This window comes from Ruegeria sp. BI12, assembly GCF_056537985.1.
Genome location: NZ_JBQFSL010000002.1, coordinates 343,016 through 400,686, shown reverse-complemented (window position 1 = coordinate 400,686; position 57,671 = coordinate 343,016). Strand labels below are relative to the sequence as shown.

The window sequence follows — 57,671 nt, the reverse complement described above, 5'->3', positions numbered from 1 at the left end:
TCACTTCCGCATGAACGCCAATCAATTGCAGAGATGTTCCCCCGGCTTCGAAGAATGTTGCGTCTGAAGCCAATTCTCCGCAACCCAATGTCTCATCATAAATCTTCGCAACAGTTCGTGCGATCTCCGCAGCGTCTAGCGGATTACGCGTCGATTGGAATATTGGAGTTCGGGTTGACTGGAAAATTGGCCCAATGTTGCCATTGCTTTCCAAGTCCTTCGATTCGACGCTGTCGACCAACGCTTTTCGGTCAATCTTGTTGCTTGGGGTTAATGGAAAGTCTGCCACAACCCGGTTCGTCCGAGGCAGGGCGCCCTCCGGCAAGGCCCTACCGAGTTCGGCCATAACCTCGCGGACGAAGGCGCGTTTATCAGCAGGCATATCGCCTGACGGTTTCAAAAAGGCTGTTATGCGTTTTTCACCCGTATCTGCCTTGGTCAAAGTAACCGCAGCATCCAAAATCATCGGCAATTCACGTAGGTGATGTTCAATTCCGTCCAGTTCAATGCGACGACCACCAATTTTTACCTGTCGATCGACACGCCCTAAAAATTCATAGACACCATCGTCGCGCTGCCGGACCAGATCTCCTGTCAAGTACACTTGTCCGGTGTGAGTCGGGCGCGGATCTGAAATAAAAGACTCGGCCGTCCGTTCGGGTTTGTTGAGATAGCCAAGTGCCACACTCGGTCCTGCGGCAACTAGCTGCCCGACCTCTCCGGCCCCCAGTTCGCTATGGTTTTCGTTCACGACGAAACAGTCGCAGTGACCAGTCGGCACGCCTATCGGAATTGTACCACCAACAAGGTCCGCTTCGGTGACGACGTGCATCGTGGTTAGGGCGGAGTTTTCTGTGGGTCCGTAACCGTTTATGACTTCGATTCCGGGATGCGCATCTTTGAGACTACGAACATGTGAAGCGGATAGCACATCACCCGCCGCACCAAAACGGCGCAAACTGCTTAGCGCATCAAGGTGATGTTCGATCAGCAGATGTGACATTCCGGTGTAAAAGAAGGCGACACTTACACCATGACGGGAAATAGTTGCGGCAAGCTTGTCCAAAGCCGGCTTGGGCTCGGCCACAACTGCGACCGACCCTCCGTTCAAAAGCGCGGGCCATGTTTCCCAAGTGAAACCGTCACACGCAATGGTCGAACTCGCCAACGTTATGTCGTTGGGAAGAACTTGTCCGATTGGTTGGTCAAAGCCGAGCCGAACGATGGACCGATGAGGTAACACAACACCTTTTGGCTGTCCGGTCGATCCAGACGTATACATTATGTAACACGCATCCAGACCAGTTCTGTTCGGAAAGTCACGCTTCTCATCGGGATCAGAATTCAATAGGTCGAGCGCATTCAGACTGGCAACCTGGTTCGAATTCAGTTCATCGGCTATGGGCTTGTAGTGCTCCTCCCACAGGATAGCGGATGGTTTGGAATCCGCTATAACGTACCCTGCTTGCTTTATGTCATAGGCTGGGTCCAATGGCACAAAGGTCCCGCCCGCACGCATGATACCGCACATGGTTAGGATTGCTTCGGGCGTGCGATCCATGATCATCGCCACGTTGTCGCCCGGCAAAACACTCTTTGACATCAAATGCAGGGCAATTCGATCAGCGGCATCTGCAATTTCCGCGTACGTGTACTCCCGCTCGTCACCGATCAGCGCGACCTTGTCTGGTACGATAGCGCACACGCGAAGCATGCTTTGATAGAGGTCCAGCGCAGGATCAAACTTCAAAGAGCGCAAAGACCTGACGGCAGAACCATTTAACATATCAACCCCTTAAGCCGACCAAAGGGGGTTATCGTAGCAAACAGCGCAAAATAGGTTGCGTCTTTGACAATTGCCCTACGAAATTTGCGCTACGACCCCTCAGGTCAAATACATCGGCAAAACAAACGAATTCGATGTCGACAAGCGTATTGTATGCATTTCTGGCTGTCGACTGCAGGCTGCCCATGGCAGCATCAAAGAGTCGCTGTTGGTCGAATGAACTGGCATTCTGACCTGCATGGCATTGAAAAATAGCTAAAAATTCGCAGGAGGATGCAACAAGGTTCGTTTGAGCACGTCTTTGGACGACTCGCGTTTAAGTTCCAAAAACCCGCCAATCTTTTTTCCATCGGACTATTTATTCCCATCCAGACACAATCAGGCCAGTCTGAACCTTCAAAGCGGGAATTTGCGCTTTTTGCTCAAAGTCGATTCTGAGCCGTGAACCGAAAAAGAGAAACTTGGCGAAGGGTTCTACGCTTAACTTTTTCGGACATTTTGAGACGATGCTGTATTGGTAGGGTCGCCTTATAGCACGACAGCCTTGACCTCTGTCTCATGACCGAGCCCCTTTCCTGCACACAACACTCGTCCTTGATTGCTGTGCTTGGTGATCAACTCTCAATGAATACCGCTGCGCGCGGGTGATCGGAACCGTGACACAAGCTTGATGACCGAAGTCATGGAAGAAGCTTGTTACCTGCGACATCACAAAAAAGGAGATCGCTTTCGTTCTTTCCGCCATGCGCCAATTCGCGGCGGAACTTAAGTAGGACGGGTGGACCGTGCGCTACGTTCAACTGAGTGAGCCGGACAATACGCAAAGTCTGATCAGCGAAATCGCCAGAGCGAAGCACGATCTAAGAATTAAGCGCGCGATTGTGACCGAGCCCGGAGAATACCGTCTGATCCAAAAGCTCGCGCAGTGCGAAGGGTTGGAAACGGGAGCCGATGATCGGTTCCTAGCCAACCATCATGACTTGCAAACCTGGGCCACCTCTTAACTGTCATTTTAATGCGACCAAGACCTGCGGAAGTTATGCGGAGAGATCTTGTATCGACCACGGAAATGCACCGAAAGCCTGTCTGTGCTGGAAAACCCCGAGGCAAAGGCAATCTCGGACACGCTGAGATCGGTTTCATTCAAAAGAGCAAAGGCACGATCCAGCCGGAGGTTGTTGTAGTATTGGCCGGGTGACATTTTGGTGTGCTGCTGGAACAGGCGCTCCATATGGCGTCTAGACAGAGACGCCTGATCCGCCACCGCCTCGAGGCTAAGCGGCGTTTCAATATTATCCCGCATTATTTGGACCGCTTCGACCAGCTTGGCGTTTCGGGTCCCCAAAAGGGCTGAGACAGGCGAAACCTGTTTGCTGCCACTTTCGCCAACACGCCGATGCAAACACATCTCGGACACATTAATAGCAAGCGTATTGCCGAACAGTTCCTCAATCACTTCCAGCATCATATCGGTGCTTGCGTGCCCACCACCACAGGTGCGCAGTTTGCCGTCTATCTCGTACAGGTTCTGAGTTGGCGTCATTGAAGGGAAATACTCACAGAATCCGGGGCGATTTTCCCAATGGACGGTGAACTTCTTATCTTTGATCAGGCCCGCTTTGGCCAACGCAAATGCCCCGGTGCAGATACCGCCGAAATCGCATCCATGGGCCTTTTGCCGACGAATCCAGTTGAGAACACGGTCATCAAAAGAAGCCATAGGTTCGGTACCGGAGCACACGAAAGTATAAGCCCCCTGCTCGAGATCGTGCATGGGTTGGTCCGCCTGAATTCGAATGCCATTCGAGCATGTCACTGGTGCGCCATCTGCGGACAAGACGTACCATTCGAATAATTGCTTGCGGGCCAATTGATTTGAAATACGCAGAGGTTCAATAGCAGCGCTAAAAGCCAGCATCGTAGTTTTGGGCAGTAACAGGAAGTGAAAGGCTTTGGGCGGTCCATCATATGGAACGTCGACGGAAATCGCCCCCTTGGGCAAGAAACGCTGACTGTCCACTACACCCCTCCTTCGTGCTGAAATACGGAAACACGTCTTGTTTAACGTATCGCCACCGGTCCGCCCAAAACGCTTAAGCAATTTAAATATATCAATAGTTGCAATACCCTTGGAAATCGAACGCTCATTTTGTATTTTGGATACAACTTTACACCGACCGAGACCACTCATATGCCCAGAACTCGCGCGATCGCACGCCAAAGTCTCCCGGAAGTCATTACAAACGATCTGCGGGAACGTATCCTAAGCGGAGAGATGGCCGAAGGTGAAACCATCCGCCAGGAAGCCTTGGCCGAAGACTATGATGTCTCGCGTATGCCCATTCGCGAAGCACTGAAACGGCTTGATGCAGAAGGTCTGGTGCAGCTTACAAACAACCGTGGTGCGTCAGTGACGTCGCATTCGCTATCGCAAATCGGCGAGATTTTCGATCTGCGCGTTCTGCTGGAAGTCGATCTGTTCAAACGTTCCATTCCGCAGATGACCGAAGCCAATTTCGCCGAGTGTGATAAGCTGCTCGATGACATGGAACGGTCTTACGAAGCATACGATGTAGGGCGTTGGGGCAGCCTGAATTACGCATACCACAAGGCCCTTTATGCGGCCGCTGATCGCGGGCTGACCACTGAAATCTTGCAAAGAGTGAATCTGCAATCCGATCGCTATGTCCGCATGCATCTTAGCGTGATGGAACAACGCGAGCCCGCCAAAAAAGATCACCGGCAGCTATTGTCTCTGGCGCGTAAAGGTCAGGTTAACGCCGCCTGTGATCTGCTGACCAAACATATTCAACGGACCAAAGACCAGTTGCTGGAGATGGTTGTAATGACCCGGAAAGGCGACACCAGATAGAAGTCTGCTGCTTTTAACCCAAAGGATGCAGGCAAGCCACTTTGTGATCCGCGCCGCTCAACTCTGGTGGCGCGGTGCGGCATTCCTCGGTTGCTAGCCAGCACCGTTGTGCAAAGGCACAGCCTTTAGGGATATTCATCGGCGACGGAAGCTCACCTTCCAGTTTGATCCGATCCTTCCTCGCTTCGGGATCTGCGCGGGGCGTCGTCGACAGAAGGGCTTTGGAATACGGATGCTGGGGCGCAGCAAACAGCTTTTCCTTCGGTGCCTTCTCGACCGCGCGACCCAAATACATAACAATCACATCGTCGGCAAAGTGCTTCACCACTGACAAGTCGTGCGAAATGAACAGGTAGGCAAGGTTCAGACGCTCTTGCAGCTCGACCAGCAGGTTCAGAATTTGTGACTGGATCGACACGTCCAGCGCCGAAACCGGCTCATCCAGAACCAATATTTTGGGATTCAGCATCAAGGCACGTGCAATGGCAATCCGCTGCCGCTGTCCGCCCGAAAACATGTGAGGATAACGATCATAGTGCTCGGGCCGCAGGCCCACGAGGTCAATCATTTCGCGCGCCCGCGCCTCGCGATCGGCCGCAGACATATCGCGGCGGTTAATGATCAACGGTTCCTGCAGGATTTGCCCAATCCGTTGCCGCGGGTTGAGCGAGCCATAGGGGTCCTGAAACACGATCTGCACCGTCTCGCGCATCTGGGCCCATTTCGACGGAGTGATGTCGACTCCGTCAATGGTCAGGCTGCCGGATGTCGGTTCTTCGATCATCGTCACCACCCGTGCAAGCGTGGACTTGCCGCAACCGGATTCACCGACGATGGCCAATGTCTTGCCCGGTTTTAGTTCAAAATCCACACCGGACAAAGCCTTGACCGTTGAGGGTTTTGACAGCAGCCCGCCTTTGACGGAATAAAACCTGGCCAATCCGCTGGCCTGTACGATTGGGGCGGTCATGCCAATTCTCCGGCTGTTATCTTTTCAACGTAGTGACACCGGGCCTTACCGAATTCCGCGCTGTGTGGGGTTGGAGGCAAGGACCGGCACAGATCGTCCGCGAATTGGCATCTTGGGCTGAACAGACAGCCTTTGGGCCGGTCGAACTGTCCCGGAACGACGCCGGGAATGGTTGGCAGCATTTTGGTGGTCGCCCGCTCCGGCAGCGCGCTCAGCAATGCTGTTGTGTAGGGGTGGCGCGGGGTGCGAAACAGATCCTTGACCGGCTGTTCCTCGACCTTTTGGCCAGCATATTGAACCTGCACCCGCTCGGCGGTTTCCGCGACCACGCCCATATCATGTGTGATCAGGACCAAACCCATCCCCTGCTCATCCCGAAGCCGGACCAGCAGATCAAGGATTTGCGCCTGAATGGTCACATCCAGTGCCGTTGTTGGCTCGTCCGCAATCAAAAGTTTTGGTTTGCAGGCGATAGCCATCGCAATCATGACCCGCTGATTCATACCGCCGGACATCTGGTGCGGGAAAGTGTTCAGGCGGCTTTCGGGCGCAGGGATACCGACCTGATCGAACAGTTCAATGGCGCGCTGATGGCGGTCCTTCCGGTTCAGGCCAAGATGGATGCGTAAGGCTTCCTTGATCTGGAAACCAACTGTAAAGCATGGGTTCAGCGACGACATCGGCTCCTGAAAAATCATAGCGATGTCCTTGCCGATGATCTTGCGGCGGTCACGGGCCGAGATCTGGGTCAGATCGATGCCTTCGAAACTCAGTTGTTCAGCGGTGATCGTAGCAGTCCATGGCAGCAATCCCATCAGCGCCAGCATCGACACGGACTTGCCCGAGCCGCTTTCGCCAACAATGGCCATTAGTTCGCCCTTGTCGACAGACAGATCAACGCCATCTACGGCCCGGAACTGACCCGAGGCGGTGGCAAACTCGACGGTGAGGTTTCGGATGTCCAACAGGCTCATGTCGTCAACTCCGCTTAAGCTTCGGGTCCAGCGCGTCGCGCAGACCGTCGCCCATCAGGTTGATGGCCAGCACGGTGACCAGAATGGCAAGGCCCGGGAACGTCACCACCCACCACGCACGCAGAATGAACTCACGCGCTTCGGCCAGCATGGTGCCCCATTCCGGCGTGGGCGGCTGCGCCCCCATGCCCAGAAAACCAAGGGCTGCAGCATCCAGAATAGCGGTCGAGAACGACAGTGCCGCCTGAACGATGATCGGAGCCAGACAATTAGGCAGTACGGTTTTGAACATCAGCCGGGCCTTGCCGGCACCGGCCACGCGGGCCGAGGTGACATAGTCCTTCTGCCGTTCCGCCAACACTGATGCCCGGGTTAGGCGCACGTAATGCGGTTGGAACACGATGGCGATAGCGATCATCGCATTGGTCAGCGAGGGTCCAAGGATGGCCACCAGAACCAGTGCGAGCAGCAACGAAGGGAAGGACAGAATGATATCCATCACTCGCATGATCATAGTATCGACCCATTTGGGTGCGAAACCCGACAGCAGGCCGACAATCACCCCGCCCGTCACGGCCACACAGACCACCACGATGCCGACAAAGAAGGAATAGCGTGAGCCCATGATCAGCCGCGATAGCATATCCCTGCCCAACGGATCTGTGCCTAAGGGAAAGGCCCAGCTGCCGCCTTCTTGCCACGCAGGAGGTTGCAGGATGTGATTGCGGAACTGTTCGGTCGGATCATAGGGGGCCAACAAGGGCGCAAAGGCCGCGCAGAGTACGAAGGCCGAAAATACCCAGAGACCAAAAACGGCACCACGGTTTTCGCTGAAGTAATACCAGAACTCACGCAAGGCACTGGGGCGGTCTTCGGTTTTAGATTGGGTCGCGGATAATTCAGCCATCACCGCCTCCGGATTTTGGGGTTGATGACGCCGTAAAGAACATCGACCAGCAGGTTCACTAACATGACGATCACGGCGATCATCAGCAGCCCGCCCTGCACCACCGGGTAGTCTCGGCGGAAGATGCTATCGACCATCCACTTACCGATACCGGGCCAACTGAAAATCGTCTCGGTCAGGATGGCACCGGCCAGCAAGGTCCCCACTGACAATCCGATTACCGTAATCACCGGGATCAACGCGTTACGCAGCGCGTGCAAACCATTGATCCGCGCGGGTGCGAGACCTTTTGCGCGCGCCGTACGGATGTAATCTTCGCCCAACACCTCCAACATCGCCGAGCGCGTCTGGCGGGCAATGACCGCCAATGGGATGGTGCCCAAGACAATGGTCGGCAGGATCAGATGTCGTACAGCCGAGCTAAAGGCCCCCTCTTGCCCTGATAGCAAACTGTCGATCAGCATAAATCCAGTGACGCTTGGAAAATAATATAGCAGGTCGATCCGGCCCGAGACCGGTGTCCAGCCTAGATTGCCGGAAAACACAATGATCAACAGAAGGGCCCACCAGAAGATCGGCATTGAATACCCGACAAGCGCAGACGACATCAGCGCCCGGTCAAAGAACTTGCCCCGGTTTACGGCTGCGATTACCCCTGCTGGCAGGCCTAATGCCACAGCAAAGATCATGGCGCAGATCGACAGTTCCAGCGTTGCTGGAAACAGGGCAAAGAATTCATCCCAAACAGGTTTCTTGGTGACAAAGCTCTCGCCCAGATCGCCATGCAACACGCCAACCAGGTAGTCCCAGTATTGCTGCAGCACAGGTTTGTCGAAGCCCAGCTTCTCGACCATCTCCTGATAGCGTTCTTCGGTCATTCCGCGTTCACCGGCCATGACGATGATCGGATCACCCGGAAGAACCCGGATGAACATGAACGAAATCAGCGTGACGCCCAGAAATGTCGGAACGAACATGCCGAGGCGAGTCAGAAAATAGCCAAACATCAGCGACCTATGATTGTAAGATCTTTGGGAAAGCTGGTCAGCGAACGGCAACCATCATCGGTCACCAAGACATCATCTTCGATCCGAACGCCAAAATTGTCCAGATCATAGAGGCCCGGCTCGTTAGTCCAAACCATGCCCGCGCGCATGATCTGGTCGTTGCCACGCATGATGTAGGGCGCTTCGTGCACATCGCGGCCCAGCCCATGACCCGTTTTGGTCCGAATACGGTCTCCGTAAGGCGACGCTTCGAGGACGCAGGTTACCGCGTCGTCGACGTCATGGGCGGTCACACCCGGTCGGCAGGCCTCGAACCCTGCCAAATTAGCGCGCAGAACCGTGTCGTAGACCGCCCTGCCCTCGTCTGAGACCTCTCCGACGAAGAATGTACGCGTGATATCTGCGGCAAACCCGTGTTTGCGGGCACCAAAATCGAACAGAAGGGCATCGCCCGGCCTGATCTGGTAGTCCGCCCGTGCCTTGCCATGCGGTCTTGCCGAATTGTCTCCGGCCGCGACGATCGGCGAAAACGCCAAGGAGGCCGCACCTTCAGCAAACAACGCCTGGATCAGCGCCTGCTCGATCTGCAGCTCTGTCTGACCGACGCGTACATCTGCAATGACGCGCTCCAGCGCACCTTCCGAGATATTAATTGCCGCTTGCAGCGCGGCAATATCCTCGTCGGTCTTGATTATGCGAAGACCGGAAATCTCTCGTTCGGCATCCACGATTTGAAGGCCTGGTTGAGCATTCGCAAAAGCCACTGACACAAAGACCCGCATCACCTGCCCTTCAACCGCCAGCGATCGCAATGGCATATGTTCGGCAAGGGCCGCGAAAGCGTCGTCATAGCCGGCTTGATCGCGCCAGTCGAAAACAGCGCCTTCAAATCCGACCAGTTCCCACGAACCCAATTCCAGATTGGGCACAATCGCAGCTGGTTCGCCCTCGGCCGGTATCACGACCACAAAGGGGCGCTCGTGGCTCATGAAGGGTTTTCCCAAAGCGCGGGTAAAATTCGGGCCGGGCACCAGCGCCACGGCATCTACTGACATGTCCTTTGCCAGTTGACGGTACTCGGACAAATCCGGCATTTGCGCCGACCTCCCAATAAAGAAAACCGGAGCCGCCAATTGGGCGGCTCCGGTTGGTGAGTGGTGAATTATTCGACGCTTACACCATAGAAGATGTGGCCGCCCAGCGGGTGAACCTTGTAGCCCTGAACCTTGTTGCTCATCGGCATATACACGACCGAGTGTGCGATGGTTGCCCAAGGGGCCTGCTCTTTGAAGATAACCTGAGCATCCTCGTACAGCTTGGTCCGCTCCGCCTGATCAGTGGACTGCTTGGCCTTCAGGATCAGATCTTCGAACGGCTCGTGGCACCACTGTGCGCGGTTTGACGCTTCGCGACCGTCGCAGCCCAGCAGAACCGCCAGGAAGTTGTCTGGGTCACCGTTGTCGCCGGTCCAACCCAGCAGAACGGCACCGTCACGATCCAGATCTTTCGAACGCGAGAGATACTCGCCCCATTCGTAAGACACGATCTCGACGTCCACGCCGACCTTCGCGAAATCCGCCTGGATCAGTTCAGCCATACGGCGCGCATTCGGGTTGTAAGGACGCTGTACCGGCATCGCCCAGACCTTCATCGACAGGTCGGAGACCCCCTCGGCTTCCAACATGGCCTTGGCCGCTTCCGGATCATAGGTATCGTCGGTGATAGCGTCGTTGTAGCCCCACATCGTCGGCGGGATCGGGTTTTTGGCAACCTGACCTGAGCCTTGGAACACCACGTCGATGATCGCGTTCTTGTCGATCGCCATGTTCAGTGCCTTGCGGACATTCGGGTTATCAAACGGCGCCATCGTGGTGTTGTAGGCCAAATAGCCGACGTTCAGGCCCTCTTGCTCCATCATATTGATGTCAGCGTCATCCTGCATCGCCTGAATGTCGGCAGGGTTCGGATAAGGCATGATGTGGCATTCACCAGCCTTCAGTTTCTGATAGCGAACCGATGCATCCGGGGTGATCGCAAAAATCAGGTTTTCAACATCCGCCGGGTCTTTCCAGTAGTCGGCATTCTGGGCGTAACGGATTACGGCGTCTTTTTGGTAGGCCACGAACGAGAACGGACCGGTGCCGATAGGCGCCGTGTTCAGCTTTTCAGGCGTTCCGGCTTCCATCATAGCATCGGCATACTCGGCCGACAGGATCGACGCGAAGTCCATCGCCATGTTGGCAACAAACGGAGCCTCGGGCTTGGTCAGCTTGAATTTGACGGTGTAGTCGTCGACCTTTTCGATAGACTCGACCAGATCAGGCATACCCATGCCTTTAAAGTATTCCCAGGTACCACCAGAGATCTGATTGTAAGGATGGGCGTCATCTTTCTGTCGCATGAACGAGAAAATCACGTCATCTGCATTGAAATCGCGGGTTGGCGTGAACTCGTCGTTCGAATGGAACTTTACGCCCTGACGCAGTTTGAACGTGTATTCCAGACCATCATCGCTGGCTTCGACGCTTTCGGCCAGACCGGGAATTACGTTAGTTGTGCCTGTTTCGAATTCAAGCAGGCGGTTGTAAATCGGGTGCGATGAGGCGTCAAAGGTGGTTCCGGCCGTAAAAAGCGCCGGGTCAAACCCTTCGGGTGAACCTTCTGAACAATAAACCAGCGTGTTGGCCTGCGCGGCCGCGCTGGACAGGGCAATTGCCGCTGTTGCAGCTAATAATTTAAGTTTCATGATTGTCTCCCAGAAAAATTTTCAATCGGCTTTCGCGTTGCTTTGTTGTCCAAGCAATTCCAGACGACTCTCATCGCCGCGAAAATTGTGCCCAATGTATCCAAAATACAAAATCCATTGTCAACTCACTTTGAGAGTTGAAGGAATGTGTAAACCAATGCACCTCGCAAAGCCGAGAGACTACACATCTCGGTTTCATTGATGATTGCAAAGATTGACGAGTGATTACGGCGTGAAGGTCGGCGCAACACCAACTGGGGGTTGATCCTGAATATATGCACCCACACTGTTCAAAACTTGAGTTCTAGGACATCCCGGGCGGGTCGCAGCACCAAGATTGCGCAGGTTGCCGGGCCCCTCAAAAGGAACAAAGCACAAGGGCCACTTGTCTCGTTTGAATTGCTCGGCGGCCAGGGCCGATACAATTGTACAATCATCAGAATGGCAAATGTGCCGGCAGATCGTTTCAAACCTCAGTGCGCTCAGATCAAACCGCTTGGCGACTCGGATCGCAGGATCAACCTTGGGCAAACGGTCCTCAAGCTCATAGCCAAAACTGTGAGGTAGCCGGATGAAATCATGCGGAGGCACATCCTCTGGCGCGATAGAGGGAAGCATACAAAGTGGATGCCCCTCACGCATGGCCAGAAACAACGGCTCGGCCCAAATTGATGTGAAAGCCAGAGCGTCGCTGTTGTTGACTTTGGCCACCAGCGCCATGTCCAATTGATGATCTTCGACCATCTGCAACATATTTTGTGGAAGGTCCTCGATCATGGTCACACGCATCCGCGGATACAGATCGCTGAACAGCCCTGAGAAGTACTGTGTCAGGTAGGGTGCAAGCGTTGGCGTCATGCCAATCCTGTACGCAACGGCCTCGGGGTCGCGGTATTGGGTGGCAGTGTCGCGGATCTGTTGTGCATCAGAAAGGATGGATTCAGCTATTTTTAGGATGCTTTGACCAAATGCCGTTGGGCGCACTTCGTTATTCAGTCGTAGAAACAGTTCAACACCTAGTTCCTGTTCCAGCTTCTTGATCTGGTTCGACAGTGCAGGTTGCGAAACGTTGCACGCAACCGCCGCCTGGCTGAACTTGCCATGTTTTGCAATGGCGAGCACATACTCCAAATCTCTGAAATTCATCCGCTTAATCTCTCTGCGGTCAAACAAAAGCGGCTCGAAACCACCCCTTTATGTACCTTAAAGCGGACACAACTGCATGAAATCCCGATCAACTCCGCTGACAAAACTGTTAACCGGCGAATTCGAATAGAACATCACGCGCGGCAGGAAAGTCATAACCTGTTGATTTATTTGATGTGGCACTTCCGGATTCTCACGGAAACCGTGACTATTTGCGTTGGTTATACAGCCGATTAGCAGGATGAATTTCAGCTGACCCGGGGTGCCGTCTACCCCTTTGCTACGTGGAATGCCCGACACACAGGGCGGACTGCCAAACGTAACAATTTATGACGGAGTACCCCATGCTGTCCCAACTTCTGACAAGCCTGCGCGCTCGTCTCTTGACCACGTCCACAATAGCGCAAGAGACCACCCGCGACGGCCAAACCCTTTTCAACAACTTCTTTCAAAGCACCGTTGTAGATGACACCCCGGCTTTCGTGCTGGCAAATGACTTCTCGCGTTTGCTGAACTTTGGTGAAATCATCACCAACAACGCCGTAGCTGCCGTTCAGGCGCAGGGGCAGGATGTTGATGTATTCAACTTCCGCTCGGGTCGGATCGAGGCGAACAACGGCCCCGACGCATTGGCCACCGGCGTTCAAGTCACCGGCAGCGCACAGGTTCGTAACTTTGGTGAGATTGCGGGTGAATTCAACGGCGTTCAGTTTGCCGGTGCTCAAAGCTCGGGCGGCCTGGACAACTTCCGCGGCGGCGTGATCAGTTCTGACAGCCGTGCAGTCGACATTCAGGGCGAAGGTATTGATGTGCGCAATTTCGGTGACATCATCGGCACCGGCGATCAGCGCAATGGCACGATCTACACCAACAGCACGGCCGAAGATATCTCGATCTCGAACTTTACCGGCGGCACGATTGACGCGGGTGAAGGAAACCAGGGTGCCGGTATTTCGTTGCAGATCGGCGATGAGGTCGGCGATCGCGTGGAAACCGACATCTTCAACGGTTTTGGCGCGACAATTCAAGGCCGTGGCCAAGGGGCCGCCAATACCGGGCTGGCCGGCGACGGCATTCGCATTGACGACGGTGCCGAAGGGGCCACGTTGGAAACCGAGATCGTCAACAGCGGCCTGATCTCGACCGAAAGCAACCAAGGCACGGCCGCCGGTATCCGCATCGCGGATGGCGTAAACGCCGAAGGCGAGATCCTGAACACGTCCACCGGCGTAATCGACGGCCCGCGCAATGGTCTTTACATCGGCAATGGTGAACATGATCTGGACGTGCTGAACTTTGGCACCATCCAATCCGGAAGCCGGGCGGTGAACATCGATGGCTCAGGTGTCGACCTGATCAACGGCGGCGACATTCTAGGAACCGACGACCAGCGCAACGGCACCGTTTATGCCGACGGCACCGCAGATGACTTTTCGGTCCGCAATCTGGCCAATAGCACAATCGACGCGGGTGAGCACAACCAGGGCTCGGGTTTCGCAGCAGAAATCGGTGGAGCCGCCGATGGTGCCAACACGTTCTCGTTGGAAAACGACGGCCTGATCCAGGGTCGGGGCAACGGCGCAGCAGGCACTGGTCTGGCCGGAGATGGTATCCGCATCGGCAACCCCGGAAATCAGGGCATCGCCGAAGCGACCATTGTCAACCGTGGCGAGGTGCGTTCGGAAGGTGCCAACGGCACGGTAGCGGGTGTGCGCGTTGTGGATGGTGTGAGCTTTCAGGGCGAATTTACCAACTCCGGCACAATCTCGGGTGTCCAAAACGGCGTCTACTTTGGCAACGCGGACCATACGGGTGGTCGTTTCGTCAACGAAGCAGGAGGCGTTGTGTCCTCGGACAGCCGGGCGCTCAACATTGATGGCACGGGGCTTGAGGTCGACAACCGAGGCAACATCCTTGGCACCGGAGATCAGCGCAACGGTACGATTTATGCTGACGGAACAGCGGATGACTTCTCGGTTCAGAACTCAGGGCTGATCGACGCTGGTGACGGCAATCAGGGTTCTGGCTTTGGTGTGGAAATCGGTGGTGCAGAAGATGGTGCCAACACATTCACACTGGAAAACACGGGCGTAATCAACGGGCGCGGAAACGCGGGTGCGGCCACGCCGCTTGCCGGTGATGGCGTTCGGGTCGGCAACGTTGGCAACACCGGAACTACCGATGCGTCGATCTCCAACTTTGGCGGGATTTTCTCTGAAGGCGCCAACAGCACGGTCGCCGGCATCCGAGTTGTCAATGGCGTGAACTTCCAGGGCACATTGCTTAACGCGGGCGCCATCGAAGGCGTGCAAAACGGTGTCTACTTTGGCACTGGGGACCATTCGGGCGGGTCGTTTGTTAATAGTGGCACCGTTTCCTCGAACAGTCGGGCACTGAACATCGATGGTAACGGGCTTTCCGTTCAGAACCTGGGTGCCATCTTAGGTACAAGCAATCAGCGCAACGGCACAGTCTACGCTGATAGTACGGCAGACAACTACACGTTCACCAACACTGGTCTGGTGGACGCAGGCGAGGGCAACAACGGCTCGGCTGTTTCGCTGCAAACAGGTGACGTTTCAGGCGATGTCGTCTCGGCAGCGATTGTAAACGAAGGTGTCTTACAGGGTCGCGGCGATGCAACCGAGGGCAATCAGGTCGGCGACGGCCTGCGTTTGTTCACCGGACAAAATGATGCGTCCTTTGCCGGAGTCGTTATCAACGAAGGCCTGATTGCCGGTTCCGAACAATCGGATGCTGCAGCCGGCATTCGTATTGACGGCGGCTTGAACCTTCTTGGTGCCGTCCTGAATGAAGGCGAAATTCGCGGCACGGTCAATGCGATCGACGCATCAGATGCTGGTGACGTTACCATCGTCAACGACGACGAAGGCGTGATCAACGGCAATGTCCTGTTGGGCAACGGCAATGACATTTTCGTCGATCTGGGCACCACTAACGGCGACATCCGCGGTGGCGCAGGTGATGACGTTCTGATCGCAGGCGACGCTGACAACGTTCTGACCGGCGGTCTGGGCAATGACTTCATCGATGGTGGAGAAGGCAACGATACCGCCGATTTCTCGGATCTGGATGTTGCGGTCGAGGTCCGTCTGGACGCCAATGGCAACGGCACCGCCACGCGCGACACCGGGTTCAACGTCTCGATCGTGGATGCGGCTATTGTGGCTCCGGACCAGTTTGGTGCGAATATCCCGGATGGAGGCTGGTTTGTAGAAGAGGCCGTTCTGGGCAATCTGTACTACAACATTCACACCTCCGACTTTCCTGCCGGGGAAATTCGCGGGCAATTGCTGGTCGACAGCGATGTAACCGAAAACGGCATCCGCACAGTTTCGCTGAGCGGCGGTCTGGACGCATCGCAAGAACCCGGGCCGACATCGGATAGCGAAGCCACCGGCAACGCGACCGTTGTCATCACTCAGAACCTGGCAACAGGCGAAGTCACCTACTCGAGCGAGTTGAGCGTTGTGGGCCTTAACGAGGCCGACCTGAACACTCCGATCCCCGGTGTCGTATCAGCCATCCATCTGCACAACGCACCAGCGGGCGCAAACGGCCCGGTCGTGCAGGACACGCTGGTGGACGCGGGCGCGACGCTTGATGTTGATGCAACAGCCGGTACCGGAGTTGTCGGACTGGACGTGATCGACAATCAGATCGAAACCGACGTGCTGGTCTCGATCGAGAATGTCATCGGCTCTGACGATGGTGATGTGATTGTCGGCAGCGATCTGGAGAACGTTCTGAACGGCGCGGATGGCGATGACCTGCTGAACGGTGAGGGCGGCAATGACGTCCTGATCGGTGGCGAAGGCGCCGACACCTTCCTGTTCCAGGGCACCTTCGGTGATGACACAATCTCGGACTTTGAAACGGGCGTCGACAGAATTCAGATCGGAGATCTGGGTCCTGACTTCGACGGCGATCCAAGTAGCGTTCAGGATGGTGACGACGCCGTCATCAGCTTCGGCGACGCAGGCTCGATCCGCCTGGCCGGTGTCGATGCCGCCGACCTGAGCGAAAACGATTTCATCGTCTAATTGAACAACAGCGGGGCGGGCCTTGCCGCCCCGTTTGCCCAACCGGAAAGGGTTCCCTGATGTCCCAGAAAACCAATCCCGTGAAAACCGCCTGGGGGTCGCTGCGCAAGGGTTTTGTTGCAGTTGCCTTCTTCAGCTTGTTTCTGAACCTTCTTATGCTGGCCGGTCCGCTTTACATGTTGCAGGTCTACGACCGCGTCCTGACCAGCCAGAATGTCGACACACTGATCGCATTGACCGCTTTGCTGGCCGGCGTTTTCGTCGTGGTCGCCTGTCTTGATCTGATGCGGATGCGTATTTTGGGTCGCCTGGCCGCCCGCTTTGAGCTGAGCGTTGGTGCGCAGGTCCTAGGCGCCGCGATGCGCCGCCGCGTACAAGGCGAAAGCGAGGCTGGCGAAAACCTTGTCGAGGACGTGAACGGATTTCGCGAATTCATCTCGGGAACCATCCTGACTGCGTTTTTCGACGCGCCCTGGATTCCGCTATACCTGCTGGTCCTTTATGCTCTTCACCCATATCTCGGTCTGCTTGGTCTGGCCGGCGCCGTTACACTGACGATCATGGCGCTGATCAACAACTCCCGCGCCCGTGAACCGATGCAGTCGGCGTCGCAAGCGCGCGGTCGTTCCGATGCGTTGTTCAGCACCAGTGCCAAGAACGCCGAGCTGGTTCAGGCACTTGGCATGAAATCCGATTTGGTGCGGCGTTGGACTTCGCTTCAGGCTGAAGCCCATCAGCACAAAACCCGCGCCGCAGATCGGGTTGCCAGTTTTTCGGTCGTCTCCAAAACCGTTCGGATGGGTTTACAGTCGGCTATTCTGGGCCTTGGAGCAGCCCTCGCCATAACTGGAGAATCAACCGCTGGCGTCATGATCGCGGCGACCATCGTGCTGGCCCGCGCACTGGCCCCAATTGACCAATTGATCGGCCAGTGGCGCAGTTTTCTGGCAGCGCGCGGATCTTACTCCAAGCTAACTAAACTGACCGAAGAGTTTGCCGAAACTCCACCCAACCTGCACCTGCCCCGCGCGTTCAAATCCCTGGACGTCAAGATTGCGCAGGCGGGTCCTCCGCGCGCCGTCAACGCCTCGCTCCGCCAGATTGATTTTGGCCTTATGCCAGGGGACGTTCTTGCGGTTATCGGGCACAGCGGTTCGGGCAAGACCACTTTGGGCAAAATGATGGCCGGTATCTGGCACCCCCAACGGGGCGAGGTTCTGCTGGACGGCAGCCCGATGTCCAAATGGAACCACGAGGATCTGGGCAAGCAGATCGGATATCTGCCACAGGATGTCGAGCTGTTCGACGGCACGATCCGCGAAAACATCAGTCGCTTTTCGGTTGCCATCGACGATGCAGAAGTTCTGCGTGCCGCGCGCGAGGCAGGTGTGCATGAAATGATCAGCACCCTTCCAGATGGATATGAAACACGCATCGGTCGGGGGTTCTTTCTGTCAGGTGGTCAACGCCAGCGGCTTGCACTGGCCCGCGCGCTTTATGGCGATCCGTTTGTACTGATATTGGACGAGCCGAATTCGGATCTGGATGCCGAAGGCGAACAGGCCCTGCGCGATGCGATCACGGCGGCGCAGTCCCGTGCTGCAATCTGCATCGTCATGACCCATCGTCCTGCGACGCTGCAAGCTGCCAACAAAGTAATGGTTCTGCGAAACGGCACTCAAACACAGTTCGGAGAAAAAGAGGACGTCCTGAAGGTCACTCGTCGGAACGTTCTGGACAAACCGACCCGATCCGGGGCGCAGGAACCCACCGCGCGCCCTGCTAATGCAACTCAGATAAGCGGAGCTGCCCAATGACCCAGTTGATGAAACGCACACAATCCCCCAACGTGCTTACCGCCCAGGATGTGCAAGTATTGGACATCACGACCGAAGCCTCTGGCATCAAACGCTATGTCCTGTTCGGGTTGTTTACCCTGATGGCTTTCGTCGGCGGCAGCATCTATTGGGCCTTCGCCTCGAAACTGGATGGGGCGGTCGTCGCGCCAGCATCGTTTGTGGTGGAAGGTGACCGCAAAACGGTTGAACATCTGGACGGAGGGATCATCGACTCGATCCTGGTCACGGATGGAGAATTCGTTCAGGCAGGTCAGCCCCTGGTGCGGCTGGACAGCTCGGAAATCGACGTGGATCTGAGCGTTCTGGGCAGCCAGTTTGGCGAATTGTCGGTACGCCGCGCCCGTTTACTGGCACAGATTAGCGGTTCGGGCAGATTTGACGAGTCAACCGCGATGGCTGGTTTCAGCGTCGGTATGCAGCGGTTGCATTGGCTATCGCCTTACCTGACGCAAAAACAATTGTTTGACGCCGAAGCCCGCGCGCGCCGGACCGAGGCCCAGATCAACGCGCAGCGCATTCAGGGCCTGCGCAATCAGATCAGTGGCCTGAACGAACAACGCCTCTCAACGCGGAACCAGATCGACATCACGCAGATTGAATTGTCCAACCTTCAATCCTTGCTGGACAAAGGGCTGGTGGCGGTGACACGGGTCAGCGCGCGACAGATCGAAATGGAACGTCTGGGCGGAATTGATGCGTCCTTGCGCACCCAGATCGCACAAGCCGAGGACCAGGTGCAGGAGTTGCAGTTGTCGCTGATCAGTCAGCAAAAGCTGCGTGACGAGGTGATCGCCGGGGAGCTTGCGGTTGTAGATGCTCAGCTTGATCTGATCCGCTCACAGTATTCAGGGACAGCTGAACGGTTGAAACGGACCGAGGTTCTGGCGCCTGCCAGCGGAAGGGTTGTCAATCTGGCAGTATCCACAGCCGGAGGTGTCATTCGCCCCGGAGAGACGATCATGGATATTGTTCCCGCCAATCAAGCTCTGATCGTCGAAGCACGGATCAAAACTGCGGATATCGACAAGCTGCAGATCGGTCAGGCAACACGCATTCGCCTGTCAGCCTTTACGCAAACCGATGTGCCCGAAGCCAGCGGTCGGATTTTTGACATTTCGGCAGACGCGCTTGAGGACGACCGTACCGGCGAACCATATTTTAAGGCGCGGGTGAAATTGGATGCCGATCAACCCACCGAAGTTGCGTCTCTTGATCTGGTGCCCGGAATGCCTGCGGATCTGTTCGTCAACACCGGTGAGCGCGCGGTCATCAGTTACCTGTCGCAACCGATTAGTGACCGTCTGGCCAAGACTTTTATCGAGTGACTAGTTTCACCCGCATCCGGCTGCCCGGGTGCGGGTCGTTCGCGTTTTTTGATCGTTAGCGCAATTGGCGGTTCAGACGCCGTACCTGGCCATGAACATATCAACGGCTTGCAGGGCAATTGCGTCTGTTTCTTCTTTGGAAAAGCTCTTTTGAACACCAATGGCAGCGCGCGTCCAAATCCGAACCTTGCAAAGCTCGCTCAGTTGTTCAGCGGCCAATTGCAGATCGTCGATAGCCAGTTCACCCTTTTTGACCGCTTTTTCCAGATACGCGACCATCTGGCGTTGGCCGTTTTGCGGCCCGGCTTCATAAAAAGTCTGACCCAGTTCCGGGAACCGGTCGCGCTCGGCTACACAGATGCGGAACATCTGTTGCGAAAAATCCGATACCAGAAAAGCCGTCAGTTCGGTTGCGGCGATTGTCAGTACCTCGCGCGCTGGTTTGCAATCGTCGACCATTGCGACGACGTTCTCTGCCATCCGCTTGCATTCGACCTGCGCCACTTCCATGAACAAAAGACGCTTGTCTGGGAAATAACTGTAAAGCGTCGCCTTCGACACCCCCGCAGCGCGCGCGATGTCGTCGACGCTTGCACCTTCGAAACCATCCGCCATGAAAACCTCTCGGGCTCCGCGCAGGACCTGATCAAATTTTCGGCCTGTACGCAGAATGACGGCTGCTTCGGTCATGTGCTCTCCTTCGGTCGTTTGGGTGACAAATGTATAAACCGTTCAGTTCAGATACAACAAATCGCACAATTAGCAGGCATCTGGCAACATGGGTGACGTCAGGTTTGCAATTGATCCGTTAAGTTTCTTGGCAACGATGGGGCTTGACGCCCACAAACGACCCGACATGGCTTGCGGCTTGCGTATTCCGTGCTACCAATTTGCGCATGGTTGATATCTTCCTGCGCACACTGCCTTTTTTCGCAATCATCGGCCTGGGATACTGGGCCGGGCGCAGTCGGTTTTTCTCGGAAGAAGCCACCGCCTACCTAACGAAATTCGTTTTCTATTTTGCGCTGTCGGCCATGCTGTTCCGCTTTGCGGCCACTCTGCCTTTTGCCGAAATATTCAATGCAAGATTGGTCCTTGGGTACTTGATGGGCACTGCCGCTGTGTACGCCCTGGCAACGGTTGTCGCGTGGATACGACGACTCGACGTCCCGACTGCTGCGGTCGAGGCGCAATGTGCGGCCATTGGCAACGTCGGTTTTCTGGGTCTTCCCATGCTGGCGCTGCTGTTTACCGAAGCGGCGATTGGTCCGGTTATGTTGGTCCTGACCGTTGATCTGGTAGTGTTTTCGTCCCTGATCGTCATCCTGATCAACGGCGGGCGTGACGGCCGATTGACGCCTGCGACTTTCCGCCTGATCGGGATCGGACTACTCAAGAACCCGATGATCGCTTCGATTTCGGCGGGGCTACTGTGGTCCGCGATGCAGATCCCCGTCCCTGCCCCCTTGAATGACTTCCTTACAATTCTGGGCGGGGCGGCCACACCGGGTGCATTGTTCGCCATCGGGGCCTCACTGGCCAGCAAATCCGCTGAACGTGTTCAGATCGCGGGTTGGCTGAGCTTTTGCAAACTGGTGATACACCCGGTCTGCGTTGCGGTTGTGTTGCTGTGGATTTTGCCTGTGGCGGCTTTTCCTGCTTCTGTCGCCATCGCTGCGGCAGCCCTGCCAGTGGCAGGCAACGTTTATATGTTGGCCGCGCATTACGGCGTGGCCCCGCACCGCGCGTCTGCTGCGATACTACTGTCCACAGCAGCCAGCATTCTGACGGTGCCATTGGTCATCGCCTGGGTTGGAACACCCTGATCCCTACCTTTTGAAAAATCGCGCGCCAAAGCCGCTCAGCCTTTACGTATCGAGCGTGTAAGGATAGCCATGTCGCAAACCTAACGTAAGGACGAGACCAAATGGAAACCCTTTCGGAAAACGCATGTTTCGGAGGCGTTCAGGGCGTCTACCGCCACGCCTCGACTGCCTGCCAGTGCGACATGACCTTTGGTCTGTTCCTGCCAGCAGAGGCAAAGGACGGCGCGGTTCCGGTTCTGTGGTATCTGTCCGGCCTGACCTGCACCCATGAAAACGCCATGACAAAGGCGGGTGCTCAGGCTTGGGCAGCCGAGCAAGGCATCGCGGTGGTGTTCCCGGACACCTCGCCGCGCGGTGAAGGCGTCGCCGATCACGAGGATTATGATCTGGGCCAGGGTGCCGGGTTCTATCTGAACGCCACGCAGCAACCCTGGGCACCGCATTTCAACATGTGGGACTACGTTGCCGAGGAATTGCCTGCATTTTTGATCGACAATTTTGCAATCGATGGGGATCGTCAGGCCATCACCGGACATTCCATGGGCGGCCATGGCGCGCTGACTTTGGCCATGAACCTGCCGGGGCGTTTCCGGTCTGTGTCCGCTTTCGCACCGATCTCGAACCCGACGGGTGCGGATTGGGGTCGCAAACAAATGAGCGCCTACCTGGGCGATGATCAGGCAACATGGGCCAAGCATGACGCATCGGTCCTGATGAAAGAAAAAGGCTTTGACGGCCCTATCCTGGTTGACACTGGCGCCAATGACCAATTCATCGATCTGCTGCGCCCCGAAACCTTGGCGCAGGCGATAGCGGAACGGCGACAGCAGGCAATCTTCCGTCTGCAGCCAGGCTATGACCATTCGTATTTTTTCGTGTCGACCTTCATGGAAGACCACATCACATTCCACGCCGAGGCGCTGTACGGAGACTGAGGCATGAGCAAATACGACTATGACCTGATCATCATTGGGTCCGGCCCTTCGGGTCGATCGGCCGCGATTCAAGCGGGCAAGTTGCAACGGCGCGTATTGGTGATTGACCGCAAGGACCGGTTCGGCGGCGTATCCGTCCACACCGGCACGATCCCATCAAAGACGCTGCGTGAAACGGTGTTGAACCTGTCCGGCTGGCGCGAGCGCAGCTTTTACGGACGTTCCTATCGGGTCAAGGATCAGATCCGGGCCGAAGACCTCAAGGCGCGTCTGCATATGACGCTGGATCATGAAGTTGACGTTCTGGAGCACCAGTTCAACCGAAACCACGTGGAAACATTGAACGGGTTGGCCAAATTCGTCGGTCCACATGAGATTGAAGTTGCCACAGATGCCGGTGACACTACAAGACTGACGGCGGCAAAGTTCCTGATTGCGACAGGGACCAAGACCTACCGTCCGGACTATGTCCCATTCAACGGCAAAACCGTGGTGGACGGTGACGACTTTCTGGAGATGGCAGAAATTCCCCGCTCGTTGGTCGTGATAGGCGCCGGGGTGATTGGCGTGGAATACGCCACGATGTTCTCAGCCTTGGATGTTCGGGTTACGCTGATTGAACCGCGCGAAACCTTCCTGGATTTCATCGACAGCCGTTTGATCCATGATTTCACCCATCAGATCCGCGAAAACGGTGTGGACTTGCGACTGGGCTCAGCGGTTGAAAAAATCGACGATGCCGGGGCGCATGTCGAAGTTACCCTTGAAAATGGCCGTCACGTGCGTGCCGAGATGCTGCTGTTCGCCGCTGGACGCATGGGTGCTACCTCGGCATTAAACCTGGAGGCTGTCGGTCTGGAGACCGATCATCGCAACCGGATCAACGTGGATCGAAAGACGTATCAAACATCAATACCGCACATTTACGCAACGGGTGACGTGATTGGTCATCCCTCGCTGGCCTCGACCTCCTTACAACAAGGCCGTGTGGCTGCTTGTCATGCGCTTGAAACGCCGACCCTGCCGGAAAGCCCGTGGTACCCGTACGGCATCTACTCGGTGCCCGAAATCTCAACCTGCGGCATGTCCGAGGAAGAGCTGCAAGAGCGCGGCATCCCTTATGAAGTGGGCGTGGCGCGGTTCCGCGAAACCTCGCGCGGGCATATCATGGGGTTGGAGCACGGTATGCTGAAGATGCTGTTCTCACTGAAAACCCGCCGGGTGCTGGGCGTGCAGATCGTGGGTGAAGGCGCGACAGAGTTGATCCACATCGCACAGGCGGTGTTGAACCTGAAGGGCACGGTGGATTACTTCGTGCAAAACACGTTCAATTATCCGACCTTGGCCGAGGCTTACAAGATCGCCGGCCTGGATGCATTCAACCGGATGCCCATTCCGGAAGAATTCAAAGTGCGCAAGAAACCAGCGGAACCGACCAAGAAAGAGGCCAAGAAGGCGTGACGACCCTCTATATCGATGGGGATGCCTGCCCCGTGAAGGCCGAGGCTGAACGAGTTGCAACACGGCACAAAGTACCGATGGCACTGGTGTCAAACGGCGGACTGCGGCCATCGGCGAACCCTTTGGTGAAGGTGATTATCGTGTCAGCGGGCGCAGATGAGGCTGACAAGTGGATCGCCGAACGCTGTGGGCCTAGTGACGTTGTGGTGACATCAGATATCCCGCTGGCCGCAAAGTGTGTCGAAGCAGGTGCGCGGGTTCTGCGACCCAACGGCGAGGCCTTTACTGCGGCCAATATAGGCCAGCAACTGGCCATGCGTGATTTGATGGCCGATCTGCGTGCCTCTAACCCATTGGGTTCAGGAGGCGGGGGAAAACCCTTTGGCAAAGCGGACCGATCCCGGTTTTTGGACGCTTTGGAACGGGAATTGAGGGCTGCACAGCGGAGCTGATGCTCCCGCTTGGTTCAGTTACACCAACCATGGGCTGCGCAAGAAGGTACGAATATGTCGGTGAAAGCTGTTGTTTTTGACATCGGGAACGTTCTGATCGAATGGCAACCCGAACGCTATTATGACCGGGTCATCGGAGAAGAGCGCCGTCGCGCCATGTTCTCTGAGGTCGATCTGCACGGAATGAATGACCTCGTGGATCAGGGTCACCACTTCACTGATACGATCTATGATTGGGCCGAGAAGTACCCCGAATGGCGAGATGAAATTCGCATGTGGCACGACAAGTGGATCGAACTTGCCACGCCCGAAATCCCCCATTCAGTTCGCCTGCAGCGGGCCTTGCGGGCCAAAGGCGTGCCGGTTTTCGCATTGACCAATTTCGGGGTGCAAAATTTCGACTATGCGACGACCGTTTACCCGTTCCTCAACGAATTCGACAAACAATACGTGTCGGGGCGGATGCAGACCGTCAAACCGCACGTTCCGATCTATGAAATGGTTGAAGACGACTGTGGCCTGCCGCCCGAAGGGCTGTTGTTCACCGATGACCGGATCGACAATATCGCAACGGCGCGCGCCCGGGGATGGCAAACACATCACTTTACCGGACCAGAAGGCTGGGCGGACCGGCTTGTGCAAGAAGGCTTGCTGACGGTCGAAGAGGCGCGATAGGTCAGGCGGTGGCCAATGATCGGTTTTCGCGAATGGGCAGGTGGACGATGGCGCTGAACGCCCCAATCGCAACGCCGATCCACCAGACCATGGTGTAGTCGCCGTACTGGTCGTACATCCGGCCGCCCAACCAGACGCCCAGGAAACTGCCGACCTGATGGCTGAAAAAGATGATCCCATACAGCGTGCCCATGTAGCGCAGTCCATAGAGATGCGCGACCAACCCCGAAGTAAGCGGAACGGTGGCAAGCCAAAGCGAACCCATGACAAGTGAAAACACGATGACCGACAGCGGTGTGATTGGGAACACAATGAAGGCCGCCGCGGCGAGTGTTCGCGCAGTGTAGACTCCTGCCAGAAGGAATTTTTTGGGAAAGTGATTCCCGGCCCAACCCGCCAACAGAGTGCCTGCAATATTGGCCAGACCAATTAGTGAAATTGAAACAGCCCCTAGTGCTGATGTAGTTGTGATGCCGATCGAATGCAGAACGCCGCCGGGTTGAATGGGTCCGCACATCTCGGTCACAAAAGCGGGAAAGTGTGCGGTGATGAAGCCAAGTTGATAACCGCAGCTGAAAAAGCCTAAAAAAATCAACGTGTAGGACGGGTCTCGGAACGCTTTGGTCAAAATCTGACCCATGCTCTCTTCAATCTCTGCCTTGCTAGCGGCCTGCGGGGCGCGCATGAACGGTAGCGTCAGTACCAGCGCCAAGATCGCGATTGCAAAGACGATGAATACTTGCTGCCAGAGCATAAAGCTCAGCATCCATTCGGCTGTGGGTGCCCCCAAGACCTGGCCAAAACTGCCCGCAGCGGTGACAATCGCAAGCGACATCGAGCGATTTTCGTCCGACGAGGCCCGCCCAACCACGGCAAGCACCACGCCAAACCCGGTGCCGGCGATACCGAAGCCCACAAGCCAGGCGTACATTTGATGTTCGAACGGAGTGACCGACCAAGCCGACAGAACCATGCCCGCCGCATACGTCAGCGCACCAAGGATAATCGCACGCCTGTCACCGACTTTTTCCGAGATGGCTCCGAAAATCGGCTGTCCGATGCCCCAGGCCAGATTTTGAATTGCGATTGCCATCGAAAAATCCGTACGCAACCAACCAAATTCATCCGCAATGGGTATCTGAAACACGCCGAACGACGCGCGCACAGCAAAGCTGACGGTGATGATGATACACCCGACGATCAGGATCGGGTTCAGCAAGCGCGTGTCTTGGGGCATTGGGTCCTCGGGCATTCAGAAGGAGGACGTTAACGCGTTTGGCGTACGCGTCAATTCAGGAGTTTTTCTGTGTCGGATAAGCAAAATTGATACGTCTGTAAAAAGGCAGCTTTTCAACAGGCAAGCCGGGCGCTATGCCTCGAAACATGACCGGTTTGATTTCGCTTTATGACACGCAGGTGGCCGAAGGCATCCTGACCAGAGACGATGCGCAAGAGGCTGTTCTTCCCAATTTTGAACGCATCCGGGCCGCTTTGGCGGAACCTGTAAAACGCGGATTTTTTCGAAAAGCTCCGCCGCCGCCCAAAGGTCTGTACCTGTGGGGAGGCGTCGGACGCGGGAAATCAATGCTGATGGACATGTTCGTCGACTCTTTGTCAGACATCCCAGCCCGTCGCGTGCATTTTCACGCCTTTATGCAAGAAATCCACGCCGGCATGCACAAGGCCCGCAAGGACGGCGTCGAGGACGCACTGGCCCCTGTCGCCGCCTCGGTGGTCAAGTCGGTGCGCGTGCTGGCGTTTGACGAAATGCAGATCACAGATATCACGGATGCCATGATTGTTGGCCGATTGTTTGATTTGCTGCATGAAGGCGGCGTCGTGGTTGTGACGACATCGAACCGACACCCTGATGAGCTGTACAAAGACGGGTTAAACCGTCAGCTTTTTCTGCCGTTCATCGCACATATCAAGGAACAGCTTGAAGTTTGGGAGCTGATCTCACCTACAGATTACCGTCAAAACCGGCTGGAAGGTGCGCCTGTCTATTTTACCCCAATTGGTCCCGAAGCACGTGAGAGTATTCGCAGCGTTTGGAATGATTTGACAGGCGGCCCGGCAGACCCGCTGATCCTACAGGTCAATGGTCGCGCGGTAGAACTGCCCGCCTTTCGCAATGGCGTTGCCCGTGCCAGTTTTTACGACCTCTGCGGTCGGATGCTGGGCCCGGCAGATTATCTTTCCATCGCGGAAGAAGTCAAAGTGCTGGTGCTCGAAGATATCCCGCGCCTGTCTCGCAACAACTTCAACGAAGCCAAGCGGTTCGTCACACTGATCGACGCGCTATATGAGGGAAAGGTTCGCTTGATATGCTCAGCTGCGGCCGAACCCGAGATGCTCTACGTAGAAGGCGAAGGCACGTTCGAGTTTGAACGTACTGCATCGCGCCTTCGAGAGATGCAGGATCAACGCTGGGGGCAGTAGATGGCTCTGCCCCCTTCGCACTTTGTGCGAATCCCTCGGAATATTTTGGCCAGGTGAAGCTGAGCGTATGCTCTTTTGTCAGCCGTTTTCGCGCAAAATATTACCAGCCAGATAGAGTGATCCACAGATCAGCACCCGCGCCTGAGGGTCTTTTTCGGAGATGGTCAACAGTGCCTCGGCCACAGTGGGAGCCGTGGATGATGCGAGCCCGACCTGAGCGGCGGCTTCAGCGGTGTCTTCGGCGCTAAGCGTATTTGCCTCACCCGGGATTGAAACTGCCGTCAGGCTTTGCGCCTGTGCCGAGAGCGGAGCCAGATAACCGGTGACGTCCTTAGTGTTCAGCATCCCGCAGATCATATGGGTTGGACGCTCAGGCAGTTTCGCCAAAAGATCGGCCAAGGCCAGCCCGGCTGCCGCATTGTGACCACCATCAAGCCAAAGCTCTGCCTCGGGGGCCTGCTCGACCAACGGGCCGGATTTCAATCGTTGCATCCGGGCGGGCCATTCAGCTCTGGTCACCGCTGCCTCGTAGGCGTCGTCACCAAGATCCAGATGACGCAAGACCGCAAGTGCGGCCCCGGCGTTTTGGATCTGGTGTGCACCCAACAGATTTGGAAGCGGCAGATCACGTAGGCCGGTTTCGTCCTGATAAACAAGCCGCCCGTTTTCTTCGGTGACGTGCCAGTGTTGGCCATGAACCAACAAAGGTGCACCCAGACGCGCGGCAGTGTATTCAATGACCTCCAGCGCCTCGTCCTGTTGCGGGCCAACGATGCAGGGAACACCAGGTTTGATGATGCCGGCCTTTTCCGCCGCGATTTTGCCCAAGGTATCGCCCAGAAACTGCTCATGGTCGATTGAAACCGGCGTGATAACCGTTATCGCGGGGTCATGAATGACATTGGTCGCGTCCAACCGGCCACCCAGCCCGACCTCAAGCAACGTGTAGTCTGCCTTGGACCGCGCAAAAGCTAGCAGGGCCGCGCAGGTCGTGATTTCAAAATACGTGATGTTCTCGCCACCATTGGCAGCGTAGCATTCGTCCAAAACAGCCGTCAGATCTGGTTCGGAAATCAGATTACCTGCCAGACGAATACGTTCGTGAAACCGCGCCAGATGGGGCGATGTATAGGCATGGGCCGACAAACCTGCCCCTTCCAGACCCGCGCGGATCATAGCCTGGGTCGAGCCCTTACCGTTCGTACCCGCAATATGGATCACCGGCGGCAATTTGACCTGCGGATTGTCCAACGCGTCCAGCAAACGCCAGACGCGATCCAAGGTCAGGTCAATGATCTTGGGATGCAGCGCCATCATCCTTTCCAGGATGACGTCCGATGTCTGAGAGGTCATTTGTCTTCCGTGTCTTCAGCCGGAGTATCTGCCTTGGCATCTTCGGGCTCTGGTGCAGGCAGATCGCCTTTGACCGCCGGAGGCTGGTTCATCAGCATACGCGTGATTGTTATCAGTTCATCACGCATTTCGGTCCGCTTGGTTACGCGGTCCAGCATACCGTGATCCAGCAGGTATTCAGCACGCTGAAACCCTTCGGGCAACTTTTCCCTAATCGTTTGTTCGATCACACGTGGACCGGCAAAACAGATCAGCGCATTTGGTTCTGAGATATGGACGTCACCCAACATCGCGTATGAGGCGGTCACGCCCCCCGTTGTCGGGTGCGTCAGCACGACGATGTAGGGCAGGTTTGCCTCTTTCAACATCTCTACCGCCACGGTCGTGCGCGGCATCTGCATCAGGCTCAGAATGCCCTCCTGCATCCGGGCGCCACCAGCGGCGGAAAACAGGACCAGAGGGCGCTTCAGTTTTACCGCCTCTTGCGCAGCGGCAATGATCGCGTTGCCGACATACATGCCCATGGACCCACCCATGAACGAAAAGTCCTGAGCAGCCGCGACGATTGGGGTTCGGCCAATTTCGCCTAAAGCGACCAGCATCGCCTCTTTCTCGCCCGTCTTCTTTTGGGCGGCTTTCATCCGGTCCGGGTACTTCTTTTGATCGCGGAATTGCAGCGGATCGTCCTTGGGCGCGGGTACCTCGACCTCGGTAAAGATCCCACCATCGAAAAGGTGACCAAAACGTTCACGCGGGGTTATCGCCATGTGATGACCGCATTGGGTGCAGACGTTCTGGTTTTCTGCCAACTCACGGTGAAACAGCATCGTTCCACATTCATCGCACTTGTGCCAAAGATTTTCAGGCACTTCTCGGCGCGAGAAGATCGAATTGATCCGGGGGCGGACGTAGTTTGTGATCCAGTTCATGTCGGAACCTTGGCTTGTGCGGCGTTGACGTCAAATAAGACGCTACGGAAAGAAATGCAATCAACGCCTGAGAGCAATCCGCGCCGTAAGCCAACTGACAATCATTACGGCGAAATCCACATATAGCCATTGCCGCAGCGCCCCCGTATCCGACATATCGTAAGGAAGCAGATACAGTGCTAAACCACTCAGACCATCCGGCAAAGAAATAAACAGCAGCGCGACCATATTATTAAACAAATGCAAGGCAATAGCAGGCCCCAACGTCCCTGACCGAGCGGTCAGATCCGCCGCAATCAGCCCGAACATCGCTGACCAAACAGCAACCAAAAGCGCGTTGTCCCCAGCCGCGCCGGGGGCATAGTGACCTATCGCGAACAAAACTGACGGAATGCCCAACCAAACAATGGGGGACCGGAATCGCGCAGCGAGGCATTGTTGTATATATCCACGAAACAGCACCTCTTCGGCGCTGGTCTGAATCAGAACCGCGAATAGAGACAAGGGCAAAAACAACAGCCAAGTAGAAAACGCCATATTCTGAGTCAGCGTTGCGCCCATGTCGTATGGCGGCAGAATGGCCACGACGACCCCGACAATTAGTAACGCCCTAAAAACACGCCAGAATTGCCCAATGCATTCGCGCCACGGGCCACAGATCGAGCCTAGTGATCGATGCTGCAACCGTTTTGCGGCGATGGAAACGCCCAACGTGATGAACCCAAAGCTGGCCAAGAGCACCAATAGCGCAACCGGGGATGCACCGGTCAGCAGGTTTTGGGCCCATTCAACAGAGCCGAGACCCGCAACCAACCCAAAAAGAAAAAAGTTCAGCAGAATGCCAACCGCGCCAACAATGATTAACCCGACCAGCAATCGCCAAAGCTCGGGCTGTGCGCGCGAAGGCGCAACCAGTCTCTCATGCGCTGCGTATCTGCCATGACGGATGTCAGACATCGTCTGCCGTTTCTCTAGCCGGTTCGTCATCTTCGAAGATTAAAGATGTTGCATTAGCGGCGTTCAACCTTTGGGAAATCGTGGTCAGGTAGCCAGCAACCGTTTGCAGCAGTTGCATTGCCACGCCTGCGTCACTTTCGATAACTGCGCGCAATTCCTCGGCCCCAATTCGCAGGAAAGAACAATTCTGGACCGCGACCAGATCAAACTGTCGGATTTCACCAGTTATGATCGACAAGTCTCCGATCAGGCGCCCCGGCTCGATGACTGATATCGTGCGCGCAGTTCCATTTCCTTCGTTCCAGATCAGATCTGCTTCACCCGATATACAGAGGTAAGCAGCATCTGGCGCCTGTCCCTCGGAAAAGATGATCTGCCCAGCCGCAGCATCATACCATTGCGCCGAAAACGCCAGCAGGCGCTGATTTCGACCGTCGATACCAGAAAACAGCTCGGTCGATGAGATGATCTTTAGCTTTCGGCTTAGGTCATCCGTTGTGCTGGCCTCTTCTTCTGGGCGGGTCCGCGAGACGCCATCAATTCGGCCGTCCTTGATTTCTACGAACAGATCGTAGGCTTCGGGGTGGGCAAAGTGGTCTTCCATGAAGACCATGATGGAATCCGGCAGCAATTCTCGCAGTTTCAACCGGGTTCTCAGCCGGCTCTCGGAATCATGGCTGGCCAGAGCTTTGTCCAAAATCAGAACGTCGGGGCGCTTGATACCCGCGCGCGAGAACGCGGCGCGTTCCTGAAACACCGTCGGTAGGTTATTCCCGCCCAATCCCGACGGCAGGTCATAAATGATGGCCGCAGCCCGGCGGCGCAAACCCGCTTCATTCATAGCCTCAGCGACAACGTCTTCGATTTCATCCCTATGCGCCCCGGCCATCAGGGAGACTCGCCCGAACAGCGCATTTTCCATGACAGTCATGCGCTCGATATATGTATCGGGTGTGACCGGGATGAACATCCCGTTCATCGAAGTACGCAATTGTTCCGCCTGCCCCTTTCGAATGGCCAAAATCTTGTCTTTATATTCATCGGGGAAATCAGGTCCGATTTGTTCTGCCGTCAGCAGGAACGGAACAGTCAACAATAAGGCCCGCTCACCATCGCTGATCGCCGTATCCCCTTTGGCTTTGCGCCGGTCCTCTATATCAAGCAGGCGGTGGAACATATCCTTGGCCATACCCAGACGAAGGAACAGCGGGTGATCTGCCCCGTCCCGTCCAAACGTCTGGTGCAGTGTTTCCAGCACCGCGCTTGCAATGCTCATTGCGTCATCATCCAGATCGTGATGACGCAGCATCCACATGAACCGATCATCGCCCGCCAGAATATCCGGAGAGATATCGCGCGACGGAGCGGCAAACAGCAAATTGCCACCTAGTGGAACGGCCGGGTTAAAGTGGTCCGGATCGAACCTGTAAACATACCGTGCCAGATCTTTTTCTTCCAACCGCTGCGCGACTGAATCGCGCAGGTTTACGATATCGCGCGCCAGCGCAGAATGCTGTTCCGGATCAAACTGCGTACGCAAAGTACGGCGGAACATGAACTCGTCAATGCCCATCGCCTCGACCAGCTGGAACCACCAGTTGCGGATATCCTCGATGTCTTCCAACCCGGCCAGACCCGGATCAATCCACTCATCCAATAGGGAATCCGGAGGGTTACCGGCCCGCACCGCTTCGATCTGCCACCGGCTTGGAGCTTTCTTCGAATCTGTTTCGTGTTGCGGATGGGTCCGCAGTGGCATCAAAAGGTTGTCGCCCAAAGTGCCGTCGAACAGATAGGGCCGGGAATAGGCATAGCCAATTCGCGCCGCTATCACAGTCTGATGCAGTTTTTGCAGATCATGGCCCGCAATTGTAACGCTGCCCTGAACCGGCAAAAGTTCTCGGGTCAACAGCTGCGCCAACGCGCTGCGCTCGGCCGCGCTTGATGACTGAATGGCAACACGGGCACCCTTGGGGATTGTAAGGTCGATGTCTTCAAGGATGGTTTTCCCGTCATCATCCCGTACTGTTATGTTTCGCAGGTCGATATCGCCTGTGAGATGTGGAATGGTCTCAGGCTCACCCACAAACAGCTCTTCGGGGATCATGTTGTCCGGAGCAAACCGTTCAGTCACAATTTCCCACCGCAAAGACATATCCTGAACCTGATTGTAGTAGGTCAGCAAATCTTTCCATGGGCCACTGAGATCCTTGTATGCCCCCAGAGCCGCGACAAGCGCTCCAACCGTCACCTCACCGGTGATCGCCAGATAACCGCCGACCGAATAGAACAGGAACGGCGTCATCTGCGTGATCAGATTGTTGAGGAACTTCATAAAGAACTTCTTGTTGTAGATCTTGAAACGGATCTCAAACAAGGTCCCTAACCGGTGACTGAACTGCGCCAAACGATAACGCCAGCCACCATTGGTGCGCAGATCGCTGATACCCGCGGCGCTTTCCCCGATTTCCGAACTGAGGTGGCGAACCTCCTGGATACGCTCTTTGTTCAAAAGGTTGATCTGGCGCTGCAGTTTTGGGATCAGCCATGCCTGCAACGGAATCAGCGCAATACTGGCCAGGCCGAACCAAACGCTTTGCATGAACAGAAAGGTGACAATGGTCATCATCTGACCGAACTGAAACACCGGTTGAGCAATCGCATCACCCATCAGACCGCCCATCGGTTCAGCTTCGGAGGTGATCATTGAAACAAGTTCACCCTGGCTGGTCGTGGCGAAATACGATTTCGGGAATCGCATGGCGCGATGAATCAAAGTAAAACGCAGGCGGCGCAGCATACGCTCAGCCAAAACGCCTTTCATCGTATTGATACGCATCTTCATCAAGCCGCTGGCGATTACAGTGGCCAAGAAGGCAAAACAGAGGACCAGCAGATATTGGACCTGCGTGAAGGTGATACCCAGCAGCACAACGCTATCGCTAGGCGCACCAATTGCGTCGTTGATGATCTGTTTTGGCAACTCGAGCGAGGCATACAGAAACGGAAATGACAATACCGTCAGACACAACAGCACAAGCTGTTGCTTTTTCGAGTATTTCCAGATGAATGAAAATAAAGTGGGTTCCATGCCCCGGCCTTGCCCCAAAGAAGTTAATACGCTGTTTTTCGGATGATCCAAAGCAATCAGGTGCCGGACGGTAAGCACAGTCCCGGATGATTGCAAGAACGGCGATGGCGGCCTTAACAGACACTGGCGAACCCGCCCAGTCACAACCACGTCAAGTGCCGGATAGTTTTAACCGGATTTTGCGAATTCGGCCTTATCCTCGCCGCTGTCTTTGACTAAAGAAGGTCAAGTTCAGACGATGGGACCATGGGCAAACTGCTGGAGCGATATCTACACCGCAAAACGATTGCGCGTTGGCAACGCGCCGTGCAAGACGCGGCCGGGGCCACGAACCCCCAATTGCGTCAACAGCGCGATGAGGCGCGCAAACTGAGGACGCAGTTGGATCGTTTGTTACGTGAAGCAAACGAGCGGCTGACGTTGCCCCTGATCGGATCAAAACAGTTTCCCAAACCTTTGGGTACGGACTGGTGCTGGCGACCTGACTTGTGGCGGGGCCCCCTGCCACAGCCCGGCATCGCCTCGATCCCGCGTAAGGTTGAGTTGGATCAACAAGTAAAGATCTTCCATGACTGCGCCTTGTCCGAGATCAGCGTACGGCAGACGCGAAACACCGACGAAAAGGATCTGGCCGCTTTTGGCCTTGGCATCGAAGTCTTCGGATTTTCCGGGTCATTTCTTTCTGTGTCACTGGATTTGCCACCTGAGGCTGTGCAAGGCCTGACGCGACAGCACCTGATGCGGGTCGATGCACAGATCGAAACGGAGCGCCCGCTGGAAGTGACTGCGCGATTGAACATTCAGCACGGCCCAAACACCGATTCTGTTCCGCGGTCTCTGGATTTGTCGGCAAACTCGAGCGTTTTAGACTTTGATCTTGCCAACCTGCCGTTGAACGAACGACGCATAGACAAGATATGGCTGGATCTGGTTCTGACCAACCCGTCAATGAACCGCATCATCCTGCGGGACCTGACCCTTTGCCGCCACCACCGCGCCGACTTGTGAGAGCAATGGCCATGACACAACCAACCCTAACCCCCACCCTGTTCGAAAACGGCATCTGGCGCGGTTATCTGCAGGCAGACACCGAACCGCAAGTCGAAGTCCGTTACCTGGGACAGACACTCGAAGGCATAGAGGTCTCTGCCACAGATGGCGGATGGGAACTGAGCGTCCCGGTACCAACCGCCGCGATTGCTGACGGAGTGCATTGCTTTGTGATTGCGGATGCAGACTCAACAAAGAAAATCGGTGACTTCACAATCATTGCGGGGGTGCCCGCCGCAGAAGACTTGCGGACAGAAATCGCTTTGCTGCGCGCGGAACTGGATATGCTGAAACGGGCCTTCCGCAGATCTCAGGCACCTTCAGACTGACCCAGCCCCGGATCGTATCCGAGCCTTCCCCTATCTTTCAGGCGGATTCCGTGCATCATAAACACCAGCCGAAACAATCGGGGTGCGCATATGGACCGCAGCAATATCGTCAAGGTCATCGCCCTGATGGTGACAGGTTTTGGAATCGGTATCGATTTCACCGGCGCTCTTATTCTTGTCCCGGCCATCGAAAACAGTTTTGACGCTGACATTACCAGCACCCAGTGGGTTCTGAACATTTACGCCCTGTTTTTTGCCATGACCATGGTCGCTGGGGGCCGGTTGGGGGACATGTTCGGGCATCGCAAGATGATGATCATCGGGCTGTCAATTTTCCTGTTTTCATCGGTCATGTGCTTCGTCTCACCCAGCTTAGACTTTCTGATCGCCGCCCGCGCATTGCAGGGGATAGGAGCAGGCTGTGTCTGGCCCTGCACCCTTGCCTTTGGAGCGACCAAAATCTCGCGCCCGGAACACCGCGCCATGATCATGGGGATGATCCTTGCCGGCGTAACCGCCGGCAATGTCTTTGGCCCGTTGATCAGCGGCGCGGCCGTTAATTTTGGTGATTGGCGGCTGTTTTTCCTGGCCAATGTGGTTTTTTCCACCATCTCGATGATCACCGCCCTAATCCTGATGGAACGTGAAACGCAACACAAACAGGGCGAACACATAGATTTTGCTGGAATGGGCGTTCTTTCATTTGCAGTTCTGCTTCTGCTGTATGGCCTGGACATCGGTGCGGACTGGGGCTGGACATCAGTTCCACTGTTGATGCTGTTCTTCGTCAGCGCCGCCTTGTTCTTCCTGTTCCCAAAGGTCGAAAAGCGCGTGAAAGAGCCGCTCTTGTTGCCGCAAATGATGCAAAACCGAGAGTTTCGGATCACGCTGGGCCTGAACATGTTCAACGTATCAGCTGCATTTGTCGGGCTGCTATATTTTCCTCAGTACATGCAGAAGGTCCTTGGTTGGTCCGTTTTCGAGTCCGCGATAGGGCTTGCCCCGCTGACACTTCTGCTGGCCGTTGGCTCGATTGTATCTGGCACTCTTTACAATGATTTCGGGCCAAAGCGCCTGTTGTTTTGGGGGTATCTGATCGCAACTATAGGCGCGCTCAGTATTGTCGTCCTGCCCGCCGAGCTGGGTTATTTTCAGATCTTGCCCGGCATGGCGATGATCGGGCTGGGCGCGACGCTGACGGTTGGGCCATCGGGCACTGCAGCCGTTTGTGCCGTCAAACCCGAGCGCGCGGGATTGGTCGGCGGGCTGAGTTTTATGACCCATCTGGTTTATGGGGCTGTGTCCGTCGCAATTGCGACCGCAATTATGTATGTCATCAGCCTGTCCAGCCTTAACAAGCAGTTGACGGCGGACGGGATCAACATGTCGGAAACCGATCAAAAGGCGATCAACGGTGGAACGCTTGCGACCGACACCGCTCGCGCTGTCATGAAAAAGCTCAGTTCGGAAGAGGCCGAAAAGGTCAAATCTGCTATCTCGGCCGCATTTGACACAGGTATGAACATGGCCTTTGTATTCGCTGCCGTCTCGGTCTCGGTCGGCATTGTTCTGGCAATGATGCTTGACGAAGAAAAACTGCACAAGGTTGAGGGATGATCCCAGCCATTGCAGCAAGGGCCGCCAGTAATGGCGGCCCTGTTAATTTTACTGTGACGGTCCGTTGGGATTGAACGCCGACAAACCTTTGAGGATGTCGATGGCGTAGGCCAGCTGATAATCCTCTTCCCGCAGTTCAGCCGTGGCTTCGGCCTTGGCGCGGTCTTCTTCGATTTGACGGATTTCGTCTTCACTCAGGCTGTCGTTGTTCAGGCTGCCGCGCAGATCTGCTTCGGATCGTGTGCGGGCATCTGCCTCTTCATCCTCGGCATCTGGTGCAGGACGTGGCTGTTCGACGATGATGTCAGGGCTGACACCAAGCGCCTGAATCGACCTGCCCGACGGCGTGTAATAGCGCGAGGTCGTCAGACGCATCGCGCCGTCTCCGCGCAAAGGCATGACCGTTTGGACCGACCCTTTGCCAAAGCTCTTGGTGCCCACAACGATTGCACGGCGGTGGTCTTGCAGCGCGCCGGCCACGATTTCCGATGCAGAGGCGGATCCGCCATTAATAAGGACAACAATTGGTTTACCTTCGGCCAGATCACCTGCTGTTGCATTGAATCGCTCGCCGTCGCTTGGGTCGCGTCCACGGGTGGACACGATCTCGCCTTCGTTCAGGAAAGCATCCGAAACTTTGATCGCTTGGGTCAGCAGCCCGCCGGGATTGTTCCGCAGGTCAAGGACAAAGCCATTGACCTTGTCCAGACCACCAGCTTCTTCGATCTGTTCATTCAGGCCTTCCTGCAGGTTCGGGAAAGTCTGGTCGTTGAAAGTGGTGACACGCAGAACAACGCTGGTGCCTTCGGTTCGGGCGCGCACGGCTGTCAGTTTGATGGTGTCGCGGATTATGGTGATGTCGAATGGCTCTTGCTCGCCCTCGCGGACGACCGTGATCACGATTTCCGACCCAACAGGACCACGCATCAGATCCACGGCCTTGTCCAAGGTCAGGCCAAGGATGCTTTCACCATCGACATGCGTGATGAAGTCACCGGCCTCTATTCCCGCTTCGTCGGCCGGGGTATCGTCGATCGGCGAGACAACTTTGACATAGCCTTCTTCCTGCGTGACCTCGATGCCTAATCCACCGAATTCGCCACGTGTCTGCACCCGCATCTGCTCAGCATCATCTGGCGAAAGATAGCTGGAATGCGGATCAAGCGACGTGAGCATGCCGTCGATGGCCGCTTCGATCAGCTCTTCCGGCTCGACGTCTTCAACATACTGGGCGCGGATACGTTCAAAAATATCACCGAACAGATCCAGTTGCTCGTACACGCTGGCCTTCCGGTCAGCCTCTTGCGCCAGCAAAGGACCAGCAATTTGTGTGGTTGCGATTACACCTGCCACGGTTCCGGCCAGACCGGCCATCAAAAATTTCTTCATACTCGTTTATCCATCCTTGTCGGTCCGAAACCATGTTTCCGGGTCCACGGGGCTATTATTCTGTCTTACCTCTATATAGAGCGTTTCTGACCGGTCAGTTCCAGTGCCATCACCGCTTGTTGACAAAATTGCGCCGATTTCGGGCGATTCACCGGGCATCAAACCCACTGGAGTACCTTCTGGGATCACCTCGCCCATGTCTCCGTAGACCTCTTGAAGGCCTGCAAACACGAACAACAACCCTGGTTGCGGCTCGAGGATCGTCACGTTCCCAAGCTCTAACAATGGTCCGCGGTACCGGATCGTTGCTGCGGTTGGCGTTGTAACAATTGCCCTTGGACGGGTGGCAAGGATTACACCGGGGCGCGTAACACCCGCCGCATCGGTTTCATCTGTACGGTGCAAAACAACGCCTTGGGTCGGCAAGGCAATCTGTCCCTTGCGGTCAGAGATATCTGCGTTTGTCTCGGAAATCTCGCCTTCGGAAATCTCGGACAACCCGCTGGCAAATCCGTCAAGTGTTTCGGTTGATGAGATCAGAATAGCAGTTCGCACAGGATCCTCGACAAAGCGACGCGGTAAATCCGTGCGGTCGGCAATCGCCTCACTAAGGCTGGTGCGCGCGTTTTGCACGCCGGTCAGCCCTTCGACCAGTGTTTCTGCCGCGCTTTGCTGCAGTTTTCGAAGCGTCTGAACCTCTTGCAGATCATGGGTCAGCGCCTGGACGCGCGCGTTCAGACCTGGTGTAACCTCGGACAGCATCATACCCGCCCGTGCAGAACCAAGGGGACCGGATGGGTGCAACATCAGAACAGGCGGTGCAGTGGTTTCGATGGTTTGCAGGACTCCCAGCAGCTGCGCCACTTCCTTTTCCCGCGACCGCAGTTCTGCGGTCAGCTGCGCCTCACGTGTTGCCGCCATGCGCAACCCGTCACGCATAGCCGAAAGCCCGGCCTCATAAGCCTGAATGGTCTCGGTCAGAGCCCGTACGCGGTCTCGGGCCCCATCAGCCTCGGTCAGGTTAATCGACGCCTGCTCTAGCATCCGGGCGGCATTCAACGCCGCCGTGGCTGGATCATTCTGCGCATTGGCAGACGCCGCAAAGCACATCGCAAGGACAAAAGCGCGCACTCTCATGACAGCAGGCTGTGCCCCGTCATCTCGGGCGGTTGCTCAAGACGCATTAGCTCCAACAGCGTCGGGGCCAGATCGGAAAGGCGCCCATCGCGAAGCGATGCACCCTTAGGCCCGCCAACAAGCGCCACAGGCACCGGGTTCAGCGTATGCGCGGTATGTGGTCCGCCGGTTTCGGGGTCAACCATGACTTCGCAATTGCCGTGATCTGCTGTGACAATCATCGCACCGCCGACCTTGTTCAACGCCGCCACAACTTGCGACAACCCCTGATCAACGGCCTCACAGGCTTTGATGGCAGCCTGCAAATCGCCCGTGTGGCCAACCATGTCAGGGTTGGCATAGTTGGTGACGATCAGATCGTAGCCTGCCTCAATGGCCTCGACAAACTTCGCCGTCACCTCGGCCGAAGACATCTCGGGTTGCAGGTCATACGTCGCCACCTTGGGCGACTTTGGCATAAACCGGTCTTCACCTTTCTCGGGCGTTTCCTTGCCACCATTGAGGAAGAAAGTGACATGAGGGTATTTTTCAGTCTCGGCCAAACGAAACTGGCGAAGTCCTTGTTTGGCGACCCACTCACCCAAAGTGTTCACGATTTTCCGTTTGGGAAACACGGTTGTCATATAGGTATTGTGGCCATCCGAATACTCGACCATCCCGAGCAGAGCTGAGAGCTGCGGTCGCGGGCCCGTATCGAAGTCCAAGAAGCCGGGCTCGCCAATTGCACGCAGGATTTCACGGGCGCGATCAGCGCGGAAATTCAGGCAGAAAAAGCCGTCACCATCTTGGATGCCTTCGTAGCCTTCGAGAACAGTGGGAACGATGAACTCGTCTGTTTCAGACTGGTTATACGCATGATCAACTGCACCATGCGCGGTGACAGCGGGCCGGCCCTGCCCCTTGACCATCGCCTCATAGGCCTCACTTACGCGTTCCCAGCGATTGTCCCGGTCCATCGCGAAGTACCGCCCGCAAACCGAAACGATCCGCGCGCCTGCAGGCAAGCGATCTTCAAGTTCTGACAGGTAGGTAAATGCCGATTTAGGAGCGACATCGCGCCCGTCCGTCATTGCGTGTAGTGCCACCGGAACACCCGCATCCGTAATCGCCTTTGCCGCAGCGACGATGTGGTTTAAATGGCCATGCACGCCACCATCTGAGACCAGCCCCATCAGATGTGCCGTCCCGCCAGCAGCTTTCACTTTGGTGATGAAGTCCTGCAACGCGGCATTTTCAAAGAAACTGCCATCCTCAATCGCAAGGTCAATCTGCCCCAGATCCATCGCAACGACCCGGCCTGCGCCGATATTGGTATGACCGACCTCGGAATTCCCCATCTGGCCGCTGGGCAAGCCAGCATCCGGCCCGTGCGTGATCAGTTTCGCATGCGGCCCTTTGGTCATGATCGCATCAAAGGTCGGCGTTTTCGCAAGGTATGGTGCGTTGGACCGCGTGTCTTCGGACAGGCCCCAACCATCAAGAATACACAGGACGACGGGTTTGGGGGCGTTCATTGCGGCTCTCCGGATTTCTGCTCTGGTCCGTCTTGTATCGCCTGACATTTGGCAATTGAACCGCATTTTGCCCGCGACGGGCCAGAATTAATACTCAGGCAACTCACCCCTTGTTCACGAGCTCTGTGAATGGACGTGCTTTCCGACCGCGATACTTGACGGTCAAATCCAGAGGCGCATCGTTTTCGTCATAGACCCCAACCACAATGCCCCGGCCCCGACTTTTTGTCCGCATCTCGATCAATTGCCGTTCCGACCGGGTCGTGCGCTGCGACTGGCGACGTGTCCAGGCGAACAGGTGATCATACATTTGGGCAATAACATCCGCATGGTCCGCGCTGTCGCCCAGATCCGTCAGTTCATTCGGGTCATCCTCAAGATCAAACAGGATGGGCCGATGGCCGCCTTCACAGTGGATTAGCTTCCACTTTTTGTTGGCTGCCATGAACATGACCGCGTCGCGGACCGAGGCATTCAGTTTGTCCGCAATTGGTGATGCCGAGTAATCGTATTCACAGATGACCACATCGCGGGACGTATCATTCTTTTGCCCATGCAGGATCGGAAGCAAGGAATGCCCTTCAAGGATATGCCCCGCGATCTCACCGCCCGCTACATCTACAAATGTCGGAGCAAGGTCGATAGATTCGACCAGCGCATCGCTTAAGGTTCCACGCGTTCCATCCGCTTCTGGCGAGGGATCGTAGATGATCAGCGGCACCTTGGTCGAGGCATCCTGAAAGAACGTTTTCTCGCCCATCCAGTGATCGCCCAGAAAATCGCCATGATCCGATGTCAGCACGATCATAGTGTCCTCCATCCGGCCGGTCTTCTCCATCCATTCAAACAGCCGCCCCATCTGATCATCGGCCTGTTTGATCAACCCCATATAGGCCGGGATCACCGCATCCCGCACATCCTGCCGAGAGAAAGTCTGCCCGACTTTTGTATCCATGAATGCATTCAGCACTGGATGCGCATTCTGACGTTCTGCATCGGACCGAACAACTGGCAACACATGCTGGGGTCCGTACATCGAGGCATAGGGTTCCGGCACAATGTATGGCCAATGCGGTTTGATAAAGCTCAGATGACAGCACCAAGGGCCGTCATGGGACTCCATGAATTCCATACCACGACCGGTCAGATAGGGGGTTTCGCTGTCTTCTTCAGCGATGTTCGCAGGCTCATCCGAGTTTTTCAAAAACCAGCCGGACAAGACATTGCCATCCGCATCCAGCCCCGAGTTAGCAAAGTCGTGCCAGGGGTTGTCACTCTCATACCCTTTTGCAGCTAGATGCTTATTGTATTCCTTTGCGCCATCCGGATCATAAAATCCGTCAGGTCCTTCGGGCAGCATACCGTCATCGCGTTCATACACATCAAACCCGCATTCCGCGACGCGCGCGCCGATCAGACTGTCAGGCTCCAACCCCAGCCGCTCCATGCCTTCCGCATCTGAGCGCATATGGGTCTTGCCGACCAACCAACAGTCCATGCCTGCCTTGCGCAGGTGGTCGCCCATCGTGATCTCACCAACTTTCAGCGGAATGCCGTTCCACGACGCGCCATGCGAATGCACATAGCGACCGGTGTAGGTCGACATGCGCGAGCTGCCGCAAATCGGGGATTGGATATAGGCCCGGTCAAATCGCACACCTTTGGCCGCCAGCCGATCAATGTTGGGCGTATGCAAATGCGGATGCCCGTAACAGCTGAGGTAATCCCAGCGCAGCTGATCGAACATGATGAACAGGATGTTTTTGGCTTTGGGCAAACCCGCGTCCTCCCCCAAGATGCTTCAGGGGACTACTTAGCCATTTCCAACACCATAGCGAAGCGCAAACTGCGTTCAGGCCTGACGCTCCATCTGCTCAAGCATCTTTTTGGCACGTTTGCACTGCAACTGATCGCGCAGGGGCGAGTCCGGGTCGACATCCTTTTGGCAGACCACGCACTTGTCCGCGCCTGAAATTGCATTCAGACCACCACAGCTACCTTTGATCGTCTTGCCCATCAGCATGACACCCAGCGACATGCCGACCACGATGATCAAAAGCAGAAAAAAGGCTATGATAAAGGTACTCATCGCGGTTCCTACTTGTCAGTTGGTGCCCAATGCGTCTTTGAACGCAGTGCTGTGAACGGTAATATAGGCATCGTCGCCGCCTGTCACATCCCGCGAGATGAAATACACGGCAAGTTTATGTTCTTCCGCCAGTTCCATGCCCTTTTCCTGACCCAGCGCCAACATTGCCGTCGCCCAGGCATCGGCCATCATCGCATTTTCGGCCAGAACCGTGACAGACGTTGTGCGATGTGTGATCGGACGACCCGTCGTTGGGTCAATGATATGCGAATACCGCACACCATCCTGTTCAAAGAAATTCTTATAGTCGCCAGAGGTCGCCATGCCGAGATCGTCCAGCTGCACAACCAACTGTAGATTCTGCGCGCCCGCTTCGGGCTTTTCAATCCCGATCCGCCAGGCTTCTCCCTTGTCGTTTTGCCCCATGGTGACCAGATCACCACCGATCTCGACCATGTAGTTTTCGATCCCCGCATCGCGCAGCGTCGCAGCCACGGCGTCGATGCCGTATCCTTTAGCGATTGCGGACAGGTTGATGCCAACGCCAGCGTCCGATTTGGCCAAAGTCCTGTTTTCGCTATCCAGTGCCAAAAGGCGTTCCTGACCGACGCTGTCCAGCGCCGCCTGAATCTCGGCGTCCGACGGTACAGGATCTTCCGGCTTGCGCGGACCAAAGCCCCACAGCTCGATCAGCGGGCCAAGCGTGACGTCAAACGTGCCGCCGGATTTCTCGTGCACATCATTTGCAGCATCGATGACCAGCGCGAATTCTTCGGAAATCTCGGTTGGGTCAGTGCTGGTCGACGCCGAAAACGTCGATACCTCAGAATTCGGGTCCCAGTTGGACATCTTGGCGTTCACGTCAGCCAGTGTTTCTTCGACCGCAGTACCCAACGCGGTTTCATTCACATCCGTGCCGATGGCGGTTATGTTGAATGTTGTACCCATGGTCTCACCGGACAGGCGCACAACCTCGGGCTCCTCGTCAAAAAGACATCCGGAAACAAGTGTTGCAACAGCCAGAACAGGCAAAAGGCGCATCGAGAGACCTCCTGAGGAAAACCGTGCCCGGCATATGCCAGTGGCCTCTTGCAGAGTCAAACCGACTTCACAACTTCAGCGGCAGGAACCCCAGAACCAATAACCCGAGGCCAGCTGGCACACCAAATAACCAGGCTTTTTTCTGCCAGCCTGTCGCCTGCCGTTTCCACGTCATTCTAAAGTTGTGCCCGCAAACGACCACGACAAAGAAAATCAGCGCTGCGATGGGTGGAGTAAGATAAAGGTCAGACAACAGTCCGGATATCCTTGTTTTGCGGCAGTTTTCCCCGGTTTGGACATTTGCACCCTATACAGACCGCTATGCTGCGGTAAGGTGTAGGGGAAGCCATCTCAAAAATAAGAGGAGATTGCCAATGGCCCCAACCTCATATCAGCCCCCCACCCGCGGCGACAAGGCCGATACAAGCACGCACAGCCAATCGGTGGAATCCAATCTGTCGCACACGCAGACGACAGTCGCAAAATTGCTTTCGGGCAAAGGGGATGCTGTATTTGCGGTGCGCCCAAACGACACGATCCATTCAGTCGTGAACACCCTCAAGGACAAGCGGATTGGCGCTGTGGTCGTGACCGACCAGAATGGTAAACTTCAGGGCATTCTGTCCGAACGCGACATCGTTCGGCGCATGGCTGACACGCCCGGCCAGACCTTGCCGCAATCCGTCGAAGATCTGATGACGCGCGAGGTCAAGACTTGTTCACCGGACGACCTGTTGAACGATGTTCTCAAAACCATGACCGAGGGGCGCTTTCGTCACATGCCCGTTGTTGCCGACGGCAATCTGCGTGGCGTAATCACTATCGGTGACGTGGTTCATTTCCGGCTGAAAGAGCTAGAGTATGAAGCCTTGCGTATGAAACAAATGATCGTTGGCTGACCTTTTCGGCAGAAACCCCTTGACCTTAGCAGACTGACAGTATCCTTGATGCCAAAATTGGTTCGGTCATAGGTCGAGGGAAAAATGAAGCGCGTTCTGGTGACGGGTACAGCAGGGTTTATCGGGTTCCATCTTGCAAAACTGTTGCTTTCGGAAGGCTTCCGCGTGCACGGCTATGACGGGATGACAGATTACTATGATGTCGCCTTAAAAAACCGTCGACATCAGATGCTGCTTCAAAATCCCGGCTTTTCGGCAACCGAGGATTTGTTGGAAAATCACGATAAGCTCAAGCAGGTTGGGGAAGAGTTTCAACCTGACGTAATTGTGCACCTCGCTGGACAGGCGGGCGTGCGATACAGCTTGGAAGATCCGCGCAGCTATATCGACTCGAACATAGTCGGTACGTTCAATGTGATGGAAGTTGCCCGTGAACATAAGGTTGAGCACCTGTTGATGGCCTCTACGTCGTCGGTCTATGGCGCGAATGAGGTGATGCCCTTCACCGAGGTTGAAAAAGCTGACACGCCTCTGACCATCTATTCGGCGACCAAAAAGGCGAACGAGGCGATGGGTCATTCCTATGCGCATCTCTGGAACCTGCCTACAACGATGTTCCGGTTCTTTACTGTTTACGGAAGCTGGGGGCGGCCTGATCTGGCTCTTTACAAATTTGTGGATGCCATACTGGATGACCGCCCGATCGACATCTACAACCACGGCGACATGTATCGTGATTTCACCTATGTTGATGACCTTGTACGCGGGATCAGGTTGCTGATCGACAGCCCGCCCGTGCGCCCGGACAGCAGGGATGATATCGTAGAGGGCGACAGCCTTTCTCCTGTAGCGCCCTGGCGCGTGGTCAATATTGGAAACGGTGACAAAGTACGCCTGTTGGATTTTGTCGAGGCAATTGAAGAAGCCGTCGGCAAAAAGGCAATCAGAAACCACATGCCCATACAAATGGGCGATGTCCCCGCCACCTGGGCCGATACCGACCTGTTGCAGCGATTGACCGGGTATCGCCCCCAAACCGACTTCAAGGTCGGGATCGCACGGTTCGTGGAATGGTTCCGCGACTATCACGGAAAATAAGCTGATTTCCCGCATGCTCGAAACAAATCCCAGTTCCCGAAAAATCGCTGTCATTGGCCTTGGCTATGTCGGCCTGCCGTTGGCCGTCGCGTTTGCCAGGATCGGTTCGGTAACTGGGTTTGATATCAATGCAGAACGCATAGACGCCTTGCGCGCGGGGCGAGATAACACTCAGGAAGTCGAAGCCGAAGACCTGACCGCTGCGACTGGGTTGACCTTTACCTCGGAATCTTCCGATCTCGTGGCATGCGATACCTTTATCGTGACTGTTCCAACGCCAATCACAGCGGGCAAACAACCGGATTTGGCCCCTTTATTGAGTGCATCCGAGACGGTCGGGCACATTCTGAAAAAGGGTGACCTGGTGATCTACGAGTCCACGGTCTATCCCGGCGCGACCGAGGAAGACTGTGTGCCAGTGCTCGAACGGATTTCCGGGTTGAAATTCAACAGGGATTTCTTTGTCGGATACAGCCCGGAACGGATCAATCCTGGCGACAAGGCTCATCGGATCTCGGATATTTGCAAGGTGACCTCAGGCTCGACCCCCGAGGCGGCAGATCTGGTAGACGCGCTTTATGCCCGGATCATCGCGGCAGGTACGCACAAAGCTGAAAGCATCCGTGTGGCCGAAGCCGCAAAGGTCATCGAGAATACGCAACGCGACCTGAACATTGCGTTGGTTAACGAACTGGCAATGATTTTTGGCCGGCTCGGCATTGATACCGACGCGGTCCTGCGCGCAGCCGGTACCAAATGGAACTTTTTACCCTTCCGTCCTGGCCTGGTTGGTGGTCACTGCATTGGCGTCGATCCCTATTACCTGACACACAAAGCCGAGGCGGTCGGCCATCATCCACAAATTATTCTGGCCGGTCGACGTCTGAACGACAGCATGGGCGGCTACGTTGTGTCACAACTGGTCAAGCGAATGACTCGCATCGGGATTGATGTGGGCTCCGCCCGTGTTCTGGTCATGGGGCTTACATTCAAGGAAAACTGTCCCGATTTGCGCAACACCAGAGTCGTCGACATTATAGAAGAACTGACCGACTACGGCATCAAAGTCGATGTACACGACCCCCACGCCGATGCATCCGAAGCATTGGCCGAGTACGGCATTTCCCTTGTCGATCTCCCCGAGGAACGCGCCTATGACGGCGTCGTTCTGGCCGTGGCACATCAGGAGTTTCTAGCTGTCGAACCTGCGCAAATCAGGGCGTTGGGAAAAGACACTAGCGTCGTCTTCGACGTCAAGTCGGTCTTGCCCATAGAAGACAGCGACCTTCGTCTCTAAGCCCAAAAGAAAACCGGCGCCCTTGAGCGCCGGTTCTTTGTCTCTTACCCGCCAAAATCGTCGAGCATGATGTCTTCGCGATCCACGCCCAGATCCAGCAGCATGTTGATGACCGACTGGTTCATGATTGGCGGGCCACACATGTAGAATTCGCAATCCTCGGGCGCCGGGTGGTTCTTGAGGTATTCCTCGAACAGAACGTTGTGGATGAAGCCGGTATAGCCTTTCCAATCGTCCTCGGGCTGCGCGTCCGACAGGGCGACATGCCATTCGAAATTGTCGAACTCTTCCGCCAACTGGTCGAAATCCTCGACAAAGAACATCTCTTTTTTCGACCGGGCACCGTACCAGAAGCTGATCTTACGATCGCGGTTTTCCAGACGCTTGAGCTGGTCAAAGATGTGGCTGCGCATTGGTGCCATACCAGCACCACCGCCGATGAAGACCATCTCTTTTTGGGTGTCGCGTGCAAAGAACTCCCCGAACGGACCAGAGATTGTCACCTTATCACCCGGTTTCAGGTTGAAGATATAAGATGACATCTGACCCGCTGGGATACCTTCTGAGCCCGGAGGCGGCGAGGCGACACGGACATTGAGCATGATCATGCCTTTTTCGTCCGGGTAGTTGGCCATCGAATACGCGCGTTCGATTGGTTCGTTCACAACCGATTCATACTGCCACAGATTGAAGCGGTCCCAATCTTCGCGGTATTCCTCTTCAACGTCAAAATCGGTGTACTTCAGTTGGTGCGCAGGAGCTTCGATCTGAATGTAGCCACCGGCACGGAAGTTCACGTCCTCGCCTTCTGGCAGGTCCAGAGTCAGCGCTTTGATGAAGGTCGCCACGTTTTCGTTCGAACGAACCGTGCACTCCCATTTCTTGACGCCAAAGACCTCTTCGGGGACTTCGATATTCATGTCCTGTTTGACCGCGACCTGACAGGACAGACGGTCACCACAAGCAGCTTCACGCTTGGTGATGTGACTCTCTTCGGTCGGCAGGATTGACCCGCCGCCCGAATGCACACGCACACGACACTGCGCGCAAGTACCACCGCCGCCACAGGCAGACGGCACGAACAGCTTTTCTGCCGCAAGTGTCTGCAGCAGCTTGCCGCCCGCGGGAACGGAAATGGTTTTCTCACCGTTGATGGTTATGTTCACATCACCTGTCGATACCAGTTTCGAACGGGCGGCCATAATCAGAGCCACCAGAGCAATAACGATCAGGGTGAAAAGGACGACGCCCAGGCTAAAAGTTTCCATGCGAGCTTCTCCTTACAACTTCACGCCCGAGAAGGACATGAAGGCCATCGCCATCAGACCCGCGGTTATGAAGGTGATGCCAAGACCCTGCAAACCATCCGGAATGTCCGAGTACTTCAGCTTTTCACGCACACCAGCCATCGCAGTGATCGCCAGCGCCCAACCAAAGCCCGAAGACAGACCATAGGTGGCGGCTTCGGCGAAGTTATAGTCACGCTCAACCATGAACAGCGAGCCACCCAGGATGGCGCAGTTCACCGTGATCAGCGGCAGGAAGATCCCCAGCGCGTTGTAGAGCGGCGGGAAGTACTTATCCAAGACCATCTCAAGGATCTGAACCATCGCCGCAATCACGCCGATATACGAAATCAGGCCAAGGAAGGTGAGGTCCACATCGGGGAAACCAGCCCAAGCTAGCGCGCCTGGCTTCAACAGGTAGTTGAGCAGCAGGTTGTTCGTGGGCACGGTGATGGCCTGAACGACCATCACAGAAATACCCAGACCCAGCGCGGTCGAAATCTTCTTAGATACGGCGATGAAGGTACACATGCCGAGAAAGAAGCTAAGCGCGAGGTTTTCAACAAAGATGGCCTTCACGGCCAGTGAAATCAGACCTTCCATCAGTGGGCCTCTACCTGCTGAATTTTGTATTCACGTTCTTCGACCTGGTTTGGCTTCCATGTGCGGAAGGCCCAGATGATCAGACCGATGATAAAGAACGCGGACGGCGGCAGCAGCAGCATGCCGTTGGGCACGTACCAACCACCATTGTTGACGGTCTGTAGAATGGTGACGCCAAACAGCGACCCGTTGCCGAACAGTTCGCGAATGAAACCAACCAGCAGCAGGATCAGGCCATAGCCCATACCGTTGCCCATACCGTCGATAAACGACGCGACCGGAGGATTCTTCATCGCAAATGCTTCGGCGCGACCCATCACGATACAGTTGGTGATGATCAGGCCAACGAAGACCGACAAGGTTTTCGAAATCTCGAAAGCATAGGCTTTCAGGATCTGGTCCACCAGGATCACCAGCGAGGCGATGATCACCATCTGCACGATAATCCGGATCGAACCCGGGATCTGGTTGCGAAGGCACGAGATGAAGAAGGACGAGAATGACGTCACGAAGATCACCGCCAGCGCCATCACCATAGACACCTGCAGTGACGAGGTCACCGCCAGCGCCGAACAGATACCCAGCACCTGCAGCGTAATCGGGTTATTGTCGACAAGCGGGTCGACCAGCATCTCTTTCTTGGTCTGGGACATCAAATCTCTCCTGCTTGCAGTTTGGCCAGGAACGGAGCGTAGCCCGCATCACCCATCCAGAATTTCACCAGGTTATCGACACCAACCGAAGTCAGCGTGGCACCAGCCAGGGCGTCAACATAGAATTCAGGGCCGGCGGCGGGTTGTGACTTGGACACGGTGATCTGCAGATCCCCCGCCTCGTCCCGCAGTTTTTTGCCATTCCACAGTGCTTTCCAACGAGGGTTGTCCACCTCAGCACCAAGACCGGGCGTCTCACCGTGCTGATAGAATTGCAGGCCGTAGATGTCGTTACCGTTGCTTTCCAGCGCGATGAACCCATAGAGCGTCGACCACAGACCATAACCCTGAATCGGCAGGATGACCTTGTCGAGCGCTCCGCTGTCATCACGCAGCAGATAGATCACGCGGTACAGAGCCTTGCGACCGATACCAGCAGGGTCATCATCCAGCGCAACGCTCAACTCAGGGTCACTGGCAGCGGCCAGATCGTCGAAAGTGGCCGGATCGAATTTGTCGTCCACAAACTCGCCAGTCGACAGTTCAAGTACATGCGGCTCGAACTTTGCGAATGCTTCAGAGACATCGATGCCCGGCTCGTAAACGCCTGCCACCTGCAGAACGTTGATCTGCTTGTCCTTCAGCGCGTTCGCTTCCTGCACAGGGCGCAGGCTTACGGCTGCAGCTGACACGACCATCGAAGCCACAAGGCAGACTGCTACGGCGATAAAGATCGTTTTACCCACCGAGTCCGGCGAGGCCGCCAGGAACTTGGCAATCGCGCCCTTGGGTTCTGGGGATTGCGTATCAGACATGGCGACGCGCCCTCCGTTTGATGTTTGCCTGAACGACAAAATAGTCGATCAGCGGTGCAAAGACGTTACCGAACAGGATTGCCAGCATCATGCCTTCGGGGAAAGCGGGGTTCACCACACGGATCAACACAACCATGATACCAATCAGGGCGCCGTAGATGTAGCGACCCATGTTGGTGTGGCTGGCCGAAACAGGCTCGGTCACCATGAAGGCCAGACCGAAGGCGTAACCGCCGACGACGACATGCCAGTACCAGGGCATCGCGAACATCGGGTTAGTGTCCGACCCAATCAGGTTGAACAGCAAGGTAAGACCTATGGTGCCTGCCAGACAGCCGACAATCAGGCGGAAATTGGCGATGCGCGTCATCAAAAGAAATGCCAGACCGATCATACAGGCCAGCGTCGAGGTCTCGCCAAAGCTGCCCTGCATCTGACCCAAAAACGCGTTCCACCAGGTAAGTCCCTCGGTGGCCAATGCCTGATACCCTTCTGAGGCGGAAACCGACAATGCCGTTGCGCCCGAAAAGCCATCAACCGGGGTCCAGACCGTGTCACCCGACATATTCGCCGGATAAGCAAAGTACAGGAACGCGCGACCGACAAGCGCAGGGTTCAGGAAGTTTTTGCCAGTACCGCCAAAGACTTCTTTACCGATAACAACGCCAAAGATGATACCCAGCGCAACCTGCCAAAGCGGCGTGGATGCGGGCATGATTAGCGTGTAAAGCATTGAAGTCACAAGGAAACCCTCGTTCACCTCATGGCCGCGAACAGTTGCAAAGATGACCTCGAAGATACCTCCCGCCACAAGCGTGACGATGTATATCGGCAGGAAGTACATCAGCCCGTGCATCACATTTGCAAAGATGCTGGCAGGGTTCAGTGAGATACCGAACATCTGCAGGATGGCAATCCGCCAGCCGGTGGCTGAATCCGGACCCAGCGCGGCAATGGCCGAGTTTGCCTGATAGCCGGTGTTATACATCCCCCACAGGATACAGGGGATCGTAGCGATCACGACATAAGTCATGATCCGCTTCATATCCACGTAGGACCGCGCATGGGGCGCGACGGAGGTTACGGTTTTCGGAGTGTAGATGAAGCTTTCGACCATCTCGTAGATGGGGAAATACTTCTCGTACTTGCCGCCCTTGGTAAAGTTCGGCTCGATCCGGTCAAAGAAGTTGCGCAAACCCATTCGGATCAGCCCTCCTTTTCAATCTTTGTCAGGCAGTCGCGCAGCGCCAGCCCATATTCATATTTCGCCGGACAGGCAAAGCCAATAAGGCCAAGGTCCTCTTCGTCCAGCTCCAGCGCACCTAGCGCCTGTGCAGTATCGGTGTCCATTACCAGCAAAGCGCGTAGCAATTGCGTCGGCAAGTAGTCCTGCGGCATCAGCTGTTCGAACGTACCGGTCGGCACCATTGCACGGCGTCCACCATTCAAATTGGACGTGAATGCAAACAGCTTCTTGGCAAAGGCCGAGCCAAGAACCGGCTGAACCGCGTATTTCGACGGCATCGGAAGAATCCAGCCCAACGTATGCTGATCATGGTCTTCGCGGATGATGCTGATCTGACGCGCGAAACGGCCCAGATAAGCCTCCGGACCCGCTGCATGGCGGCCAGACAGGATAGAGCCAGAAATAACGCGGGCGGTTCCGTCCACATTGATTTCGTCACGCGTCAGATCGTCGGTCGATGCGCCCATGACTGTGCGGATCAGGCGGGGCTGGCGCGCACCAGGGCCTGACAGGGCAACCACGATGTTGGGGTCCAGATGACCCGTCTGCATCAGGCGACCAATCGCGATCACGTCCTGATAGCCGATCGTCCAAACCTGTTTCTCACCGGCCAGCGGCTCAAGGAAGTGGATGTGCGTTCCAGCCAGACCGGCAGGGTGCGGTCCGGAAAACGCTGCTGCTTCGACACCCGGAACGTCCGCGCCCGGAAGGGCGTTGCCCTCTTTTTGGCACAGATATGTCTTACCCTCGGTCAGCTTGGCAACAGCGTTCAGGCCGGCAGCAAAGGCGTCACCTGCATCCTGAATAATGGTCGCAGCATCAGCAGCCAGAGGTTCGCTATCCATGGCCGTCACGAAAATTGCCGCGGGCGTGGTTCCCGGTGTTGCCATCTTGGAATACGGCCGCGTACGGAAGGCAGTCCACAATCCGGCTGCACACAGGCGTTCAGTCACGCTTTCGGCCGTTTCGGCGTTGCCCACGCCGGAAAAATCCAGGCCTGTGTCGTTGACGTCAGAGACTTCGATCACAACGCTCTGCAGAACCCGACGCGCACCACGGTTGATGGCCACGACTTTGCCGCTGAGCGGGGCGACCATCATCGCCTCGGGCACATCCTTGTGACAGAACAACGGTGTGCCCCGCCGTACCTCTTCACCCTCCTGAACCAGCATGCGCGGTTTCAGGCCCAGATAATCGGCCCCCAAAACCCCAACAGACCTGAATTCAGGACCCGGCTGGATCGTCTGCTCTGGCGCGCCTTGCACCGGCAGCTCCAACCCTTTTTTCAGTTTGAAAGTTTGCATGTCGCTACGGTCTTCCAAGCCTCTTTCCTGCAACACATCGTTCCCACCACTGCATAGTGGCACAAAACGATCTGCATGTGGGAGCCTGAGAGCAAAAAAGGCGCATAGCACCTGCTTTTGTTCCAAGCTTCGATTTGATCACGGACCCTTTACGCGGGGATGGTGCCAAACGCAAACCCGTTGCCGCCTAAATTGCCGATAATTTGTCAATTTAACTTGAAGGGCTGCATTTTGAGCCCGCTAAAATTGTATATCGCACCCGCAACGCTTCCGGTGTAAGCACCCGGGATGGAACCAAACGACAATTTTGAGATTTTTCTGGTCGCAACGCCCGGCCTTGAAGCCCCACTGCATGCTGAAGCAGTCGAGCAAGGATTCGCAGGTGCAAAGCCCGTGCCCGGCGGTGTCACCTGCAACGGTGGGTGGTCGGAAGTTTGGCGCGCGAACCTTTGTTTGCGCGGAGCGAACAAAGTTCTGGTGCGATTGGGCGGATTTCCCGCCGTCCATCTCGCGCAACTGGACAAACGAGCCAGAAAATTCCCCTGGGCAAACTTTCTACGCCCCGATGTTCCCGTCAAGGTCGAAGCATCAAGTCGCAAATCCCGAATCTATCACGCGGGTGCCGCGCGACAGCGCATCGAACGGGCGATTACGGAAACTCTGGGCGCTCCTGTTTCAGCAGATGCGGCCGTGCGTGTTCTGCTTCGGATAGAAAAAGATCTGTGCACCTTTTCGATAGACAGCTCAGGCGAACCGTTGCACAAGCGCGGCCACAAGCCCGCCGTCGCAAAAGCCCCAATGCGCGAAACGATGGCTGCGATGTTCCTCAGAGAGTGTGGATTTGATGGGTCCGAGCCAATTCTGGATCCGATGTGCGGCTCGGGCACCTTTGTCATTGAAGCTGCCGAAATTGCACTGGGGTTGCCCCCGGGCCGCACGCGCAGCTTTGCCTTTGAATATCTGCCGAGTTTCGACCCGGACCTTTGGTCCACGATGCGCCAGCAACCGCCTTTGGCCAAACCGGACATGATTTTTTTTGGCTCGGACCGTAATAGCGGGGCGATTGAAGCATCGACCAAAAACGCCGACCGCGCTGGAGTTGCAGAACTCACCATGTTTCAGACCCGCTCGGTCAGTGACATAAAGCCTCCGTCAGGGCCTTCGGGTCTTGTTATTGTCAATCCACCCTATGGTGCACGGATCGGAGACGAAAAACGCCTGCGATCGGTTTACGGCAGCCTGGGAAAGGTACTGCAATCCAGGTTCAAAGGCTGGCGTGTCGGCATCGTCACCAGCAGTGCAAGCCTGGCCCGATCTACCCGTTTGCCCCTATTGCCGCCGGGGCCGGTTGTGGACCATGGCGGCACAAAAATTCGGCTGTATCAAACCAGCGTACTGACCTGATACTGCGTCAGCGAAAGACCGGCGCAATTCAAATAATCCATGCGAAAACCCTCTTGCACATCCAAATTCGCGGGTATAGATCACGCGCCACGGTCGGAGTGTAGCTCAGCCTGGTAGAGCACTGTCTTCGGGAGGCAGGGGTCGGAGGTTCGAATCCTCTCACTCCGACCAATAAAACAAGGGTCGAATGCAGACATACATTGTCTTTTGACCATAAAAGTTACCTTCCCGCCAATTATAGGTTACTGTGGGTGTTTCACGTCTCACGTTGCTGACCCAAACGTCGTAGTTGGACCGGGACCAATCAAACGATTGGCTTCAGAAAACACACTTCAGCATCAGCACCACGTTGCTGCCCCGAACCTTCAAGCGCATGATTGACCCTGCTACCAAAGCTTCTTCGCGCGTGCGTTAAGACGTGGCTCACTCCTTAACCGCAAAACGGCATTTCTCAGCCGGCGAAACAACCCACTTGGGCGGTTTCTTGCGCCTGATCCCCCGGCAGTTTGGAGAGAGGTACGGTAGACCCCACATGTATGGAAACCAGAGTTCATTACTTACGTGCGAATGTGAGGAAACCGACATGAAGAAGACAACCGTGGCTTGCCTGTTTGGTGGCGTATTGCTGCTGGCGGCATGCGGAGCCCCGACAACCCAAACTCAAGCTCAAGTACAAAACGACGCTCGCTGTGCCGCTGGTGTTCTCGGAGGTGCTGCTATTGGCGGCGTCTTGGGTAACCAGATTGGATCAGGCACCGGCAAATCCCTTGCCACGGCGGCCGGTGCTGGACTTGGAATGTATGCGGGCCAATCGGCATGTAATTGACAAGGAAACAGACAGTTACGAGAGGGATCAACAGATAAGCCGGCCAATTGCCTTGCGCTTAAGTAGTTATGCACTGAACCGAGGCGCCAAGGCGTATAATGAAAACTCGCTCAGTATCTGGTGCGTTGGAACGCTTTGTGTCCAATGGCAACTCGTGGCCTTATGTGGCCAGCGTGCTGAATCGCTTGAAAATCTGGAACGGGTTTTGTCCCAAACTGTTGAAAGTGCCGGTATCTGCGAGATTCGGGGCGCGCTTACGTCTGCGGCGAGTACTTCGCCTCCCACTTGTTCAATGTGGCGTGGTCGACCCACACACCGCGCACCGTAGACAAAGTACACCGCGTGAAGGTCCACATTCCTGCGGAAATGGCAGGCGTTCAATTAGACCGAACCAATTCGAGAACTATTTGCGCAAAACAAATGACAAAATAGGCTGCCACGTCAATCAGACCCAAATGTTTACGACTAAACCCAATCAAGCGGTTCAATGCCTAGTGTTTGGTATTGAAAACGTCGGCGCGACAAGCCAAGCCACAGATCATCGCACCACTTTAGTTCCCCTGATTGCGGGCCTCTAGCCGTTCAAGGTTCACAACCGTCGAAAGCATCAATCGGTCGTGGCTCCAATCCTGAGTTTGGCGCACTGACGCGGAACTGATGGCAAGAACGGTTGTCAAAGATAATGTCAGCCCAAGGAATACAGCAGGCAGCGGAGGAGTTGTCGCTGGCGCTTCGGTCAGGGCAATCACACGCAAACGCAACACATGCTTTGCTTTTGTCCCGTTCACCAATGCCACATGAAGAATACGTGGGCTGTTTATCGTCAGAGACCGCGAACAGTAATCCAGCAAACAGGCCGTATAGTCTTTGGCGTCTATGCCTTTGCGCGAGACGACGGACTGGTCACAGGCCAGCTCGCGTAGTCGGTCAAACTGGTGCTTGATCACCAGATAGGCCGGGTTCCAGAACAGCAGCGGGCGCAAGAGTTCAAAGCCAAGTTCCCACTCCACGTCCAACGCGCGGATGTGCTGGAATTCATGGGCCAAAGCGAACCGCATTTCACGCGGTGTATTGAGCAGATGGCTGGGTAAGACCACGTGACGACGGCGTAGACCGCGCACAGCAAATGGCACGGTAATCCGGTCCGACAACCGAATGTCGACCTTGGACGATTGCCGCCAAAGAAAGCTGGAACTTACGGCTTTGCGAATTGCCCAAGCATCGCGCACTACCCTTACGGTCAGGATTGTCGATACAAATGCGAAAGCAATAAGTGCAAAGGTTACAACTAAAGACGAACCGGACAGGACGTGATCAAGCCAACGTTCGCGCGTATTCAACAAGGTTTCAAACTGCGCAGCAGGCATAGCGATCTCACCGCGCAAATAGGCCGCTACGGCCAGATCCCCCAGCGCGACTGCGCGTCCCGGCCATAGGAACCCAACAACCGCCGATACTCCCATTGCCAAAACTGGGCTCAGCACGACGCAGATGCAAAGTGCTTTGAGTGATCGAAGTTGCGCGACAGACTCAAATCGCATCGATGATCGCGTCAACACCGCGCGAGCCGTCAGCCAGATCAGGGCTGACACCCCAAGTACAACATTAAACTCGAGAAAAGCGTCGAGAACCGGTTTAACCGCCGTCATTTTGCAGTCTCCTCTCTACCAGTGCTCGAATTTCCTCCAGATCATCTTCTGTAAGTCCCGCATCGTCGACCAGCCTTGCAACCAAAGTTGCAGGAGTATCGTCGAACAGCGTTCGGGAAAGATTTTGTAGCGAACGCGACTGATACCTGTCTTTTTCCAGAAGTGGCCGGTACGTCAGCGACTTGCCGTTTTTCTCACTTTCTACAAATCCCTTTTCATCGAGAATGCGCAAAATTGTTGCGCCGGATGTGTAGGCCAGATTTCGATCCGGCGGCAAACGATCAAGAACATCACGGACCGAGCCCTGACCCAGCGCCCAGAGTTCGTTCATGAACTCCAGCTCTACTTCGGTCAGTAAGTTTGTTGTTTTTTTCTTTCGCATCAGTCTCGGTGTCGCCATTTTTTAGTATGCCTGACAGACAAGCATCCTTTCGCAGTTTCGCAAAGCTTAAACTTTCCAGAAGACGAAGATGCCCCAGCCGATGGACATAAACAGCGGCGTCCAAACCGGTTGTCCCACCAATCCGAGCCAGGCCAAAAAGATGTAGGCCGACCCCAAAAGCGTGATAAACAGTCGGTCGCCTAGCGTGGTGGTCAAACCCAGCACACCGCGCCGTTCGATCCCATCGCGAAATTTGAACCCTTCCA

Annotated in this window: 50 protein-coding genes and 1 tRNA gene (2 of these 51 running past the window's edge); 20 read left to right on the top strand and 31 right to left on the bottom strand. The window is 55.7% G+C overall.

Going from position 1 to position 57,671, the window contains the following annotated elements:
• Window positions 1-1,786 carry the beginning of an amino acid adenylation domain-containing protein gene (locus ACR0AK_RS15145; protein WP_480793921.1) on the bottom strand. Its footprint begins 8,069 nt before the window's first position, so only the first 1,786 of its 9,855 coding nucleotides appear in the window; its start codon is at window positions 1,784-1,786; its stop codon lies beyond the left edge, outside the window.
• Window positions 1,787-2,571: 785 nt separating this feature from the next.
• Between ACR0AK_RS15145 and ACR0AK_RS15140 the strand changes: the two genes are divergently transcribed.
• Window positions 2,572-2,790, top strand: coding sequence for a cryptochrome/photolyase family protein (locus tag ACR0AK_RS15140; RefSeq protein WP_480793920.1), 219 nt, complete (start codon window positions 2,572-2,574; stop codon window positions 2,788-2,790).
• Window positions 2,791-2,798: 8 nt separating this feature from the next.
• Here ACR0AK_RS15140 and ACR0AK_RS15135 read toward each other — a convergent pair whose 3' ends face one another.
• Window positions 2,799-3,806: a helix-turn-helix domain-containing protein gene (locus ACR0AK_RS15135; protein ID WP_368040263.1), complete on the bottom strand. Its 1,008-nt coding sequence runs from the start codon at window positions 3,804-3,806 to the stop codon at window positions 2,799-2,801.
• 171 nt (window positions 3,807-3,977) lie between these two features.
• On the opposite strand from ACR0AK_RS15135, the gene ACR0AK_RS15130 reads away from it, so the two are divergent.
• The gene (locus tag ACR0AK_RS15130) at window positions 3,978-4,658 is read left to right on the top strand and encodes a GntR family transcriptional regulator (protein WP_170559640.1); all 681 of its coding nucleotides are present in this window, start codon (window positions 3,978-3,980) and stop codon (window positions 4,656-4,658) included.
• 13 nt (window positions 4,659-4,671) lie between these two features.
• On the opposite strand, the gene ACR0AK_RS15125 is transcribed toward ACR0AK_RS15130, so the two are convergent.
• From ACR0AK_RS15125 to ACR0AK_RS15095, 7 genes are all read right to left on the bottom strand, one after another.
• A complete protein-coding gene (locus ACR0AK_RS15125) occupies window positions 4,672-5,628 on the bottom strand; it encodes an ABC transporter ATP-binding protein (protein WP_170559638.1) in 957 nt (318 codons plus the stop codon).
• A complete protein-coding gene (locus tag ACR0AK_RS15120) occupies window positions 5,625-6,602 on the bottom strand; it encodes an ABC transporter ATP-binding protein (RefSeq protein ID WP_170559636.1) in 978 nt (325 codons plus the stop codon). Before ACR0AK_RS15120 ends, ACR0AK_RS15125 begins: the two co-directional genes overlap by 4 nt.
• A gap of 4 nt (window positions 6,603-6,606) precedes the next feature.
• Window positions 6,607-7,509, bottom strand: coding sequence for an ABC transporter permease subunit (locus ACR0AK_RS15115; RefSeq protein ID WP_480793919.1), 903 nt, complete (start codon window positions 7,507-7,509; stop codon window positions 6,607-6,609).
• Window positions 7,509-8,516, bottom strand: coding sequence for an ABC transporter permease subunit (locus ACR0AK_RS15110; RefSeq protein WP_170559632.1), 1,008 nt, complete (start codon window positions 8,514-8,516; stop codon window positions 7,509-7,511). The genes ACR0AK_RS15115 and ACR0AK_RS15110 overlap by 1 nt, the downstream gene beginning before the upstream one ends.
• The gene (locus ACR0AK_RS15105) at window positions 8,516-9,610 is read right to left on the bottom strand and encodes a M24 family metallopeptidase (protein ID WP_480793918.1); all 1,095 of its coding nucleotides are present in this window, start codon (window positions 9,608-9,610) and stop codon (window positions 8,516-8,518) included. The genes ACR0AK_RS15110 and ACR0AK_RS15105 overlap by 1 nt, the downstream gene beginning before the upstream one ends.
• Window positions 9,611-9,678: 68 nt before the next feature.
• A complete protein-coding gene (locus ACR0AK_RS15100; protein WP_480793917.1) occupies window positions 9,679-11,262 on the bottom strand; it encodes an ABC transporter substrate-binding protein in 1,584 nt (527 codons plus the stop codon).
• A gap of 225 nt (window positions 11,263-11,487) precedes the next feature.
• Window positions 11,488-12,408, bottom strand: a complete 921-nt coding sequence (locus ACR0AK_RS15095; RefSeq protein ID WP_480793916.1) for a LysR family transcriptional regulator — start codon at window positions 12,406-12,408, stop codon at window positions 11,488-11,490.
• A gap of 329 nt (window positions 12,409-12,737) precedes the next feature.
• Here ACR0AK_RS15095 and ACR0AK_RS15090 point away from each other — a divergent pair, with 329 nt between their 5' ends.
• Genes ACR0AK_RS15090 through ACR0AK_RS15080 form a run of 3 tightly spaced genes read left to right on the top strand, consistent with a single transcriptional unit; the run spans window position 12,738 to window position 19,656 of the window.
• Window positions 12,738-16,472, top strand: coding sequence for a beta strand repeat-containing protein (locus ACR0AK_RS15090; protein WP_480793915.1), 3,735 nt, complete (start codon window positions 12,738-12,740; stop codon window positions 16,470-16,472).
• Between the two features lie 59 nt (window positions 16,473-16,531).
• Entirely contained in the window at window positions 16,532-18,289 is a 1,758-nt protein-coding gene (locus ACR0AK_RS15085; RefSeq protein ID WP_480793914.1) for a type I secretion system permease/ATPase, read from the top strand.
• Complete coding sequence (locus ACR0AK_RS15080; protein ID WP_480793913.1) at window positions 18,286-19,656, top strand: HlyD family type I secretion periplasmic adaptor subunit; 1,371 nt, start codon at window positions 18,286-18,288, stop codon at window positions 19,654-19,656. The genes ACR0AK_RS15085 and ACR0AK_RS15080 overlap by 4 nt, the downstream gene beginning before the upstream one ends.
• Window positions 19,657-19,728: 72 nt before the next feature.
• Here the strand turns inward: ACR0AK_RS15080 and ACR0AK_RS15075 are convergent, their stop codons facing one another.
• Entirely contained in the window at window positions 19,729-20,346 is a 618-nt protein-coding gene (locus ACR0AK_RS15075) for a TetR/AcrR family transcriptional regulator (RefSeq protein WP_170559618.1), read from the bottom strand.
• A gap of 206 nt (window positions 20,347-20,552) precedes the next feature.
• Between ACR0AK_RS15075 and ACR0AK_RS15070 the strand changes: the two genes are divergently transcribed.
• The 5 genes from ACR0AK_RS15070 (at window position 20,553) to ACR0AK_RS15050 (ending at window position 25,005) form a co-directional block, all read left to right on the top strand.
• Complete coding sequence (locus tag ACR0AK_RS15070; RefSeq protein WP_480793912.1) at window positions 20,553-21,482, top strand: AEC family transporter; 930 nt, start codon at window positions 20,553-20,555, stop codon at window positions 21,480-21,482.
• Between the two features lie 101 nt (window positions 21,483-21,583).
• The gene (gene fghA, locus ACR0AK_RS15065) at window positions 21,584-22,417 is read left to right on the top strand and encodes an S-formylglutathione hydrolase (protein ID WP_480793911.1); all 834 of its coding nucleotides are present in this window, start codon (window positions 21,584-21,586) and stop codon (window positions 22,415-22,417) included.
• 3 nt (window positions 22,418-22,420) lie between these two features.
• Window positions 22,421-23,878, top strand: a complete 1,458-nt coding sequence (gene sthA / locus ACR0AK_RS15060; protein ID WP_480793910.1) for a Si-specific NAD(P)(+) transhydrogenase — start codon at window positions 22,421-22,423, stop codon at window positions 23,876-23,878.
• A complete protein-coding gene (locus ACR0AK_RS15055) occupies window positions 23,875-24,330 on the top strand; it encodes a YaiI/YqxD family protein (RefSeq protein ID WP_170559610.1) in 456 nt (151 codons plus the stop codon). The genes sthA and ACR0AK_RS15055 overlap by 4 nt, the downstream gene beginning before the upstream one ends.
• A gap of 54 nt (window positions 24,331-24,384) precedes the next feature.
• On the top strand, window positions 24,385-25,005 hold the full coding sequence (locus ACR0AK_RS15050) for an HAD family hydrolase (RefSeq protein ID WP_480793909.1): 621 nt from the start codon (window positions 24,385-24,387) through the stop codon (window positions 25,003-25,005).
• A gap of 1 nt (window position 25,006) precedes the next feature.
• On the opposite strand, the gene ACR0AK_RS15045 is transcribed toward ACR0AK_RS15050, so the two are convergent.
• Complete coding sequence (locus ACR0AK_RS15045; RefSeq protein WP_480793908.1) at window positions 25,007-26,242, bottom strand: MFS transporter; 1,236 nt, start codon at window positions 26,240-26,242, stop codon at window positions 25,007-25,009.
• A 146-nt stretch (window positions 26,243-26,388) separates the two neighbouring features.
• Between ACR0AK_RS15045 and zapE the strand changes: the two genes are divergently transcribed.
• Window positions 26,389-27,447 (top strand): cell division protein ZapE, encoded by a 1,059-nt coding sequence (zapE, locus tag ACR0AK_RS15040; RefSeq protein WP_480793907.1) that lies wholly within the window; start codon window positions 26,389-26,391, stop codon window positions 27,445-27,447.
• Window positions 27,448-27,525: 78 nt separating this feature from the next.
• Here zapE and ACR0AK_RS15035 read toward each other — a convergent pair whose 3' ends face one another.
• Genes ACR0AK_RS15035 through ACR0AK_RS15020 form a run of 4 tightly spaced genes read right to left on the bottom strand, consistent with a single transcriptional unit; the run spans window position 27,526 to window position 33,777 of the window.
• Window positions 27,526-28,800, bottom strand: a complete 1,275-nt coding sequence (locus ACR0AK_RS15035) for a bifunctional folylpolyglutamate synthase/dihydrofolate synthase (protein WP_480793906.1) — start codon at window positions 28,798-28,800, stop codon at window positions 27,526-27,528.
• On the bottom strand, window positions 28,797-29,729 hold the full coding sequence (accD, locus tag ACR0AK_RS15030; RefSeq protein WP_170559600.1) for an acetyl-CoA carboxylase, carboxyltransferase subunit beta: 933 nt from the start codon (window positions 29,727-29,729) through the stop codon (window positions 28,797-28,799). Before accD ends, ACR0AK_RS15035 begins: the two co-directional genes overlap by 4 nt.
• 60 nt (window positions 29,730-29,789) lie before the next feature.
• A complete protein-coding gene (locus tag ACR0AK_RS15025; protein ID WP_480793905.1) occupies window positions 29,790-30,686 on the bottom strand; it encodes a CPBP family intramembrane glutamic endopeptidase in 897 nt (298 codons plus the stop codon).
• The gene (locus ACR0AK_RS15020) at window positions 30,679-33,777 is read right to left on the bottom strand and encodes an ABC transporter transmembrane domain-containing protein (protein WP_480793904.1); all 3,099 of its coding nucleotides are present in this window, start codon (window positions 33,775-33,777) and stop codon (window positions 30,679-30,681) included. Before ACR0AK_RS15020 ends, ACR0AK_RS15025 begins: the two co-directional genes overlap by 8 nt.
• Window positions 33,778-34,023: 246 nt before the next feature.
• Here ACR0AK_RS15020 and ACR0AK_RS15015 point away from each other — a divergent pair, with 246 nt between their 5' ends.
• The 3 genes from ACR0AK_RS15015 (at window position 34,024) to ACR0AK_RS15005 (ending at window position 36,773) form a co-directional block, all read left to right on the top strand.
• Window positions 34,024-34,785, top strand: coding sequence for a DUF6478 family protein (locus ACR0AK_RS15015; protein WP_480793903.1), 762 nt, complete (start codon window positions 34,024-34,026; stop codon window positions 34,783-34,785).
• A gap of 11 nt (window positions 34,786-34,796) precedes the next feature.
• Window positions 34,797-35,156: a hypothetical protein gene (locus tag ACR0AK_RS15010; protein ID WP_480793902.1), complete on the top strand. Its 360-nt coding sequence runs from the start codon at window positions 34,797-34,799 to the stop codon at window positions 35,154-35,156.
• A 90-nt stretch (window positions 35,157-35,246) separates the two neighbouring features.
• On the top strand, window positions 35,247-36,773 hold the full coding sequence (locus ACR0AK_RS15005; protein WP_480793901.1) for an MFS transporter: 1,527 nt from the start codon (window positions 35,247-35,249) through the stop codon (window positions 36,771-36,773).
• 48 nt (window positions 36,774-36,821) lie between these two features.
• Here the strand turns inward: ACR0AK_RS15005 and ACR0AK_RS15000 are convergent, their stop codons facing one another.
• The 7 genes from ACR0AK_RS15000 to ACR0AK_RS14970 form a co-directional block, all read right to left on the bottom strand.
• A complete protein-coding gene (locus ACR0AK_RS15000) occupies window positions 36,822-38,162 on the bottom strand; it encodes a S41 family peptidase (protein ID WP_170559588.1) in 1,341 nt (446 codons plus the stop codon).
• A 6-nt stretch (window positions 38,163-38,168) separates the two neighbouring features.
• Entirely contained in the window at window positions 38,169-39,299 is a 1,131-nt protein-coding gene (locus ACR0AK_RS14995) for a murein hydrolase activator EnvC family protein (RefSeq protein WP_480793900.1), read from the bottom strand.
• Complete coding sequence (gene gpmI / locus ACR0AK_RS14990) at window positions 39,296-40,813, bottom strand: 2,3-bisphosphoglycerate-independent phosphoglycerate mutase (protein ID WP_480793899.1); 1,518 nt, start codon at window positions 40,811-40,813, stop codon at window positions 39,296-39,298. The genes ACR0AK_RS14995 and gpmI overlap by 4 nt, the downstream gene beginning before the upstream one ends.
• Window positions 40,814-40,916: 103 nt before the next feature.
• A complete protein-coding gene (locus ACR0AK_RS14985; RefSeq protein ID WP_480793898.1) occupies window positions 40,917-42,590 on the bottom strand; it encodes a sulfatase-like hydrolase/transferase in 1,674 nt (557 codons plus the stop codon).
• A gap of 75 nt (window positions 42,591-42,665) precedes the next feature.
• A complete protein-coding gene (nqrM, locus tag ACR0AK_RS14980; protein ID WP_058277146.1) occupies window positions 42,666-42,902 on the bottom strand; it encodes a (Na+)-NQR maturation NqrM in 237 nt (78 codons plus the stop codon).
• A gap of 15 nt (window positions 42,903-42,917) precedes the next feature.
• Window positions 42,918-43,943 (bottom strand): FAD:protein FMN transferase, encoded by a 1,026-nt coding sequence (locus ACR0AK_RS14975; RefSeq protein WP_480793897.1) that lies wholly within the window; start codon window positions 43,941-43,943, stop codon window positions 42,918-42,920.
• 67 nt (window positions 43,944-44,010) lie between these two features.
• Window positions 44,011-44,196 carry a hypothetical protein gene (locus ACR0AK_RS14970; RefSeq protein ID WP_480793896.1) on the bottom strand — a complete coding sequence of 62 codons (186 nt, stop codon included), beginning with the start codon at window positions 44,194-44,196 and terminating at the stop codon, window positions 44,011-44,013.
• Between the two features lie 121 nt (window positions 44,197-44,317).
• Between ACR0AK_RS14970 and ACR0AK_RS14965 the strand changes: the two genes are divergently transcribed.
• The 3 genes from ACR0AK_RS14965 to tviB all read left to right on the top strand — a co-directional run bounded on the left by ACR0AK_RS14965 (window position 44,318) and on the right by tviB (window position 47,237).
• Window positions 44,318-44,842 (top strand): CBS domain-containing protein, encoded by a 525-nt coding sequence (locus ACR0AK_RS14965; RefSeq protein WP_480793895.1) that lies wholly within the window; start codon window positions 44,318-44,320, stop codon window positions 44,840-44,842.
• An 84-nt stretch (window positions 44,843-44,926) separates the two neighbouring features.
• Window positions 44,927-45,940 (top strand): NAD-dependent epimerase/dehydratase family protein, encoded by a 1,014-nt coding sequence (locus ACR0AK_RS14960; RefSeq protein WP_480793894.1) that lies wholly within the window; start codon window positions 44,927-44,929, stop codon window positions 45,938-45,940.
• Between the two features lie 13 nt (window positions 45,941-45,953).
• Window positions 45,954-47,237, top strand: a complete 1,284-nt coding sequence (gene tviB, locus ACR0AK_RS14955; protein WP_480793893.1) for a Vi polysaccharide biosynthesis UDP-N-acetylglucosamine C-6 dehydrogenase TviB — start codon at window positions 45,954-45,956, stop codon at window positions 47,235-47,237.
• Window positions 47,238-47,281: 44 nt separating this feature from the next.
• Here the strand turns inward: tviB and nqrF are convergent, their stop codons facing one another.
• From nqrF to ACR0AK_RS14925, 6 genes are read right to left on the bottom strand one after another with little or no spacing between them, the layout of a single operon-like run.
• Entirely contained in the window at window positions 47,282-48,505 is a 1,224-nt protein-coding gene (nqrF, locus tag ACR0AK_RS14950; protein WP_170559572.1) for an NADH:ubiquinone reductase (Na(+)-transporting) subunit F, read from the bottom strand.
• Between the two features lie 12 nt (window positions 48,506-48,517).
• Complete coding sequence (nqrE, locus tag ACR0AK_RS14945; protein WP_170423419.1) at window positions 48,518-49,126, bottom strand: NADH:ubiquinone reductase (Na(+)-transporting) subunit E; 609 nt, start codon at window positions 49,124-49,126, stop codon at window positions 48,518-48,520.
• The gene (locus ACR0AK_RS14940) at window positions 49,126-49,779 is read right to left on the bottom strand and encodes an NADH:ubiquinone reductase (Na(+)-transporting) subunit D (protein ID WP_170559570.1); all 654 of its coding nucleotides are present in this window, start codon (window positions 49,777-49,779) and stop codon (window positions 49,126-49,128) included. Before ACR0AK_RS14940 ends, nqrE begins: the two co-directional genes overlap by 1 nt.
• Window positions 49,779-50,594, bottom strand: coding sequence for a Na(+)-translocating NADH-quinone reductase subunit C (locus ACR0AK_RS14935; RefSeq protein WP_170559568.1), 816 nt, complete (start codon window positions 50,592-50,594; stop codon window positions 49,779-49,781). The genes ACR0AK_RS14940 and ACR0AK_RS14935 overlap by 1 nt, the downstream gene beginning before the upstream one ends.
• Window positions 50,587-51,795 (bottom strand): NADH:ubiquinone reductase (Na(+)-transporting) subunit B, encoded by a 1,209-nt coding sequence (locus tag ACR0AK_RS14930; RefSeq protein ID WP_480793892.1) that lies wholly within the window; start codon window positions 51,793-51,795, stop codon window positions 50,587-50,589. The genes ACR0AK_RS14935 and ACR0AK_RS14930 overlap by 8 nt, the downstream gene beginning before the upstream one ends.
• 5 nt (window positions 51,796-51,800) lie before the next feature.
• The gene (locus ACR0AK_RS14925; protein WP_480793891.1) at window positions 51,801-53,144 is read right to left on the bottom strand and encodes a Na(+)-translocating NADH-quinone reductase subunit A; all 1,344 of its coding nucleotides are present in this window, start codon (window positions 53,142-53,144) and stop codon (window positions 51,801-51,803) included.
• 288 nt (window positions 53,145-53,432) lie between these two features.
• Here ACR0AK_RS14925 and ACR0AK_RS14920 point away from each other — a divergent pair, with 288 nt between their 5' ends.
• The 3 genes from ACR0AK_RS14920 (at window position 53,433) to ACR0AK_RS14910 (ending at window position 55,374) form a co-directional block, all read left to right on the top strand.
• Window positions 53,433-54,548: a THUMP domain-containing class I SAM-dependent RNA methyltransferase gene (locus tag ACR0AK_RS14920; protein ID WP_480793890.1), complete on the top strand. Its 1,116-nt coding sequence runs from the start codon at window positions 53,433-53,435 to the stop codon at window positions 54,546-54,548.
• Between the two features lie 94 nt (window positions 54,549-54,642).
• Window positions 54,643-54,719: transfer RNA gene (locus ACR0AK_RS14915), tRNA-Pro, on the top strand.
• Window positions 54,720-55,131: 412 nt separating this feature from the next.
• Window positions 55,132-55,374: a glycine zipper 2TM domain-containing protein gene (locus ACR0AK_RS14910; protein WP_480793889.1), complete on the top strand. Its 243-nt coding sequence runs from the start codon at window positions 55,132-55,134 to the stop codon at window positions 55,372-55,374.
• Between the two features lie 551 nt (window positions 55,375-55,925).
• On the opposite strand, the gene ACR0AK_RS14905 is transcribed toward ACR0AK_RS14910, so the two are convergent.
• The 3 genes from ACR0AK_RS14905 to ACR0AK_RS14895 all read right to left on the bottom strand — a co-directional run.
• Window positions 55,926-57,023, bottom strand: coding sequence for a M56 family metallopeptidase (locus ACR0AK_RS14905; protein ID WP_480793888.1), 1,098 nt, complete (start codon window positions 57,021-57,023; stop codon window positions 55,926-55,928).
• Window positions 57,010-57,405, bottom strand: a complete 396-nt coding sequence (locus ACR0AK_RS14900; protein WP_170559558.1) for a BlaI/MecI/CopY family transcriptional regulator — start codon at window positions 57,403-57,405, stop codon at window positions 57,010-57,012. The genes ACR0AK_RS14905 and ACR0AK_RS14900 overlap by 14 nt, the downstream gene beginning before the upstream one ends.
• 66 nt (window positions 57,406-57,471) lie before the next feature.
• Window positions 57,472-57,671, bottom strand: the 3' portion of a protein-coding gene (locus ACR0AK_RS14895) for a DUF2160 domain-containing protein (RefSeq protein ID WP_438826330.1). It continues 70 nt past the right edge of the window; only the last 200 of its 270 coding nucleotides appear in the window; its start codon lies off the right edge, out of view — the gene reads right to left on this strand; its stop codon occupies window positions 57,472-57,474.

What these genes read in the sequence shown, in the direction of transcription:
- ACR0AK_RS15130 (WP_170559640.1), top strand. Translation starts at nt 3,978, where the DNA reads ATGCCCAGAACTCGCGCGATCGCACGCCAAAGTCTCCCGGAAGTCATT.
- ACR0AK_RS15125 (WP_170559638.1), bottom strand. Translation starts at nt 5,628, where the DNA reads ATGACCGCCCCAATCGTACAGGCCAGCGGATTGGCCAGGTTTTATTCC.
- ACR0AK_RS15120 (WP_170559636.1), bottom strand. Translation starts at nt 6,602, where the DNA reads ATGAGCCTGTTGGACATCCGAAACCTCACCGTCGAGTTTGCCACCGCC.
- ACR0AK_RS15115 (WP_480793919.1), bottom strand. Translation starts at nt 7,509, where the DNA reads ATGGCTGAATTATCCGCGACCCAATCTAAAACCGAAGACCGCCCCAGT.
- ACR0AK_RS15110 (WP_170559632.1), bottom strand. Translation starts at nt 8,516, where the DNA reads ATGTTTGGCTATTTTCTGACTCGCCTCGGCATGTTCGTTCCGACATTT.
- ACR0AK_RS15105 (WP_480793918.1), bottom strand. Translation starts at nt 9,610, where the DNA reads ATGCCGGATTTGTCCGAGTACCGTCAACTGGCAAAGGACATGTCAGTA.
- ACR0AK_RS15100 (WP_480793917.1), bottom strand. Translation starts at nt 11,262, where the DNA reads ATGAAACTTAAATTATTAGCTGCAACAGCGGCAATTGCCCTGTCCAGC.
- ACR0AK_RS15095 (WP_480793916.1), bottom strand. Translation starts at nt 12,408, where the DNA reads ATGAATTTCAGAGATTTGGAGTATGTGCTCGCCATTGCAAAACATGGC.
- ACR0AK_RS15090 (WP_480793915.1), top strand. Translation starts at nt 12,738, where the DNA reads ATGACGGAGTACCCCATGCTGTCCCAACTTCTGACAAGCCTGCGCGCT.
- ACR0AK_RS15085 (WP_480793914.1), top strand. Translation starts at nt 16,532, where the DNA reads ATGTCCCAGAAAACCAATCCCGTGAAAACCGCCTGGGGGTCGCTGCGC.
- ACR0AK_RS15080 (WP_480793913.1), top strand. Translation starts at nt 18,286, where the DNA reads ATGACCCAGTTGATGAAACGCACACAATCCCCCAACGTGCTTACCGCC.
- ACR0AK_RS15075 (WP_170559618.1), bottom strand. Translation starts at nt 20,346, where the DNA reads ATGACCGAAGCAGCCGTCATTCTGCGTACAGGCCGAAAATTTGATCAG.
- ACR0AK_RS15070 (WP_480793912.1), top strand. Translation starts at nt 20,553, where the DNA reads ATGGTTGATATCTTCCTGCGCACACTGCCTTTTTTCGCAATCATCGGC.
- fghA (WP_480793911.1), top strand. Translation starts at nt 21,584, where the DNA reads ATGGAAACCCTTTCGGAAAACGCATGTTTCGGAGGCGTTCAGGGCGTC.
- sthA (WP_480793910.1), top strand. Translation starts at nt 22,421, where the DNA reads ATGAGCAAATACGACTATGACCTGATCATCATTGGGTCCGGCCCTTCG.
- ACR0AK_RS15050 (WP_480793909.1), top strand. Translation starts at nt 24,385, where the DNA reads ATGTCGGTGAAAGCTGTTGTTTTTGACATCGGGAACGTTCTGATCGAA.
- ACR0AK_RS15045 (WP_480793908.1), bottom strand. Translation starts at nt 26,242, where the DNA reads ATGCCCCAAGACACGCGCTTGCTGAACCCGATCCTGATCGTCGGGTGT.
- zapE (WP_480793907.1), top strand. Translation starts at nt 26,389, where the DNA reads ATGACCGGTTTGATTTCGCTTTATGACACGCAGGTGGCCGAAGGCATC.
- ACR0AK_RS15035 (WP_480793906.1), bottom strand. Translation starts at nt 28,800, where the DNA reads ATGACCTCTCAGACATCGGACGTCATCCTGGAAAGGATGATGGCGCTG.
- accD (WP_170559600.1), bottom strand. Translation starts at nt 29,729, where the DNA reads ATGAACTGGATCACAAACTACGTCCGCCCCCGGATCAATTCGATCTTC.
- ACR0AK_RS15025 (WP_480793905.1), bottom strand. Translation starts at nt 30,686, where the DNA reads ATGTCTGACATCCGTCATGGCAGATACGCAGCGCATGAGAGACTGGTT.
- ACR0AK_RS15020 (WP_480793904.1), bottom strand. Translation starts at nt 33,777, where the DNA reads ATGGAACCCACTTTATTTTCATTCATCTGGAAATACTCGAAAAAGCAA.
- ACR0AK_RS15015 (WP_480793903.1), top strand. Translation starts at nt 34,024, where the DNA reads ATGGGCAAACTGCTGGAGCGATATCTACACCGCAAAACGATTGCGCGT.
- ACR0AK_RS15010 (WP_480793902.1), top strand. Translation starts at nt 34,797, where the DNA reads ATGACACAACCAACCCTAACCCCCACCCTGTTCGAAAACGGCATCTGG.
- ACR0AK_RS15005 (WP_480793901.1), top strand. Translation starts at nt 35,247, where the DNA reads ATGGACCGCAGCAATATCGTCAAGGTCATCGCCCTGATGGTGACAGGT.
- ACR0AK_RS15000 (WP_170559588.1), bottom strand. Translation starts at nt 38,162, where the DNA reads ATGAAGAAATTTTTGATGGCCGGTCTGGCCGGAACCGTGGCAGGTGTA.
- ACR0AK_RS14995 (WP_480793900.1), bottom strand. Translation starts at nt 39,299, where the DNA reads ATGAGAGTGCGCGCTTTTGTCCTTGCGATGTGCTTTGCGGCGTCTGCC.
- gpmI (WP_480793899.1), bottom strand. Translation starts at nt 40,813, where the DNA reads ATGAACGCCCCCAAACCCGTCGTCCTGTGTATTCTTGATGGTTGGGGC.
- nqrM (WP_058277146.1), bottom strand. Translation starts at nt 42,902, where the DNA reads ATGAGTACCTTTATCATAGCCTTTTTTCTGCTTTTGATCATCGTGGTC.
- ACR0AK_RS14975 (WP_480793897.1), bottom strand. Translation starts at nt 43,943, where the DNA reads ATGCGCCTTTTGCCTGTTCTGGCTGTTGCAACACTTGTTTCCGGATGT.
- ACR0AK_RS14965 (WP_480793895.1), top strand. Translation starts at nt 44,318, where the DNA reads ATGGCCCCAACCTCATATCAGCCCCCCACCCGCGGCGACAAGGCCGAT.
- ACR0AK_RS14960 (WP_480793894.1), top strand. Translation starts at nt 44,927, where the DNA reads ATGAAGCGCGTTCTGGTGACGGGTACAGCAGGGTTTATCGGGTTCCAT.
- tviB (WP_480793893.1), top strand. Translation starts at nt 45,954, where the DNA reads ATGCTCGAAACAAATCCCAGTTCCCGAAAAATCGCTGTCATTGGCCTT.
- nqrF (WP_170559572.1), bottom strand. Translation starts at nt 48,505, where the DNA reads ATGGAAACTTTTAGCCTGGGCGTCGTCCTTTTCACCCTGATCGTTATT.
- nqrE (WP_170423419.1), bottom strand. Translation starts at nt 49,126, where the DNA reads ATGGAAGGTCTGATTTCACTGGCCGTGAAGGCCATCTTTGTTGAAAAC.
- ACR0AK_RS14940 (WP_170559570.1), bottom strand. Translation starts at nt 49,779, where the DNA reads ATGTCCCAGACCAAGAAAGAGATGCTGGTCGACCCGCTTGTCGACAAT.
- ACR0AK_RS14935 (WP_170559568.1), bottom strand. Translation starts at nt 50,594, where the DNA reads ATGTCTGATACGCAATCCCCAGAACCCAAGGGCGCGATTGCCAAGTTC.
- ACR0AK_RS14930 (WP_480793892.1), bottom strand. Translation starts at nt 51,795, where the DNA reads ATGGGTTTGCGCAACTTCTTTGACCGGATCGAGCCGAACTTTACCAAG.
- ACR0AK_RS14925 (WP_480793891.1), bottom strand. Translation starts at nt 53,144, where the DNA reads ATGCAAACTTTCAAACTGAAAAAAGGGTTGGAGCTGCCGGTGCAAGGC.
- ACR0AK_RS14920 (WP_480793890.1), top strand. Translation starts at nt 53,433, where the DNA reads ATGGAACCAAACGACAATTTTGAGATTTTTCTGGTCGCAACGCCCGGC.
- ACR0AK_RS14910 (WP_480793889.1), top strand. Translation starts at nt 55,132, where the DNA reads ATGAAGAAGACAACCGTGGCTTGCCTGTTTGGTGGCGTATTGCTGCTG.
- ACR0AK_RS14905 (WP_480793888.1), bottom strand. Translation starts at nt 57,023, where the DNA reads ATGACGGCGGTTAAACCGGTTCTCGACGCTTTTCTCGAGTTTAATGTT.
- ACR0AK_RS14900 (WP_170559558.1), bottom strand. Translation starts at nt 57,405, where the DNA reads ATGCGAAAGAAAAAAACAACAAACTTACTGACCGAAGTAGAGCTGGAG.